This is a genomic window from Faecalicoccus pleomorphus DSM 20574, assembly GCF_000420345.1.
Classification (GTDB): Bacteria; Bacillota_I; Bacilli_A; order Erysipelotrichales; family Erysipelotrichaceae; genus Faecalicoccus; species Faecalicoccus pleomorphus.
Genome location: NZ_ATUT01000008.1, coordinates 1 through 57,671, shown reverse-complemented (window position 1 = coordinate 57,671; position 57,671 = coordinate 1). Strand labels below are relative to the sequence as shown.

At 38.2% G+C, this 57,671-nt stretch carries 61 protein-coding genes and 1 tRNA gene (1 of these 62 running past the window's edge); 53 read left to right on the top strand and 9 right to left on the bottom strand.

Annotation, left to right across the window (positions count from 1 at the left end; all coding sequences use genetic code 11):
• The 7 genes in view from G413_RS0105095 to G413_RS0105065 are tightly spaced (at most 14 nt apart) and all read left to right on the top strand, a layout consistent with a single transcriptional unit that may run on beyond the window.
• On the top strand, positions 1-768 hold the 3' end of the coding sequence (locus G413_RS0105095) for an FtsK/SpoIIIE domain-containing protein (protein WP_022789851.1). The gene continues 2,661 nt to the left of window position 1, outside the view; the window shows 768 of its 3,429 coding nt (coding positions 2,662-3,429); its start codon lies beyond the left edge, outside the window; it ends in the stop codon at positions 766-768.
• 4 nt (positions 769-772) lie between these two features.
• A complete protein-coding gene (locus tag G413_RS0105090) occupies positions 773-1,009 on the top strand; it encodes a hypothetical protein (protein ID WP_022789850.1) in 237 nt (78 codons plus the stop codon).
• Positions 1,010-1,021: 12 nt separating this feature from the next.
• Positions 1,022-1,315, top strand: coding sequence for a WXG100 family type VII secretion target (locus tag G413_RS11025; protein WP_022789849.1), 294 nt, complete (start codon positions 1,022-1,024; stop codon positions 1,313-1,315).
• A gap of 12 nt (positions 1,316-1,327) precedes the next feature.
• On the top strand, positions 1,328-1,618 hold the full coding sequence (locus G413_RS0105080) for a WXG100 family type VII secretion target (protein ID WP_022789848.1): 291 nt from the start codon (positions 1,328-1,330) through the stop codon (positions 1,616-1,618).
• On the top strand, positions 1,615-1,788 hold the full coding sequence (locus G413_RS12080; protein ID WP_022789847.1) for a hypothetical protein: 174 nt from the start codon (positions 1,615-1,617) through the stop codon (positions 1,786-1,788). The genes G413_RS0105080 and G413_RS12080 overlap by 4 nt, the downstream gene beginning before the upstream one ends.
• Entirely contained in the window at positions 1,778-2,596 is an 819-nt protein-coding gene (locus tag G413_RS0105070; RefSeq protein WP_022789846.1) for a hypothetical protein, read from the top strand. Before G413_RS12080 ends, G413_RS0105070 begins: the two co-directional genes overlap by 11 nt.
• A 14-nt stretch (positions 2,597-2,610) precedes the next feature.
• A complete protein-coding gene (locus G413_RS0105065) occupies positions 2,611-2,889 on the top strand; it encodes a DUF4176 domain-containing protein (protein WP_022789845.1) in 279 nt (92 codons plus the stop codon).
• Here G413_RS0105065 and G413_RS0105060 read toward each other — a convergent pair.
• Together G413_RS0105060 and G413_RS0105055 are read right to left on the bottom strand one after the other, a co-directional pair.
• Positions 2,883-3,803: a peptidylprolyl isomerase gene (locus G413_RS0105060; RefSeq protein ID WP_022789844.1), complete on the bottom strand. Its 921-nt coding sequence runs from the start codon at positions 3,801-3,803 to the stop codon at positions 2,883-2,885. The genes G413_RS0105065 and G413_RS0105060 overlap by 7 nt on opposite strands.
• Positions 3,793-4,830 carry a peptidylprolyl isomerase gene (locus G413_RS0105055; protein ID WP_022789843.1) on the bottom strand — a complete coding sequence of 346 codons (1,038 nt, stop codon included), beginning with the start codon at positions 4,828-4,830 and terminating at the stop codon, positions 3,793-3,795. Before G413_RS0105055 ends, G413_RS0105060 begins: the two co-directional genes overlap by 11 nt.
• A 131-nt stretch (positions 4,831-4,961) precedes the next feature.
• On the opposite strand from G413_RS0105055, the gene sufC reads away from it, so the two are divergent.
• Genes sufC through G413_RS0105015 form a run of 8 tightly spaced genes read left to right on the top strand, consistent with a single transcriptional unit; the run spans position 4,962 to position 11,827 of the window.
• Positions 4,962-5,777 (top strand): Fe-S cluster assembly ATPase SufC, encoded by an 816-nt coding sequence (sufC, locus tag G413_RS0105050; RefSeq protein WP_022789842.1) that lies wholly within the window; start codon positions 4,962-4,964, stop codon positions 5,775-5,777.
• Positions 5,778-5,779: 2 nt separating this feature from the next.
• The gene (locus tag G413_RS11020; RefSeq protein WP_022789841.1) at positions 5,780-6,580 is read left to right on the top strand and encodes a SufD family Fe-S cluster assembly protein; all 801 of its coding nucleotides are present in this window, start codon (positions 5,780-5,782) and stop codon (positions 6,578-6,580) included.
• Positions 6,558-7,799, top strand: coding sequence for an aminotransferase class V-fold PLP-dependent enzyme (locus tag G413_RS0105040; RefSeq protein ID WP_022789840.1), 1,242 nt, complete (start codon positions 6,558-6,560; stop codon positions 7,797-7,799). Before G413_RS11020 ends, G413_RS0105040 begins: the two co-directional genes overlap by 23 nt.
• A gap of 13 nt (positions 7,800-7,812) precedes the next feature.
• Positions 7,813-8,250, top strand: a complete 438-nt coding sequence (gene sufU / locus G413_RS0105035) for a Fe-S cluster assembly sulfur transfer protein SufU (RefSeq protein ID WP_022789839.1) — start codon at positions 7,813-7,815, stop codon at positions 8,248-8,250.
• Positions 8,250-9,653, top strand: coding sequence for a Fe-S cluster assembly protein SufB (gene sufB, locus G413_RS0105030; protein WP_022789838.1), 1,404 nt, complete (start codon positions 8,250-8,252; stop codon positions 9,651-9,653). The genes sufU and sufB overlap by 1 nt, the downstream gene beginning before the upstream one ends.
• The gene (locus G413_RS0105025; protein WP_022789837.1) at positions 9,646-10,149 is read left to right on the top strand and encodes a 5-formyltetrahydrofolate cyclo-ligase; all 504 of its coding nucleotides are present in this window, start codon (positions 9,646-9,648) and stop codon (positions 10,147-10,149) included. The genes sufB and G413_RS0105025 overlap by 8 nt, the downstream gene beginning before the upstream one ends.
• Entirely contained in the window at positions 10,146-10,781 is a 636-nt protein-coding gene (locus G413_RS11015; RefSeq protein WP_051130164.1) for a GDSL-type esterase/lipase family protein, read from the top strand. The genes G413_RS0105025 and G413_RS11015 overlap by 4 nt, the downstream gene beginning before the upstream one ends.
• Positions 10,778-11,827 carry a hypothetical protein gene (locus G413_RS0105015; RefSeq protein WP_022789835.1) on the top strand — a complete coding sequence of 350 codons (1,050 nt, stop codon included), beginning with the start codon at positions 10,778-10,780 and terminating at the stop codon, positions 11,825-11,827. The genes G413_RS11015 and G413_RS0105015 overlap by 4 nt, the downstream gene beginning before the upstream one ends.
• Here G413_RS0105015 and G413_RS0105010 read toward each other — a convergent pair.
• Entirely contained in the window at positions 11,824-12,294 is a 471-nt protein-coding gene (locus G413_RS0105010) for an HD domain-containing protein (RefSeq protein WP_022789834.1), read from the bottom strand. The genes G413_RS0105015 and G413_RS0105010 overlap by 4 nt on opposite strands.
• Before the next feature lie 63 nt (positions 12,295-12,357).
• A complete protein-coding gene (locus G413_RS0105005; RefSeq protein ID WP_022789833.1) occupies positions 12,358-12,573 on the bottom strand; it encodes a cold-shock protein in 216 nt (71 codons plus the stop codon).
• Between the two features lie 278 nt (positions 12,574-12,851).
• Here G413_RS0105005 and G413_RS0105000 point away from each other — a divergent pair, with 278 nt between their 5' ends.
• The 7 genes from G413_RS0105000 to G413_RS11010 all read left to right on the top strand — a co-directional run bounded on the left by G413_RS0105000 (position 12,852) and on the right by G413_RS11010 (position 20,262).
• Positions 12,852-14,294: a leucine-rich repeat domain-containing protein gene (locus G413_RS0105000; protein ID WP_022789832.1), complete on the top strand. Its 1,443-nt coding sequence runs from the start codon at positions 12,852-12,854 to the stop codon at positions 14,292-14,294.
• 163 nt (positions 14,295-14,457) lie between these two features.
• Positions 14,458-14,637 (top strand): hypothetical protein, encoded by a 180-nt coding sequence (locus G413_RS0104995; protein WP_022789831.1) that lies wholly within the window; start codon positions 14,458-14,460, stop codon positions 14,635-14,637.
• Positions 14,621-16,216 (top strand): ABC1 kinase family protein, encoded by a 1,596-nt coding sequence (locus tag G413_RS0104990; protein WP_022789830.1) that lies wholly within the window; start codon positions 14,621-14,623, stop codon positions 16,214-16,216. Before G413_RS0104995 ends, G413_RS0104990 begins: the two co-directional genes overlap by 17 nt.
• A gap of 12 nt (positions 16,217-16,228) precedes the next feature.
• Positions 16,229-16,720 carry a signal peptidase II gene (lspA, locus tag G413_RS0104985; protein WP_022789829.1) on the top strand — a complete coding sequence of 164 codons (492 nt, stop codon included), beginning with the start codon at positions 16,229-16,231 and terminating at the stop codon, positions 16,718-16,720.
• Complete coding sequence (locus G413_RS0104980; protein ID WP_022789828.1) at positions 16,708-17,625, top strand: RluA family pseudouridine synthase; 918 nt, start codon at positions 16,708-16,710, stop codon at positions 17,623-17,625. Before lspA ends, G413_RS0104980 begins: the two co-directional genes overlap by 13 nt.
• Positions 17,622-18,131: a deoxycytidylate deaminase gene (locus G413_RS0104975; protein WP_022789827.1), complete on the top strand. Its 510-nt coding sequence runs from the start codon at positions 17,622-17,624 to the stop codon at positions 18,129-18,131. The genes G413_RS0104980 and G413_RS0104975 overlap by 4 nt, the downstream gene beginning before the upstream one ends.
• A gap of 313 nt (positions 18,132-18,444) precedes the next feature.
• Entirely contained in the window at positions 18,445-20,262 is a 1,818-nt protein-coding gene (locus tag G413_RS11010) for a vWA domain-containing protein (RefSeq protein ID WP_022789826.1), read from the top strand.
• Between the two features lie 111 nt (positions 20,263-20,373).
• Here the strand turns inward: G413_RS11010 and G413_RS0104965 are convergent, their stop codons facing one another.
• Both G413_RS0104965 and rnhC read right to left on the bottom strand, forming a co-directional pair.
• Positions 20,374-20,946, bottom strand: coding sequence for a hypothetical protein (locus G413_RS0104965; RefSeq protein WP_022789825.1), 573 nt, complete (start codon positions 20,944-20,946; stop codon positions 20,374-20,376).
• A 75-nt stretch (positions 20,947-21,021) separates the two neighbouring features.
• The gene (gene rnhC / locus G413_RS0104960; protein WP_338066693.1) at positions 21,022-21,852 is read right to left on the bottom strand and encodes a ribonuclease HIII; all 831 of its coding nucleotides are present in this window, start codon (positions 21,850-21,852) and stop codon (positions 21,022-21,024) included.
• A gap of 372 nt (positions 21,853-22,224) precedes the next feature.
• On the opposite strand from rnhC, the gene G413_RS0104950 reads away from it, so the two are divergent.
• From G413_RS0104950 to G413_RS0104880, 15 genes are all read left to right on the top strand, one after another.
• Positions 22,225-22,434 (top strand): hypothetical protein, encoded by a 210-nt coding sequence (locus G413_RS0104950; RefSeq protein ID WP_022789823.1) that lies wholly within the window; start codon positions 22,225-22,227, stop codon positions 22,432-22,434.
• Positions 22,435-22,456: 22 nt separating this feature from the next.
• The gene (locus G413_RS0104945; RefSeq protein ID WP_022789822.1) at positions 22,457-22,771 is read left to right on the top strand and encodes a hypothetical protein; all 315 of its coding nucleotides are present in this window, start codon (positions 22,457-22,459) and stop codon (positions 22,769-22,771) included.
• 140 nt (positions 22,772-22,911) lie between these two features.
• Positions 22,912-23,436 (top strand): CvpA family protein, encoded by a 525-nt coding sequence (locus G413_RS0104940; protein ID WP_022789821.1) that lies wholly within the window; start codon positions 22,912-22,914, stop codon positions 23,434-23,436.
• Between the two features lie 4 nt (positions 23,437-23,440).
• Positions 23,441-25,759: an endonuclease MutS2 gene (locus tag G413_RS0104935; protein ID WP_051130163.1), complete on the top strand. Its 2,319-nt coding sequence runs from the start codon at positions 23,441-23,443 to the stop codon at positions 25,757-25,759.
• A gap of 17 nt (positions 25,760-25,776) precedes the next feature.
• Entirely contained in the window at positions 25,777-27,543 is a 1,767-nt protein-coding gene (gene uvrC / locus G413_RS0104930) for an excinuclease ABC subunit UvrC (RefSeq protein ID WP_022789820.1), read from the top strand.
• 25 nt (positions 27,544-27,568) lie between these two features.
• Complete coding sequence (locus tag G413_RS0104925; protein WP_244910577.1) at positions 27,569-28,603, top strand: M15 family metallopeptidase; 1,035 nt, start codon at positions 27,569-27,571, stop codon at positions 28,601-28,603.
• A 5-nt stretch (positions 28,604-28,608) separates the two neighbouring features.
• The gene (locus G413_RS0104920; protein ID WP_022789818.1) at positions 28,609-29,082 is read left to right on the top strand and encodes a metallophosphoesterase; all 474 of its coding nucleotides are present in this window, start codon (positions 28,609-28,611) and stop codon (positions 29,080-29,082) included.
• Between the two features lie 67 nt (positions 29,083-29,149).
• The gene (locus tag G413_RS0104915) at positions 29,150-29,674 is read left to right on the top strand and encodes a hypothetical protein (protein WP_022789817.1); all 525 of its coding nucleotides are present in this window, start codon (positions 29,150-29,152) and stop codon (positions 29,672-29,674) included.
• A gap of 2 nt (positions 29,675-29,676) precedes the next feature.
• Entirely contained in the window at positions 29,677-30,018 is a 342-nt protein-coding gene (locus tag G413_RS0104910) for a hypothetical protein (protein WP_022789816.1), read from the top strand.
• Positions 30,019-30,073: 55 nt separating this feature from the next.
• Positions 30,074-31,009: a type I phosphomannose isomerase catalytic subunit gene (locus tag G413_RS0104905; RefSeq protein ID WP_022789815.1), complete on the top strand. Its 936-nt coding sequence runs from the start codon at positions 30,074-30,076 to the stop codon at positions 31,007-31,009.
• Between the two features lie 145 nt (positions 31,010-31,154).
• Positions 31,155-31,580 (top strand): PTS sugar transporter subunit IIA, encoded by a 426-nt coding sequence (locus G413_RS0104900; RefSeq protein WP_022789814.1) that lies wholly within the window; start codon positions 31,155-31,157, stop codon positions 31,578-31,580.
• A 33-nt stretch (positions 31,581-31,613) separates the two neighbouring features.
• Positions 31,614-32,105: a PTS sugar transporter subunit IIB gene (locus G413_RS0104895; protein ID WP_022789813.1), complete on the top strand. Its 492-nt coding sequence runs from the start codon at positions 31,614-31,616 to the stop codon at positions 32,103-32,105.
• A 43-nt stretch (positions 32,106-32,148) separates the two neighbouring features.
• Positions 32,149-32,988 (top strand): PTS sugar transporter subunit IIC, encoded by an 840-nt coding sequence (locus G413_RS0104890; protein ID WP_022789812.1) that lies wholly within the window; start codon positions 32,149-32,151, stop codon positions 32,986-32,988.
• A gap of 2 nt (positions 32,989-32,990) precedes the next feature.
• Positions 32,991-33,833 (top strand): PTS system mannose/fructose/sorbose family transporter subunit IID, encoded by an 843-nt coding sequence (locus G413_RS11005; protein WP_022789811.1) that lies wholly within the window; start codon positions 32,991-32,993, stop codon positions 33,831-33,833.
• Positions 33,834-33,913: 80 nt separating this feature from the next.
• Complete coding sequence (locus tag G413_RS0104880) at positions 33,914-34,222, top strand: hypothetical protein (RefSeq protein ID WP_022789810.1); 309 nt, start codon at positions 33,914-33,916, stop codon at positions 34,220-34,222.
• A gap of 226 nt (positions 34,223-34,448) precedes the next feature.
• On the opposite strand, the gene G413_RS0104875 is transcribed toward G413_RS0104880, so the two are convergent.
• Positions 34,449-35,408 (bottom strand): beta-1,6-N-acetylglucosaminyltransferase, encoded by a 960-nt coding sequence (locus G413_RS0104875; protein ID WP_022789809.1) that lies wholly within the window; start codon positions 35,406-35,408, stop codon positions 34,449-34,451.
• Positions 35,409-35,518: 110 nt separating this feature from the next.
• On the opposite strand from G413_RS0104875, the gene G413_RS0104870 reads away from it, so the two are divergent.
• The 3 genes from G413_RS0104870 to G413_RS0104860 are packed head-to-tail and all read left to right on the top strand — an operon-like array spanning position 35,519 to position 38,553.
• The gene (locus tag G413_RS0104870; RefSeq protein ID WP_022789808.1) at positions 35,519-36,073 is read left to right on the top strand and encodes a glucose-6-phosphate isomerase family protein; all 555 of its coding nucleotides are present in this window, start codon (positions 35,519-35,521) and stop codon (positions 36,071-36,073) included.
• 1 nt (position 36,074) lies between these two features.
• Positions 36,075-37,814, top strand: coding sequence for a class I mannose-6-phosphate isomerase (locus G413_RS0104865; RefSeq protein WP_022789807.1), 1,740 nt, complete (start codon positions 36,075-36,077; stop codon positions 37,812-37,814).
• A gap of 10 nt (positions 37,815-37,824) precedes the next feature.
• Complete coding sequence (locus tag G413_RS0104860; RefSeq protein ID WP_022789806.1) at positions 37,825-38,553, top strand: GntR family transcriptional regulator; 729 nt, start codon at positions 37,825-37,827, stop codon at positions 38,551-38,553.
• Positions 38,554-38,567: 14 nt separating this feature from the next.
• Here G413_RS0104860 and G413_RS0104855 read toward each other — a convergent pair whose 3' ends face one another.
• Entirely contained in the window at positions 38,568-39,008 is a 441-nt protein-coding gene (locus G413_RS0104855) for a DUF3284 domain-containing protein (RefSeq protein ID WP_022789805.1), read from the bottom strand.
• Between the two features lie 209 nt (positions 39,009-39,217).
• Between G413_RS0104855 and G413_RS0104850 the strand changes: the two genes are divergently transcribed.
• Both G413_RS0104850 and G413_RS0104845 read left to right on the top strand, forming a co-directional pair.
• Positions 39,218-40,204 carry a nucleoside hydrolase gene (locus G413_RS0104850; protein ID WP_022789804.1) on the top strand — a complete coding sequence of 329 codons (987 nt, stop codon included), beginning with the start codon at positions 39,218-39,220 and terminating at the stop codon, positions 40,202-40,204.
• Entirely contained in the window at positions 40,201-40,770 is a 570-nt protein-coding gene (locus G413_RS0104845; protein WP_022789803.1) for a membrane protein, read from the top strand. The genes G413_RS0104850 and G413_RS0104845 overlap by 4 nt, the downstream gene beginning before the upstream one ends.
• Before the next feature lie 849 nt (positions 40,771-41,619).
• Here the strand turns inward: G413_RS0104845 and G413_RS0104835 are convergent.
• Positions 41,620-41,696: transfer RNA gene (locus tag G413_RS0104835), tRNA-Arg, on the bottom strand.
• 56 nt (positions 41,697-41,752) lie between these two features.
• Here G413_RS0104835 and G413_RS0104830 point away from each other — a divergent pair.
• The 11 genes from G413_RS0104830 (at position 41,753) to G413_RS0104775 (ending at position 57,418) form a co-directional block, all read left to right on the top strand.
• Positions 41,753-42,541 (top strand): InlB B-repeat-containing protein, encoded by a 789-nt coding sequence (locus G413_RS0104830; RefSeq protein ID WP_022789801.1) that lies wholly within the window; start codon positions 41,753-41,755, stop codon positions 42,539-42,541.
• Between the two features lie 309 nt (positions 42,542-42,850).
• Positions 42,851-49,417 (top strand): Spy0128 family protein, encoded by a 6,567-nt coding sequence (locus tag G413_RS0104820; protein WP_022789799.1) that lies wholly within the window; start codon positions 42,851-42,853, stop codon positions 49,415-49,417.
• 167 nt (positions 49,418-49,584) lie between these two features.
• Positions 49,585-51,066 (top strand): LCP family protein, encoded by a 1,482-nt coding sequence (locus G413_RS0104815; RefSeq protein WP_022789798.1) that lies wholly within the window; start codon positions 49,585-49,587, stop codon positions 51,064-51,066.
• Positions 51,067-51,085: 19 nt separating this feature from the next.
• Positions 51,086-51,778, top strand: coding sequence for a YveK family protein (locus tag G413_RS0104810; RefSeq protein ID WP_022789797.1), 693 nt, complete (start codon positions 51,086-51,088; stop codon positions 51,776-51,778).
• Between the two features lie 6 nt (positions 51,779-51,784).
• Positions 51,785-52,573 (top strand): tyrosine-protein phosphatase, encoded by a 789-nt coding sequence (locus G413_RS11000; RefSeq protein WP_022789796.1) that lies wholly within the window; start codon positions 51,785-51,787, stop codon positions 52,571-52,573.
• A complete protein-coding gene (locus tag G413_RS0104800; RefSeq protein WP_022789795.1) occupies positions 52,570-53,241 on the top strand; it encodes a CpsD/CapB family tyrosine-protein kinase in 672 nt (223 codons plus the stop codon). The genes G413_RS11000 and G413_RS0104800 overlap by 4 nt, the downstream gene beginning before the upstream one ends.
• A gap of 18 nt (positions 53,242-53,259) precedes the next feature.
• On the top strand, positions 53,260-53,964 hold the full coding sequence (locus tag G413_RS0104795; RefSeq protein WP_022789794.1) for a hypothetical protein: 705 nt from the start codon (positions 53,260-53,262) through the stop codon (positions 53,962-53,964).
• 359 nt (positions 53,965-54,323) lie between these two features.
• A complete protein-coding gene (locus G413_RS0104790) occupies positions 54,324-55,523 on the top strand; it encodes a nucleotidyltransferase family protein (protein ID WP_022789793.1) in 1,200 nt (399 codons plus the stop codon).
• An 18-nt stretch (positions 55,524-55,541) separates the two neighbouring features.
• The gene (locus G413_RS10995) at positions 55,542-55,892 is read left to right on the top strand and encodes a PqqD family protein (RefSeq protein WP_022789792.1); all 351 of its coding nucleotides are present in this window, start codon (positions 55,542-55,544) and stop codon (positions 55,890-55,892) included.
• Positions 55,893-55,894: 2 nt separating this feature from the next.
• Complete coding sequence (locus G413_RS10990; protein WP_022789791.1) at positions 55,895-56,938, top strand: radical SAM protein; 1,044 nt, start codon at positions 55,895-55,897, stop codon at positions 56,936-56,938.
• A gap of 15 nt (positions 56,939-56,953) precedes the next feature.
• Positions 56,954-57,418 (top strand): hypothetical protein, encoded by a 465-nt coding sequence (locus G413_RS0104775; RefSeq protein WP_022789790.1) that lies wholly within the window; start codon positions 56,954-56,956, stop codon positions 57,416-57,418.
• The last annotated feature ends 253 nt before the right edge of the window (positions 57,419-57,671 follow it).

The following is a 57,671-nucleotide window of genomic DNA, read 5'->3' as shown; positions in this document are numbered from 1 at the left end:
GATGCCTGCTTGTCTGAAAAAGAATTTGGAAGAATACAATCGATACGAAAATCATGTATATGGCTGGTAGATTACACAAACTTGAAACAGAAAGATTTGGATGTACTTAAAAACGATAACGTCATTTTATTTCTATTTCTAAGAACATGGGATAGACGATTAAAGGAATGGTTTTTGATTCGTTCGGACCGCATTTGTTACGACTTTAGTGACATTGAAGACTTGCGAGAATTCTTTGGATGTTTTATTCGAGCGGATCTGAACATGCGTTCGCATAAAGGATATATCTTTAGAAAGCAAAGCTTATATCCAATCTTATTTCAAAAAAGGGAAGGAATACTAAAACCGAAACGAAAGGAAAAAGCTTATACCCTTCATCATCAAAATCATGTCTTGCGTTTGGGGTGGGATTCAAAATCTCATCAGGAAGTTTTCTGGCAAAGAAAGCACCCTTTATTGATTTGTTATGTACAACGATCAATGGCCCAAACGATTGCCGATATGCTGGAAAAATGGCAAATACAAAAAACTTTGCATATCAGAGAAGACTTTTTAGAGGAAGCAGACATTTATGTTTTACATGCCATTTATAATGCGGATCAGTTTCAAACACCGGAATATCTTTCGAAGATCTATGATTTAGATGTGTGCTGGATCGGACAGGGAATACAAGATTATTTGTATGTTCTAAAACGTTCATTGCCACAAGATCATTCATCCTATGGCGCGTATTGGACAGAACAGGAGGTGTATTCATTTAATAGGTAACAATATGCAGGATATATTCATTCATATCAAGATTTTTACACAGTCAAAATTTCATCATGTCTGGATTCGTGATACGTATGTCATTGAGGACTTTATTCAAGATATAGAAAAGTCGTGGCCTTTGGAAAGAACGACATTTGCTCATTTTTTCTATCATACCGAATCAGGACGTATTTTAAATTCCGGAAAAACATTTAGAGAAAATGCCGTGATCTCCGGCGATCATTTTATCTTATTTTAAGCAGGAGGATTTATGCAAATAACAGTTAATTATCAGGAATTGGCACAGGGTGCCCATTATCTGGAACAAAAATCAAATGATTATCAACAAGTAATCAATCAGATCTATGCTCGTATGCAACAGATGCAAAGCGTATGGCAGGGGCAGGATCATCAGGCGTTTATTGCGCAGTTGGAACAGTTTCGACCACAGCTGCAGAAGATTGTCGCCATTATTGAAACTTATGCGCATTTCTTGTTATATTGCGCTAATGAATATCAAAAGCTTCAGCAGGAGCGCATCGCAAGAGCCAGAAATTTAGTGTAAAAGGAGGAAACTATGGCAAATATTCAAATATCTTCGCAGGAGGTCTTTCAATATTCCGCACAATTAAAAGGAATGAACACGCAGGTGCAGCAAATCTTTGAGGAAATTAAAAACAAGGTCCAGCAATTAGAGTCTGTATGGCAGTCACCCACCGCTAACAAACTGATGGAACAGTTTCATTCTTTAGATCCGGTATTTCGCTCCTATGTGCAATCCCTGGATCAGTATGCCCAATATCTACAACAGACAGCACAGGCCTATCAGGAAAATGAACAAATGCTGTCGCAAGGCGTACAAGTATGATGGAGATGGTAGCCTATTATCAGGCATTATCATCCTATATCACTACGATCTGCAGTGAGGTCGCCAGCTGCTGCCAGGCAGAGGAAGCCATTCATCTTCAAAACGGACTGCAGGCATTGCAGGCACAGATTCAAAGACAGCTGATGGAAGTGAAGCTGCATGCCCATTGATACCGCTGTTTATCGAAGAATCGCAAATGGTCTGGCATCCAGAAGAAAATATGCAGCCTTTCCAGGAAACCTTCCTTTAAAAAAGGAACACGATCGTATTCAAAATACACTAGATACCTATATTGATTATTTTCGAAAAAGTGCAGATGCCTATGAGAATACTGAGAATCATTTAATGTATAAAAGTGGACAGAGCTTTTCTTACTTAAAGGATGGAACATTTCGCTTCTATCACCAGGAGGATTGGAATGCATTAGCACAGCTGACCAAGAAAGAAAAAAATACGCATCTATCGATAGGAGCCGAATATAGCTTGAAAGAAGCCGGAGCCCTTTATCGCGATGAGCTTTTAGATGCCGGTATTCAGGCACACTTAGGAAATGTTCAGGCTAAAGGATCGTGTGAGCTGGGATTGTGGAAAGAGGAAGAATTTGATCCCAGACTAGAACTGAGTCTGCAAGCACAGGCTTCTCTTTTATCCTTGCAGGGGCAGGCTAAAATCGGTACGAAGAATATGTACTTGCAGGCAAGAGGCGATGTGGATGTTGGAAGCGTCTATGCACAGGCTACCTGCATATTTAATAAAGAAGAACAAAATTTGGAAGCTTCCATCGGAGCAGCTGCCGTACAAGGAGAGGGAAGTATCGCTTTTCATCTTTTTGGAGCGAAAGTAACCGTGAGTGCGCAGGGATCCTTAGGCAGTGCCGAAGCCAGCCTAACCTATCGTTATGCAAATAAAGAATGGGAGTTTGGAAGTAAGTTGGGCTTTATTGCAGGTTTAGGCTTTAAAATCAAGGTGAGTTATTAGAAAGGAGGAAAGATTTGAAAGAGTTATTACCCATCGGAACGGTTGTTACGTTACATCAGGGAACAAAAAAGCTTATGATCATAGGACGAATCCAAAGAGAAAAAACAACCGGAAAAATCTATGATTATGCGGCTTGTCTCTGGCCGGAAGGCAGTATTGACACCCAGCATTTTTATTTATTCAATACTGAAGATGTACATATTTTATATCATATTGGTTTACAAAGCGTTGAAGAATTTCGCTTTCGAAGCATATTGGATGAACAAATAAAAAAATTAGAGGAAGATCATTGATCTTCCTCTGCCAATTCTGGGTGATTGATCAGATATTCTGGATTGCTGGTGCGCAAGGCATCAAAAATATCTTGATCATGGATTTCTAAATTGTGTTTTTTCATATAGTAAACATTACATTCCTTGGCAATATCACTGCTGGCTTTTGATACAAGATCTTCCTGTATTTTTGCTCGGTTTTCATCATAATCATTGCTTGTAAGGATCGCAATATAATAGGCGCCACTGGAATCGTTATCATCGCTCATAACTTCATCGATTACACCGGTTTCCTTGGCGGAATATAAAGTATTGATGACATAAGTTGGAATGGAATCTTCTAAAAGGGTAGAAACTACTATCTCTTCATTTCCGTAAGTGGCACTTTCACTAGCGTATTGATCAAATACTGTCTGTGCATCTGTTCCATCCTTGAGTGCCTGTAAAGCGTTATTGGCATCATCTTTATTGTCACACATCAAAATCTTGGCAATGCTTGGCTTGTATTCTTTTTTAATGGCTTTGGCATTGTCTTCAAAATACTTATCCAATAGCTTTTCCTGTTGGATTGTTGGGATGATAACTTTTTCAATATAGTCATCTTTATCCTTATACCCGGCATCGATCAAACTTTGTTCAAATTCTTCGCTTCCGGATGTATTTGTTTCATACTGCTTTTCTGCCTGTTTTTTAATATCATCTCCACGGCCGACTTCTTCATCCATGATTGCCTGTTCAATCAAAGTGACCGCCATGGTGGAACCATTGGATTTTTTGATCAGTTCATATTCTGTACCACGTGTAACCGATACATCACCGACCTGGAATAGTACATCACTGGCGTTGCTGATCTGAGCCGTTGCACCGGAGCAGGCTGTCAACATCAACAAAGAACAGCCGGCAAATACAGCCGCTTTTTTCAAATTACTCTTCATTGCTGTTTCCTCCTGTCTGATCGTTGATATAGTCTTCAATGCGTTTTTGTACATCTTTATCTTTAAACTCGATATCAAGATCTTTTGCGTTTTCCTGCACGATTTTAACGCTTAACCCCTGGTTGGCTGTTAAGAAAGCCGATAAGATGTTATTGGAAACAGTCTCGTTTTTAGAATCCCAGATGCTTTGAATATCCGTTTCATCTACATGTACCTTATATAAATATTTCAGCCCGGAGCTTGAATCTGTGACTTCGATCCAGTCACTTGTCTGATCTTTTTCCAGATTTAAGGCAGCCTGAATGACTTGTGCATTCAGTGTGCTGTATTGGCTATTGACAGAATTTGCATCGACATAGCCATAAAAGCCATCATCCGAAGCCGTAGCTGTGTCTTCTGAATAAGCGGTTGCCGCATCCGCAAAAGAACCGCTGGATAAAGCTGAGTCGATATTGTCTTTTTTCTTTTGTTCATCTTCAGTTAAGGCTGCCAGATCTTGTACCTGCATCGAGATGATCGAAATCGTTCGTGGCTTGTTCTCCTGCAGGGCCGGTGTCACTTCATCGAAATGATCTTCAATGTAATCACGTTGCATCTTGGCTTCCTTTACGGTCATCAAACAATAATCATATAACTGATCTATACCATTATAACCAAAAGAAGCCAGCTCAGTTTCAATCTGTGATTCGCTATTTTGAGAAGAACTGGAAGAAACATTTTGTTCGATCGTTTTTTTCAGATCTTTTGCCTTTTCATCTAAATCATCTGTGGTCTTTACACTCTGATCTACTACCTGGTTATGATACAAGTTATAAAGCAGCGCTGTATCAAATGGAGCCGACTGATCATAGATGTCATTAGCGGTGATATCTTTCTTATCGATACTGGCAACGACTTGGTTGCCATCACTATCGGATTTTGCACTGACATTGTACTTATTTTCGTCATATATAAAATAGGAAACAAAAGCAATGATGATCACTGCAATCACAACTACAAACCAGTTGTTTCTAAGGAATTCAGACATTGTAATCCTCCTTTAAAAATCTTTCTCAATTATAGCCAATATCGATTGAAAAAGCAATGAATCTTCATAATCGTCTGAATTGAGATTTATAACCTTTTTTGTTACTATAGTACCGGAAAAGAGGAATAGATATGACAGAACTCGTTATTAAAGACTTACATGTATCTGTAGAAGATAAAGAAATATTAAAAGGACTGAATCTGACGATTCGCTCCGGGGAGCGTCATGCTCTGATGGGACCAAACGGAAATGGTAAAAGTACACTGTTGGCTGCCATTATGGGAAATCCAAAATATACCGTTACACAGGGTTCTATTAAACTTGATGGACAGGATGTTTTGGCAATGGAAGTGGATGAAAGAAGCAAAGCCGGTTTGTTTTTAGGGATGCAGTATCCCAGTGAAATCAGCGGTGTGACCAATTCGGACTTCCTGCGTTCCTGTATCAATGCTCGTCAGGAAAAGCCAATCAGTTTATTTAAGTTCATCAAGGAGATGGATAAAGCTATTCAGCAGTTGGAAATGAAGCCGGATTTGGCACATCGTTTCTTAAACGATGGTTTTTCCGGTGGTGAAAAGAAACGAAATGAGATCGTACAGATGATGATGTTAAAGCCATCCATTGCCATGCTGGATGAAATCGATTCCGGTTTGGATGTGGATGCGTTAAAGATCGTAAGTGAAGCCATCAATCAATGCCAGAAAGAAACAGATATGGGGCTTTTGGTCGTATCTCACTACGCCCGCTTTTACGAATATCTGCATCCGACTCATGCGCATGTCTTAGTCGATGGACAAATCGTTGTATCGGGCGATCAAGAGCTGATTGATAAGATTGACAAAGAAGGATATGAATGGCTGGAAACAGAATACCATGTATCCGCCAGAAAGGAAGAAACAAAAAAACGACCTACCAGTATCGGGCTTTGCGGAGCTAAAAGAGGATAATTATGGAAAAGGTTTATGAAAAGGAATTTAACGAAACGATTTATTTTGATCAGGATGAAATAGCCACGATCACGATTCAGAAAACCGGTTCGTTACTAATGGTCCTTCGCAAAGGGATTTCCAGCTTAAAGCTGCATCTAAAGCTGGAAACCGACAGTCAATCTAAGATCCTTTTATATAATCAGAGTGCCTCGACACTTTCTGTTGATCTGGAAGTAGAGGTAAAAAAAGATGCCAAGAGTAAAATTGGCTTTCTGGACATGGAAGAAAGTGACGTAACGTTTAAACAAAAGGCGTTTTTAAAAGAGTCTGGCGCTGATATCAAATTGATGAGCGCTCAATTGGGACAAGTGGACACTTCAAAGTTAAACGATATTGAAATTCTTCATGAAGCGCCACATACATTTGGTTATATGGAAAATTTCTCTGTACTTTTCGATCGTGCACATTATGAAATGGTGGCCAATGGTAATATTCAAAAGGGATGTTACGGATCACAATCGCATCAGACAACACGTGTCTTGACATTGGGAAAAGATCATAAAGCGCAAGTCATACCGTTATTGTTGATTGATGAAAATGACGTCAAGGCATCTCATGCTCAAACGATCGGACAACCGGACGAAGAACAGTTATACTATCTAAAATCACGCGGACTTTCACAGCGTCAGGCTATGGGCCTTTTAAGTATCGGGTATCTGTTGCCGATTCTGGAGCTGGTCAGTGATGAAGCAACCAAAGAAAAGATGCGTGAAGAAATGGAAAGCAAGGTGGGATTATATGGACACGGAAAGAATTCGTAAAGATTTTCCCATTCTGTCCAGGACGATGTCCGATAAACCATTAGTCTATCTGGATAATGGAGCAACGACATTAAAGCCACAGCCGGTGATCGATGCGGTTGTCAATTATTATACGTATTTAGGAGCCAATGCTCATCGTGGCGATTATGAGATGAGCGCTCAAGTCGATGCGGCGTATGAAGGTTGTCGAAAGAAGGTTGCGGATTATTTACACGCTACTTCTTCCAAAGAAATCATCTTTAATTCCGGCAGTTCTGAAGGGTTAAACCAGGTAGCCCTGATGGTTTGTCAGCAGTTGTTGAAGCCGGGTGATGTGATCTTAAGTGATGAAAGTGAGCATGCCAGCAGTATTCTGCCGTGGATGCAGGCTGCAAAACAAAAGGGATGTAAGATCGAATATATTCCTTTAGATGAAGAAGGCAAGATCACGGTTGAAAACTTTAAAAAGGCTGTTCATGAAAATGTAAAAGTCGTTTGTCTGGCACAAGTATCGAATGTTTTGGGTTTTGAAGCACCCGTCAAGGAAATTGCGAAAATCGCTCATCAAAATGATATGCTTGTCGTAGTCGATGGTGCCCAGAGCACACCGCATATTGATATCGATGTACAAGATTTGGATGTTGATTTTTTTGTGTTCAGTGCGCATAAAATGTGTGGACCGACCGGTGTCGGGGTACTCTATGGCAAAAAAGCTTTGTTGGATAAACTGGAGCCTATTTATTATGGTGGTGAAAGCAATGCTCGCTTTAACAGCTGTGGTGATTTGATTTTAAAGGAAACACCTTTAAAATATGAAAGCGGAACACAGCCTATTGAAGGGGTGCTTGGCTTAGGGGCTGCCATTGATTATATTCAGGCTATCGGCAAAGAGGCAATTCATGCTTACGAACTGGAATTAAAATCGTATTTTGTACAGAAGGTTAAAGAACTGAAAACAATTCATCTTTATAACGAAAACGCACAAAGTGGAATCTGTACCTTTAATGTTTTTGATCAGGGACAGATGATTCCGGCTCAGGATGTGGCCAGCTTTTTGAACACCAAAGGAATTGCGGTACGCTCCGGTACACATTGTGCCAAGATGTTAGTGGATGTATTAAAGGTCAGTGGTACTTGCCGTGCCAGCTTTTACTTTTATAACAAAAAAGAAGAAATCGATCAGTTGGTTGCTGCTTTACAGGAAGCAACATTAGAAAACTGTATCAATATATTTTTTTAGAGGAGGATGAAACATGAGTGAGATCGATCCAAATTTGTTAAGAGATATTATCATGGATCATTACCAATATCCCAGAAATCATGAACTGACAAAGGAAGAAGGATATCATTCTCGTCATATGGCCAGTGATTCTTGTATCGATGATATTACCGTACAAGCAAAATTTAATGGCAATCGCATTGAAGATGTGCGTTTTGATGGGGAAGCCTGCACGATTTCTACAGCCAGCACAAGCATTATGAGTGAACTGGTCAAAGGAAAGACAAAAGAAGAAGCCATGGAGATCATTCAGAATTATTTTGCCATGGTGGATCAGAAAGAGTATGATGAAGATCTTTTGGAAGAAGCCGTTGCGTTTCAAAATGTAGGCAAGCAGGCCAATCGTATCAATTGTGCAACGATTGGCTGGAAAGCATTGCGTGATATGATCAAAGAAAGTGAAGGTCAATAATGCCAGAAGAAAAAGAGTTAAATTTATCCAATGAATATGAATATGGCTTTCATGATGAAGATACCAGTGTATTCAAGACACAAAAAGGATTAAATGAAGAGGTCGTTCGCACGATCTCCAAGATCAAGAAAGAACCTGAATGGATGTTGGAGCTTCGATTGAAAGCATACCATTCTTTTGTGGAACAAAAGAATCCAAAATGGGGACCGGATTTAAGCCAAATTGATTTTAATGACTATACGTACTATATCAAACCCAGTGAAAAGCAGGAACAATCTTGGGATGAAGTACCGGATACGATCCGTAATACCTTTGATAAACTGGGAATTCCGGAAGCGGAACAAAAGTTTTTGGCCGGTGTCAGCACTCAGTATGAAAGCGAAGTTGTATATCACAATATGTTGGAAGAGGTGGAGGAAAAAGGTGTATTGTTCTTTGATACCGATACCGCATTGCGTGAATGTCCAGAGCTTTTCAAAAAGTACTTTGGAAAGATCGTTCCTTATACTGATAATAAATATGCAGCTTTGAATACAGCCGTATGGTCTGGTGGTTCTTTCATCTATGTGCCAAAGGGAGTATCCTTAGATAAGCCGCTACAGTCTTATTTCCGAATCAATTCGATGAGCATGGGACAGTTTGAGCGTACCTTGATTATCGTGGATGAAGGTGCGGATGTCCATTATGTGGAAGGTTGTACAGCACCGGTCTATTCGAAAGATTCTTTACATGCCGCTGTTGTTGAGATCTTTGTACATAAAAATGCCAAGTGTCGATACAGCACAGTACAAAACTGGTCCAACAATATCATCAATCTTGTGACCAAACGCGCCAAGGTATTTGAAAACGGACATATGGAATGGATCGATGGAAATATCGGTTCGCATATCAATATGAAGTATCCAGCTTGTATTTTGGCAGAACCTTATGCCAAAGGTACGACAGTTTCGATTGCCGTTGGCAGCAAAGGACAGAAGCAGGATGCCGGCAGCAAGATGATTCATCTGGCTCCACATACGACCAGTACGATCATTTCAAAATCTGTGGCTCGCCAGGGTGGGGAAGTGAATTATCGCGGCTGGGTCAAACATTCCAAAAATGCGCAGTATGCCAAAAGCAAAGTGGAATGTGACACCCTTATTTTAGATAAACTGTCACGCAGTGATACGATTCCTTTAAACTTTTCTCAAAATGATACTTCACAGATCGAGCATGAGGCTACAGTCTCTAATATTTCGGAAGAACAGCTTTTCTATTTGATGAGTCGTGGACTTTCCCGGGCACAGGCTACGGAAATGATAGTTATGGGATTCTTAGAACCATTCACCCGAGAATTACCGATGGAATATGCGGTCGAACTCAATCAGATGTTAAAGCTGGATATGAGTGATTCCATTGGGTAGAAAAGAATGTATTGAAAGACGAAAAAGTCTTTCATGGGAACAAAGAGAAAAGAAAGAAAAGGCAATAGTCGAAAAGCTCTTGCCTTTTTTAAAAGGAAATATCGCTGCTTATGTACCGATCAAGGGAGAAGTAAACATATTTGATATCTGCTTAGAAAGTGGAACTGTCTATTTACCGAAAATGATTGAGAATTATGAATTGGAATTTATACCATATACAGGAAATCTGGTTCAAGGGTCTTTTCAGACCCAAGAGCCTGTAGGAAAGGCATGTGATCCCAATAATCTAGATGTAATCATCGTACCTATGGTCAGCTTTTGCGGATTGCATCGAAAAGGCTATGGAAAAGGTTATTATGATCGCTATCTGCAAAAGACAAACGCATTGAAGATCGGGGTAGCCTTTGATGTACAGGAAGAAGAATTTGAATCGCAGCCACATGATATAGATATGGATATTTTGATTACAGAATCAAAGCTTTGGAGGAAAGAATGATGCGAATCTTATTTTATGGAGACAGTAATACATGGGGATATAATACACATACAGGGATGCGCTATGCGAATCGTTTTACCAAACAGATTCAAAAAGCATTTCCGGAAGATGAAATTCTGGAAGAAGGACTTTGCGGACGTACACTTTGTCACAGTGATCCTTACAGTCTGGAAGAAAGAAACGGTTCTAAAACCATTTCCATGGTCTTAAAAACACATGAGCCTTTAGATCTGGTCGTCATTCTTTTGGGAACCAATGATGCCAAAAGAGCCTATGGAACCAATGCCTTAACATCCCTGGAAAAGGGAATGGATCTCTTTATGCATGAAGCTATGGATCCGGATAACTTTAAACGTTCTATTCAAACACCTCGTTTCTTAATGGTAACGCCACCGAAACTGCATAAAGAATATGCTTCCTGTACGCGTACCAGAATCCATTTTGGGCAAGAGGGGTATGAAATGTTAGAGCAGTCTGCCATGCCTTTAAAAAAGATGGCCGATAAATGGCAATGTGATTTTTTAGACTTGGAGGACATACGAGCCGGTAAACTGGATGCCATTCATTTGGATGAAGAAGGGCATTGTCAGGTTGCCGAAAAGCTGATCAAAAAGTTAGGAGAATATCGATGAGTGCACGAAAAAACGCAATAGAGTTCTGGAAAGAATTTGAAAAAGTGGAACATTCCATTCGAGATTTATTAAATCGTGAAAACTATGAAGAATGTATGAAACTGGTGGAGCCACTCGATAGCTATGCCTATGAAAGCTTTGGCTGCCATTTCTTTGTGGATAATGCGTATGGTGATTATGAACTGACATGGGATACCGGCCCCAACAAGACGACACAGTATCTGGCGGCCATGGTTTGTCAAATGGCTCCGAAAGCCATCAAAAAATCGTGGATCTTAAATGCCTGTTTGCCGCCTTTATCACAAAAAGCCATCCAGGCACAGGTGCAGATCAAAGATCAAATTTATACCTTAACTGATTTTATGTTGTTTTATACGGCAGATGAAACACAACAATCCTGGCACTGCGAAGTCTATTGTCCTGGTTTTTCTTTGATCACGAATACCGAAAATAAAAAAGAAATGTCCATGTATTTGTTGGAGTTAGCTTTAGGGCAGTGTGCTTATGAAGCCTATATCGGCAGCGTTGACTTTTTGGATGCCCCTAAAATGGATGAATCGTTTTGTAACTTGGTGGATGCTTATGAGAAATTGATGGATCATGTCGAAACAAAGGGTTGGAAGACATACCAGTCACCGTTAGAGATTTACAGTGTTTTTCAACCGGTACAAGATTTTGCCCATGATGCATTGCGCAAGGATATGAAATTTATTTTTACGACCCATCCTTTACTGATCGAAGAAACGTTGGAGGAGAAAACTGATGTGCTCAAAGATCTGGAGGTCAAGCAGGGCGAATTTGATTATATCTACTATAACAATCTTTTCAATACTCGTGAGGATGCATTATTTCGTCAGGAGCTTTCAAAACAGTTTGATCAGGCCTTCCAAAAGAGCGAATGTGCCCGCGTGATAGGAGGCGCCATCGGTAAAAGCTATTCGTATATTGATTGCATCGTTTTTGATGTTCATCGTTTTCAAAGCATATTAGGCCAAATAAAAAAGCAGCTGGATTCAAAAGTAAAGCTGCATGTTCAAAAGTTTTAGTTATTGATATCGGCCAGTGCATCAATCAGTCGCTGGCGGGCGATGCCGGTCAATGGTTTGTTGGGATCTTCCAGAAAACGAGCCAGAATATCGGCATCTTTTAATAATTCGCATAAAGGAGAGTCAAAAATCTCCTTTTTGGAATGTTGGGCAATCGCAAAACAAATATCATCAACCTCATACACCTTAAACTCCTTGGCTTGGGTTAAATATTGGTGGGCGTGCAGACTGGAAAGTCTTGCGTGTTCACTATGAGCACAATTGTCGATATATTGTGCATAATCATGAAATAAAGCGGCAATTTTAGCCTTTTCCAAAGCACTGCTTCTGGAGATTGCCAATAAGGTGATACAAGAATCGACCATGGCGGTATGAGTCAAAGCTGCGATCCGTAAAGGCTCATTGTTGATCTTGGCAAACTGTTCATATACATAGGCTTTTGCCTTTTCATATCGTTGTAGTTCCATGTTTCTATTATACACTATTGAAAACATAAAAAAAACGCACCGTGTGCGCTTTTTTAGACAAGACTATTCAGCGTTGTCTTCTGCAACAGTTACATTACTGGCTTGTTTTCCACGGTCGCTTTCGATGATGTCGTAAGTAACTGTCTGACCCTCGTCAAGAGTTTTAAATCCTTCAGCGTTGATTGATGAGTAATGAACGAAAACGTCTTTTCCATCTTCACCGGTGATGAATCCATACCCTTTTTCGGCATTAAACCATTTTACTTTACCTGTGTTCATGAATACCTCCTGAATCACTATCTTCTGTTGTTAACTGGGGTATGCCGTATTCATACTCGCAATCACTCAAGACGATATTGTGATTAACCGGTTTCATTGTAACACTTTTAGACCAATTTGTCCATTTTTAAAGGGGACAACGGCTTTTGTACAGAGCTGGATACAATGGATTTATGAATGTAAAAATTCGGTAAGGAAAGTGGATTTTCTTTGTTTTTGATAGCATATCTTCTTTGTTTTGTTGTATTATTAAAGTGACAGATTGAGAGGGTTTTAGTATGTTGATCAAGGATGATGTATTACGACAAGTAACCGCACGTACTTTGCGTGTAAAAGAAGAAGATTTAACACCGGAAATTATGTTAGAGCTGACCCATCTGGAAGCGCCGGATTATGAAATAAAAAGCCTGGAAGGATTGGAATACGCCGAAAATCTCGTTGTACTCAATGTTTCTAATAACCTGCTGGAAGAGTTGGATCCGATCCGTGACTTGAGAAACCTGGAAGTTTTGGATGTATCTCGAAATCAGCTTCGTGATCTGCAGGCTTTGCACGGTTTTCGACAGTTAAAACGATTGAATTTGAGTCGAAATAAATTATATACCATGGATATAAGCAGTATTGCGGCCATGATCGATCTGGAATATTTGAATTTGGAACGAGCCAAAGTAGATAGTCTGGAGTATTTGGAACGTTGTAAGAAACTGGAAGAAGTTTATATCAATACCGAAAACGGACCGTTTAGTTTTGCAATCTTAGGTTCTTTGAAAAAGTTGAAAAAACTGCATATGGCTGGCATGCGTCTATTCAATATTCAGGATCTTTCTTACTTGGAAAATATTGAAGAATTGGATCTATCTACAAATTTGATGAGCGATATTTCACCATTGATGATGATGAAAAATTTAAAGCGCCTGAACTTGTCCAATTGTCCATATATTCATAATTATGATGTTTTAAAAGAATTCCCGAATTTGACATCGATCAATATTGCGTTTAATAAAGCCGATGATTTTGGTTTCTTAAAAGATTTGATTCATTGTGAATCTTTACATCTGCAGCAGACAGGCTTTACAGATCTGACACTTTTAAATAAGATGAAAGGCTTAAAACGCCTGAACGTTTCTAAAAACGAGATCAGGAATATGGATCGTTTTAAAGCCGTAGAAGCGTTGGAAATCTTTAAAGCACAATTCTGTCAGCTAGAAAACATTAAATTTTTAAGAAAAGCTACCAAGCTTGTTTATCTGGATCTTTATACAAACCGAATCAAAGATATCTCCATATTGAAAAATATGAAGAACATGGTTAACTTGAATGTGGGACGAAATGAAATCAAAGATATCACATGTCTAAAAGACATGAAGCAGCTACAGATCTTATCGCTGGAAAATAACGATGTCAAAGATTTGACACCATTAAAGGATCTTGAGGATTTGTGCAATGTCGATCTCTACAACAATGTGATTTCCGACCTAAAACCATTAGAGCATTTAGGTTTCATCTCCTATTTGCGACTGGATCACAATGCGATTACGGATCTTACACCGCTTGCTCATTTGAAATTCTTGCGATCTTTGACGCTAAAGGCCAATTACATCACTGATGTCACACCACTAAAAGATTTACAGCTATTAGAAGCCTTGCGTTTGGATGATAATCCAATTGAAGATACCAGCGTTCTGGAAAGTATGGAATTTTATAATAAGTTTACGGACTAGGGAAATCCCCTGGTCTTTTTTTGTCAATATTACGAAAAAGAAAGGTTTTGTTTAAAAAAAGTTAAGAAATATAAGGTATTCTATAAATGTCTTAGTCATGGATTCTTATACATTTGTAAAAACGAATATAAAATATGTTAAAATAACAAATGAGGTATTGATAATGAAGATACAGGATCCAAACTGGGAGAAATTACTCATTGAAAATTTTGATTTCAGCAGTAAATGTTTAAAAAATGCGATTGGTCAATCTGTAAAGTGGATGCGCTCATGGTTGCATACGGAAAACGTAACCAATACGCCGTTACATCGAAAGAAGGATATGTATGAAAAGCACGAGTAAGATTTCAACACGCGCACGTTTCATGCAGATTTTGCGTATCTTACGGAAGTATCAGATTCGCAAGGGAATGGATCCTGTTAAATTTCGAAGGATATTGGAAGATTTAGGACCGACATTTGTCAAGATTGGACAGATTATGTCTACTCGACAAGATATGTTTTCGGAGCGTTACTGCAAAGAGTTGATGAAGCTGCGTTCCCGTGTTACGCCGATGTCCTTTGATACGGTCAAGGAACAAATTGAGAAGTCATATCATAAACCTATGTCGGAAGTGTTTTCCTCATTTGAACCGATTCCGTTAGGTTCTGCCTCGATAGCGCAGGTTCATGAGGCTACCTTACGCGATGGTACACGTGTTGTGGCTAAGGTACAACGTCCATATATTTACGAATGGATGGAACGTGATGTCGGCTTGTTAAGAAAGGCAATTCGTGTCTTAAATTTAAGCGATATCGTCAGCAGTGTTGTGGATCTAAATATGGTGATCGATGAATTCTGGACGGCAGCTAAACAGGAAATGGATTTTACCAATGAAGCTGCCTTTGCCAAACGATTTCGCAAGACATACGAGGATTGTAACTTTATTGATGCACCGCAGATCATCGATGCGTTTACGACAAAAGAAGTCCTGGTCATGGAGTACATCGACGGGTATGAGATCAATGATGTGCATACTTTAGAAAAAGAAGGGTACGATGTTAAGGAAATTGCGGATAAATTAGCGTATAATTATATTTCGCAGATCATTGAGCATGGTTTTTTCCATGCCGATCCGCATTCCGGAAATATTCGAATCCGTCAGGATAAGATTGTCTGGATCGATTTTGGCATGATGGGAATCTTGGAGAATCGGGATCGTCAGATTATGAAACAAGCCATTCGTGCTTTAGCTTTAGGTGATGTTGCCAATGTGGTGGATTCCATTCTTGCGATTGGTATTGTACAAAAGGAAATTGATTACATTGCGTTTACCAATGCGATTGAATCGTTCATGGCGCAATATATGAGTGAGTCTTTTGCGGATATGGATCTGGCAAAAATGGTGCAGGATATCTTTACCATCTGTCATCAGTTTCGCATCGGATTACCCAAAGGAATCTCCATGCTTGCCCGAAGTATGATGACGATGAACGGAACTTTGATCGATCTCGACCCAACTACCAGCATGGCCAAGATCGTCAGTCAGCATAAGGCGACTTTAACGCAGATCGATCCTTCAAAAGAGATTCAGAAAACAATCAAGCGCAGCATAGAAGGGATTAGCCGTAGCCTGGATCTTCCTGTGCAGACCAGTGATGTACTCAAATTGATCCAGCATGGTCAGATCAAAGTGAATTTGAATTTGATGGGCAGTGAAGCGCCGATTGCCAAAATTGATCGTATGGTCAATCGACTGATTGTCTGTATCTTGATTGCGGCTTTATTAGTGGGATCCTGTCTGATCTGTACCACGGATATGGAACCGCATATCATGGGGATTCCGGCTATTGGATTTTTTATGTTACTGATTGCTTTGGTCATGAGCATTTGGCTGTTTATCAAAATGTTTTTCTTACACCGAAAGAATAAAGCGTTTTAAAGGAAGGAAATCATGAAAAATAAAATTATTTCAATCTGTGTTTCACTGGTGATCGTCTTTTTGACATTGGGACTGGATCAGTGGACAAAATGGGCAATTACTAAAACATTTGCGTTGCACGAACGAATGGAGATCATTTCTCATTTCTTTTCGTTGACTTATGTACAAAATACCGGAGCCGGTTTCAGTCTTTTTGAAGATTTTGGTATTTTGTTTTTTGCCCTGTTGACGATTGCGGCTCTTGTGGTGATTATCTATATGTTTGTTCGCAGTAGTGATGTTCGCGCTCAGTTATGCCTGGCTCTTGTGTTTTCCGGTGCTTTAGGGAATTTTATCGATCGCCTGCGGTTTGGCTATGTGCGTGACTTTTTGAGTTTTCGTATATTCGGCTGGGATTTCCCCGTTTTCAATATTGCGGATATATGTATTACTGTAGGTTTTGGTTGTTTGATCGCATGCATGATTTATGATGAAGTACAGGAGAGGAAACGATGGAGAACATAGTTTATACAATTGATGAAAAGAATCAGGGAGGTCGTCTTGATAAATTTGTTTCCACCACGATGGAATTGTCAAGGAAGCGTGTTAAGGACCTTTTAGATCAAAACCAGATTCAAGTGAATGGAAAAGTCGAGAAGGCAAGCTATTCTCTTCAAATACAAGATCAGGTATCCATCACTTTACCACCGTTACAGGAAGTGACAATAGAGCCGGAAGCGATGAATCTGGATATTCTTTATGAGGATTCGGATCTTTTGGTGATCAATAAGCCCAAAGGATTGGTCGTACATCCGGCTCCCGGACATACATCCAATACTTTGGTCAACGGCTTACTCTATCATTGCAAGGATCTTAGCGGGATCAATGGAGAAATGCGCCCTGGTATCGTGCATCGAATCGATAAGGATACCAGTGGCCTTTTGATCGTCTGTAAAAACGATAAAGCTCATCAAGCCATTTCCCAGCAACTATCCGATAAGACGTGTCACAGGGATTATCTTGCGATCGTACATCATCCTTTTTCGCATTCTCATGGTACGATCAATGCACCGATTGGGCGTGATGAAAAGGACAGACAGAAAATGGCGGTGACTGCCAAAAATTCCAAAGATGCTGTTACACATTTTACGGCATTGAAGAACTTTAAGGATTTTGCGTATATTCGCTGTTCTTTAGAGACAGGAAGAACACACCAGATTCGTGTACATATGCAGTATATTGGACATCCGATTGCCGGTGATCCAAAATATAGTTATAAAAAGACATTGGATACCAACGGACAGCTTTTGCATGCCTGCCATATCGAATTTATACATCCGACCACAAAGGAAAAGATGACCTTTGATGCACCGTTAGATCCAATATTCAAAGAAATTTTAGGACGTTTAGAAAGGGAAGAATCTGTATGAAACGATCAAATGTATTAAGCTGGGATCAATATTTTATGGCCATGGCACATTTGAGTGCCAAACGAAGCAAAGATCCTAACACACAAGTGGGAGCCTGTATTGTCAATGCACAAAAACGAGTTGTTGGCTTAGGTTACAACGGCTTTCCCAAAGGCTGTGACGACGATGAATTTCCATGGGAAAGAGATGGCGAATTTTTAAAAACAAAGTATCCATATGTAGTGCATGCCGAGCTGAATGCGATTCTAAACAGTATTCAAGATTTAAATGGTTGTACGATCTATGTCTCTTTATTTCCATGTAATGAATGTGCCAAAGCCATCATTCAATCCGGTATTCGTTGTGTTGTCTATGAGAGTGATAAATACAATGGAACGGATGAAAACATTGCGAGTAAAAGGATGTTTCGTGATGCCGGTGTAGAACTGGTACAGTTAACCTATGAAACAAGTGTAGATGTTCAAGTTAATCGATCGATGACAGAAGCAAAAGATGCCGCAGACTAGTTTGCGGTATTTTTTTTTGGATTCCAAAATTAGATGGAAGTTGCATCAATTAAACATTCATATAACGTGAGAAGAATCCTTTCTCATGTTTTTATTTAGGCTTCTCCAGGTTGATCTTTCTTCTCTGATTTGACAAATAAATGATTAAAGTTACATAAGTCTATATACAAATATCAATGCAAAGGAAGGGCTCGGCTTTTTATGTGGCAATAAGTGTTGTAAATTAGTTTAAACTTTGATAGAAAAATGTTATTGACTTATAATGAAGGGGAGGGTTATGATTCGGTTATGTACGGAGAAAGAGGTTAGAGATATGAAAAAGTACGTTAAATTATTTTTCACTCTGATGGTTTGTTTTACATTGAGTTTCTCTTTGTATTCCGTCGTATCGGCTCAGGAAAAGCCGACTGTTACGGATGATTCCGAAACCGTTGTCGAGGAAATTCCGGGAGATCCGACATTAACGGATGAACCAGAAGAAACTACAGAAATCACAACATCAGAGAAAACAGAACCTTCTACAGAAGAGACAACTGCGCTTTCTGAAGAAGAAAACAATAACGAGGAGGAAGCGACGACTGAAGAGGAAGAGTCTTCTGATCCCAAAACGAACACAGGAACACCGGTTCCAGGTATTGGAAATGTAAAGTATGCGATTTCTAAATCAAAAACCGCAACACAGCTGGACGAAAACTTTGAAACAAAAGTAACTTTGTCTTTACCTGCTGGTGAAGAAAAACTTGCCACGGATATTGTGTTTGTGTTAGACAAATCTACCAGTGCTGAAATTGAAGCACAGGCTTTAAATATGCTAACCGATTTACAAAACACAGCACAAACTACAGGTGCGGATATTAATGTCGGTGTAGTGATTTTTAATCAACAGGCTAATACGACTGGTTTCCATGATTTAGCTACCGAGTATTCTGTGATTGAATCCGAAATCAAACGAGATATTTCTTCAGGAACGAATACACATGCTGGTTTGTTGGCGGCAGAACAGATGTTAAGTGGTGATACTGCTGTTGCCGATAGTCGTAAATATATGATTTTTGTCAGTGACGGAATTACTTATATGTACAATGAAACACCTACTGCTATTGGATTAGAAAATGCAGATAAAACGAATGTTTTCGCAGGGCCGGATAACTGGGCCACAAAATATGGTTCAAATGCAGCACCTTCAGAAGGCTGGAACCAGTATTTAGGCAATGTGGCAGCGCAGTATGAAGCAGATGGCGGTGCCTATGAACATGCTTATGGGGTTGCATATGATACGAATACATACATTTCCTATGATGAAAAAGCAGATCATGCGATGTCTGTGGATGTAGCGCTTTTGAAAACCTATCAGACATACCAAGTTCTGGCAAGCAAATATCATTGTTATGCGATGACGGCTGGTACTTCTTCCGGTGGGGAATATACATGGGGACCAAACTTTATGAATTTCCTGGCCAATGGCGAAACGTATAGCTTTGATTCTATTAAAAATGATATTTATTATCTAGTTGATGCCGGTTCTACTGTAACGGATTATATCGGCTATACAGAAGATTATAACTTTGACTTTATCAATGACGCGGAAGCTCTATCATTAAAAGTGGGTGACCAAACTTATCAAGCGGTTGAAACGGCAGAAAATACGTATTCTTTTGCCGAGGGTAATTATGTTGTAGCTTATGAACCGGGTGATATGGCCAATGGTGAGATGTTTACATTGACCACAAATGTCCCAATCTCTCAATTTGAACCGGTTCAGTTGACTTATACATTAAAATTGACAAATCCAAAAACAGAACCAGGAACATATGGTCAATATGATGCCAATGGAAGCTTAGGTTATGATGGTCTTTATACAAATAATTCCGCTACATTGTATCCGGTTGATACCAATGGACAACCAGGGGCAGCGGAAGAATTTGCAAAACCAACCGTATCCTATACGGTAGAAGAAGAACCGAAAGAACCAACGAAACCTGAAGAAGAAAAACCGGACAAAAAAGATCCGGAAAAGAATAAGGGAGCAGATACGGCAACTCAAACGAATATGGGATTGATGTTATCGCTGGCAAGTATGGCTATTTCGGGTGCGTTCATACTTGTCATCCTGCAGAAAAAAAGAGCATAGATAGCGGATTTAAAAAATTCGGTCATATAAAAAGAAGGAAATAAAACAAGTAAATTTCCTTCTTTTATTTTGTTTCGAATAAGAAAATGATGATATAGATGTGTTAGCTTATTAGGATATATTTTCTAAGGAAACCACAAAACCGGTGAAGGGATAATACTCCAATTGAATTGTTTCTCCTGGTAAAGTAATTTGTCCTTTTTGAAGTGGAAGATTCATTAATAAGGTGGTTTCCAGTTTAAAGCTTCGTGTTTTTTTATGTTTGTCTTGTCCTTGTATCGTAAAGCGTGAAAAATCTTGACTGTGGGATAATTGAGCATCGTAGAGAATTACCGTTTGTGGATCCTGCAAGTAGAAAAGATCAAGAGCTGGCAAAATTCCTTTCGTAAAACCAGCCCATGCTCCTAGTAGGATTATACACAAGCATAAGGCAGAATGAACTACTTTTTTAACTTTAGTATAGGCGATATCCTTTTGAATGTGGATGATCTTGGCAAATGCATTTATCATAAACCATATGGCAGCCGGCAGAACAGCGGCTATGGTTAGAAAATGAAATAGTATGTCTGTATCTATTCCCGGAGATAATGATTGTCGCAAGAAGAAAATTAAGATACAAAATAGTAAATAATAGACACAGATTGAGGTGGTTATCCATTTCATTAAGAATGGCTTTGGCTTCATAGAATCTCCTTTTTTATATTTTTAATTGTATAAAAAATAATAACGAAGCCAAGTTAAAAAGCTGTAAAATGAAGATCAAAGGGATAAGGCTTTAGCGGTATTTTTAAAATGCAGTTTAGCCACTTTGGTCAGTTCTTTTTGTCCAAAACGTTCAATAAAAGACTTGGCACAAATATCTACAGATGAACCGGCACCTTTTTCAAAATGAAAGTCATATTTTGCTTCCATCGCATCCCATGTTTCTAAAAAGGCATTACGGGCTAATATACTGGCACAGGCTACAGAAAGATATTTGTTTTCGGCTTTGGTTTCAAAATGAATGTTTGAAATGACCTCTTTTTCATTTTTTAAATAACGATAGTAACTGTTTTTTTGTACGAACTGATCAATGATTATAAAATCTGGTAGAGTATATCCTTTATGCACTAGATTGACATAAGCTTGATTATGCAGGCGACACTTGATATCAACCATATTATGATTTTGATGCACATCGTTGTACTTTGCGTTTTGCACGATCAATATCGAATGTGGACAAACAGCTTTAATTTCAGGGGCCAGTCTGCGAATTTGATCATCCTTGATTTGTTTTGAATCTTGTATTTTTAAAGAAGATAGTTTTTGTGCTGCTTCTTTGGAAACGATACAGGCAGCTACCACAACCGGGCCAAAATAGTCACCGGTTCCTACTTCATCGCTTCCTGCCTGGGGATACGTATTGTTCTCAGACTCTGTTTCTTCCATCCAGGAAAGATCCTGTCCCTGAAACACAACTTTACCACTGGTATAAGCTGTAATGGTCATAGAATCGGTTTTAATTTGATAATATGTATAATCTGGCTTCGTTTCTTTTACGATATGAGAGGATAGCTTTTGTCTTAAATCCAGTATTTCCTGTTTTGTCATTTTTTTTGTAAGAGATGCCATAAAATCACCATCATGAGTGTATCATAGATTTCTTTGTTTATAAAAAGATTCCTATTTAGAAAAAAATCAACTTTTTTTCATAGTTTTATGAATTTTTATCGTAACTAATAGTAGGAAGGTTTCCAAATTCCATCTGTGTGTAACGAAAGAGAGGTGAAAAACAATGCAAGAAAGAAAAGCTTGGGAAGCTTTGTTGAAGGATCCCAACGATCCTATGATGCCCAGTGCAAGAAGATCCTGTCTCTGAAAAAGATCCTGGCCTATCTCTATAAAGAGTGTTTATCCGAATACAGGTATCTTTTCTCAAAATAGATTTATGACCGGCTGGATACGGATCCAACATCGAATAAAATGGTCAGCCAAAATGTAGAGGATCTCAAGATACCGGATAGTAAGGTTTGCTATGACCTGCTGTTTAAGCTTGCCCATCCAAAGGATCCGAAAAGAAGGCTCTGGGTCGATATGGAACCGCAGGGAATCGATCTGGGAAAGGGCAAAACAAAACGAAGAGGTAAGGATACGATGGAAGTCCTGATCCTGTATCCCCGGAGACGATATTGATACGATTTGTACTGAAGAGATCATGAAGCGCCCCAGAGATGTGATGGAGTTCATACAGCTGATCTTTCTGTCAAACAGGAAGGCGGAGCAGATCCTGGAAATCCTAGAGAAGAAATATGATATTCTATTAGAAAAAGAGGAAGAGAAGGAGGCCAGGAAGATTTGTACATTTAGCGAGGCATTGATCGAGAAAAGTGAGCTGAGAGGAAAGGCAAATAGTGTTCTACAACTGGTCAAGAATCATATTGCAACCAATGTTGAGCAGGCAATGGATATGTTGTCAGTGGAGCCATCCTCAAGAGAGGATATTATGAAGATTTTGGAACAGAAGCTGTAATGTGGCTTTTTATAGATGCTGTTTCATTTGACTAAAATCACACTTAACGGGGAAACACATAAATTCTTTGATGTATTTAGACTTGTAGGAATGCAAGTCTTTTTATGTTAGGGATTTGTCAAATGTGATAGAATGTTTCTATGGTTTTAGATACAAGTTATTTTGATATTTACAATGTTGTTTTGATGGGGCTTGCCCTATTGATTTTGTTCTTTGCGTATCGCAAAGGATTTGTTTGTCAATTGTTGGATGTCCTGACTTATTTTGGAAGCTTTATTCTTGCGATAGTATTGAGTCCGATCATGGCACAGAGATTTCTTTTGTTGGGGCATATTTCCCATTCGGAGATCTTGACGCCCTTAGATGCTTTGGCCATGCATATCGCAAATGTTGGCGTATGGTTTTTGTTGTTATTTGTGGGATTGCGCATCGTATATCGAATTCTGGTTATCTTGTTTCACAAAAGGAAAAAGACGAAGCTTTCGCTCATCAATCATATGTTGGGGCTGGGCTTAGGCGTCATCAAAGTCTTGTTGTTGGCGATGACCTTATCTCTGGTTTTACGGTTTCCGTTGATTCAATATGGCGATGTATTTGTGGAACATTCTGTTTTATCGTTTACACAACCGATGATGGAGTGTTTATTCACGTATTGGGAAGGATGAGAACATGCGAAAGGATTTAGGAGCTTATAGAAATGAATTGAATCAGGCGATTGACTTTGATCGAGTATTGGATCAGTTTGCGGCCCACACCTCTTTTTCTTTGAGCCGATCACAAATTCAAAACGCCTTGCCGCTACAAGATCGGTATCAGATGCAGGAAAAGTTAGATTTGGTGCGTGAATCCATTGGATTGTTTCAGTCTGGAAGTACACTATCCTTACACGGCTGTCATGATATTGAGCCTGCTGTCAAAAAAGCGGTACGGCAAATGGTCTTGAGTCCTCAGGAACTGTTGGAAATTGCTTCTTTTTTAATGGCCTGTCAAAGAGTACAGAATACGCTTCGTGATGAATCGTATGAAAAGCTTGTCGCTTACAGTGAGACCATGCAGACTTGTAAGTCATTGATGACCAAGATTCAGGACTGTATTGATATGTCTGGCTCTGTCAAAGACGATGCTTCTGCCTTATTAGTACAAAAGCACCAGCAATTAGTGCATGCCAGACAAGCGTTGATTAGCCGTTCGCGCGATTTTGTTAAGAAAAACGCATCCAAACTGATGGAGGCTTTGACGACAACCATTGCCGGACGAACTTGTGTCCTTGTGAAGGCAGGTGAAAAGAATGCTTTTGGCGGTATGATCCACGGTCAGTCACAAAGTGGCCTTGCGTTCTATGTAGAGCCATCTTCTTTTGTATCTTTGAATAATGAAGTGCAGCTTGCTTTATCGCAGATTGAAGAAGAAAAACATCGCATTTGTAAAGAACTCAGTCGGTTGACTGCTTCTTTTGAAGTGGCTCTGTTATCGAACTTGGAGACTATGACGATTTTAGATTGTGCTTTTGCCAAAGCACATTGGGCGATTGAAAAAGATGGCTGTGTTCCTTTGATCCAGACACAGGATCGTTCCATGACCTTAGAATTTGCCAGACATCCATTGATCGATGTAAACAAGGTAGTCGCCAATACATACAAGCTTTTAAAAGATCAGCGCGTATTGATGATTACCGGACCGAATATGGGTGGAAAGACAGTCACCTTAAAGACAATGGGGCTTTGTGTGGCGCTCAGTCATGCCGGCTTTCCGGTTTGTTGTCATCGTGCAGTTTTACCTTATTATCGTTCTGTCTGGTTTGATATCGGTGATCAACAGTCTATTGAAAACAATCTATCGACTTTTTCCAGTCATGTATCTTCTTTGGCGATGATCTGTTCAAAATGTGATCCGTTTTCCTTTATTCTATTGGATGAGATTGGCAATGGTACCGATCCGGCCGAAGGAAGTGCTTTGGCCATTGCGATTTTGGAATATCTGATTCAAAAAAAGGCAACGATCATCACAAGTACGCACTATAATGCCGTAAAATCGTATGGTAAGACACATGAAAACATTCTTGTCGCGAGCATGCAGTTTGATAAAGAGAGCTTGATGCCGACTTATAAATATTTACCGGGTGTTTCCGGTGCCAGTTATGCGTTTTCGATTGCCCGTCAATATCATCTGGATTCATGGATTCTTGACAAGGCAAAGCAGATTAAAGAAGAAACAGAGGATTCTCGAAACAAGGAATTAGAGAAGTTGGAAAAGCTGCAGAACGAAGTGGTTTTAGAAAAAGAACGTTTTGAAAAGCTGATTCGTGATGCTCATCAGCTACAAAAAGAAGCACAGGAAACCAAAGAGAAATTGGCGCATCGAAAAGAAGTGTTCGAAAAAGAGTACCAGCAGCGACTGGAAGAGCTTCTTATCAAAAAGGAACAAGAAGCGGATGCGTTAATTGAAAAGTTAAATAAAACTACCATGGTACGTCCTCATGAAAAAACACAGTTAATGCACGATTTGGAAGCTTTACAGCCGGAAACCAAAGAAAAAGAAGAAAAGGATTCTTTTGCGGTCGGTGACTATGTGCAGATTCAGGATCTGAATTCGCATGGAGAAATCATAGAACTTCGTAAAAAAGAAGCGGTTGTTTTGACAAATGGCATGAAAATGAAAGTCAAAACCAATCGTTTAAAGAAGATGAAACGTCCAAGGCTTGAAAAGACACAGCCAAAGGCGCACAGAGATAAGACTTTTGTGCGCGTACCTTTGGAATTGAATATTATCGGGTGTCGCGTAGAAGAAGGGTTACGCAGCATGGATCATTATTTGGATCAATGTGTGGCTCATCACATCAAGCAGGTTCGTATCATTCATGGAATGGGAACAGGAAAGCTTAGAAGCGCCGTTTGGCAGGATTTGAAAAAACATCCGATGGTCAAAGAATATACCAGTGCCGGTCCCAGTGATGGAGGACTAGGCGCAACAATCATAACATTGAAATAACAGAAGGGAGGAATCTGATGGCTATATCCGAGCTTTTAAAAAATAAACTGGCTTTGTTGCCAGATAAACCTGGCTGTTATATCATGAAGGATAAAAAAGGACGTATTCTGTATGTCGGTAAGGCAAAAGTATTAAAAAACAGAGTACGAAGCTATTTTCATGGTGTTCATGATAATAAGACAACACGGCTTGTATCCAAGATCTATGATTTTGAATTTATCGTAACCGGAAGTGAAAAGGAAGCTTTACTGTTGGAGATCAATTTGATCAAAAAGAATCATCCACCGTTTAATATCATGTTCATGGATGATAAAAGTTATCCTTATATCGTAATGACCAGAGAAAAGTATTTTAGCGTTCGTATGACAAGACAAGTCAAAAACAAGAAAGATGAATACTTTGGTCCATACCCCAGCGCTCAGTCTTGTTTTGATATTGTAAAGCTGATCAATCGCTTGTTTCCGGTACGAAAATGTAAGACATTGCCAAAGATACCTTGCCTGTATTATCATATGCACCAATGTCTGGGGCCTTGTTTTCAGGAAATTGATCTTGCGGAAAATGAAAGATATCGCAAACAGATTCGTAAGTTTCTTCAGGGAGATGCCAAGGAGATCATTGATAAAGTCAAAGCGGACATGGAAAAGGCTTCTTTAAATCTGGAGTTTGAAAAAGCACAGGAATATTATGAGATTCTGCAGTCCATTGATCATGTGATGGAAAAACAGACAATCGATTTTAAGGATCAGAAAGTGCGGGATGTGTTTGGATTTTATGCCGATAAAGGATATATTTCTCTACAAGGTTTCTTTATTCGTAATGGAAAGCTTTTAGAAAGAACCCTGGCAATCCAGGAATTATATGAAGATGAAATGGATGCGTTTATCAGTTTTATCGTGCAATACTATCAAGATAATATGGTGCCATCGGAAATCTTGGTGCCGCAAGGTGTTCCAGTCGATCTTTTAGAGGATCTTTTACAAACACATGTGCGTATTCCGATTCGCGGAAATAAAAAAGCATTGGTGGACATGGTACAAAAAAATGCGAAAGAGGCACATGATCAAAAATTTGAACTGGCTTTGCGACGGGAGCAGGAGCTGGAGCAGGCCAATCAACGTCTGAGTGATTTATTTCATAAAGAGATCCACACGGTTGAGATTTTTGATAACTCGCATATTCAAGGGGCCTTCAATGTCAGTGCTCTAGTCGTTTATGAGGATGGTAAACCAGATAAAAGCCAGTATCGCCATTATAAGCTGGATACGTATCGAAGTGATGTTGACAGCATGAAAGAAGTATTATATCGACGCTATTTTCGGTTGTTGAGTGAAGATAGAGAATTTCCTGATCTTTTACTGGTGGATGGAGGTCGTCAACAAATTGAAGCGGCTAAAGAAATCAAGGAAGCTTTAGACTTGCCTTTAACGATTGCTGGTCTTGTCAAGGATGATAAGCATACGACAAGGGCTTTGATGGATGAATCGTTACAGGAAATGCCGTTGGATAAAAAAGAGCCTTTATTTTTTCTTTTGACAAGGATGCAGGATGAAGTGCATCGTTATGTCATTACCTATCATCGAAAGCTTCGCGGAAAAGCTATGACGCGTTCGGCCCTGGATACGATCGAGGGGGTTGGTCCTAAACGTAAGAAGGAATTATTAAAGCGCTTTAAAAGCATGAAGCAAATTCGTCAGGCATCTGTCGAACAATTGGAAGAGGTTTTGCCCAAAGCGGTGGCAAAGAGCGTATATGAGGCGTTTCATTCCGTAAATGATTCATGATATAATAGCCAAAGAGGTAAAACTTGTGCAAAATAAAAAAACGAACATAGAAGCAAGAGTGATTCTGATCTTGATTTGTTTAGGCGTATTTTGCGGCTGTTTCTGGGTTATGAACCAAACTTATGATCCTTTGGCGCGCTATCCTTATGCGACTGATGAAAACCGTGATATACTCCTACAATATTTAGACAGTGAAGATATCGATTACATTATCTCCAATCAGATTCAACCGGAGGAGTTTATTGAATTTATTGATGAAGAGGGTTTTAATATCCGCTATTGTCGTTTGTACTACACGGCAGCCAAGACGCAGGCGCAATCCAATGCTTATATCGTCAATTTTGTGAATCGCTTCCGTCAACATTTTTCGGCAAATACGTTGAAAACCTTGTTGGAGCATTATTCGTATGTGGATCTGACGACCTTTTATGAAAACGAGGCGATTCGGCAGCAACCTTTAAAGCTGGTAGCCAATCCCAGTCAGATGTTTGTGATCCTGAATGCAGATACCTCTGTTTATAAATATGCTCCGTTAAATCTGGTGCAGACAGGCTCACTGTCACTTCATGAAAATCTAGCCCAGGCCTGGGAGCGGATGGAAAATGCGTATCAGTCGATGTTAGGAAGTGATGCATCTTTAGGACTGGTCAAAGGTTATACGCCATATGATCAAGTCTTTACTGAATATACGACATTGAGTCAAATCAATCCGGAGCGTGTGGATCAGGTGTATTTGCCGGCTGGACAAAACGAGCTTCAACTGGGCTATACCATTGGTTTACAGGGATACCAAGAATGGATCAATGGACTACTGGCACAGGAAACGGTCGATTATGCTGCATTAAAGGAAGGGCTGGAGGAAAGCCTGAAGGTCAAGATCAGCTGGTTGGAAGAGAATGCTTACCGATATGGCTTTGTGATTCGTTATCCGCAGGATAAGGAGTCTGTAACAGGGCATTTATATAATCCGTTTTTATTGCGCTATGTCGGCACAGAGAATGCCAGAGCCATGCAGGAAAACAATAAGGTCATGGAAGAGATGAAATTGAGTGAGGAATAAGACAGATGCAGATCGTAATAGTGAGTGATACGCATTCGCAAAATGAAATTTTGGAATGTCTGGAGAAAAAATATAAGGATGCCTATGCCTATATCCATTGTGGGGACTTGGAAGACGATCCGCGCTTTTATCCCAATTGGCTGATTGTCAAAGGCAATAACGATTACTATGGAAAATTTAGAGAAGATTTTCGAATTCGTGTAGGAAGTCATCGGATTTATGTGACACATTCTCATCGTTGTTCTTACTTGTATCGCGAACAAAATTTGGTTCGGCTGGCTAAGGAATACGGCTGCGATATCGTGTGCTATGGACATACGCATGTCTCCAAGATCAAACAGGTAGAAGATGTTCTTTTGATCAATCCAGGTTCAGCCAGACTGCCTAGGGATGGAAAATCACCAAGCTATGCCCTGTTAGAGATTGATGGCGACAAGGTTGAAGCTAAGATCATTTATCAGGAAGATTGGGATTTTTAAATAAAGGGGTAGGTTCGCTTATAGTTTCGTTGTATAATACGAACAAGTTGTTTAGGAGAGAAAAGATATGGATAGTGGAGTACTTTCGGTCGTTGTGACCTTGGTTCTGATCGGTTTTGGGATCTATGAACTGTATAATGGCATCAAACAATTGGTGATTCATCACAAAAATAAACAGGAATATATGGAAAACCATGCGAAGAAATATGAGTTTTTTGAGGAGTACAAACTTTGGTTTGCCATCTATGTTTTGGTGGCTGTCGCAAGCTTTGCGGCTGCCTGTTATCAGATGTTTGTCAAAAATGACGGTATGTATGCGATTGGTTTCTGGGTGCTTTGTGCCTGCTGTATCAGCTTTGCGCTGGATTGCCTTGTCAAAAGAAGAGCATGGTTTTATGAAGATGGTTTCTTCTATGAGAAAAAATATTATCGTTATCGTAGTGTCATCAATGTATCAAAGACAAATAAACTGCGTCCAGGTTTCAATGTGAGCTTTTCGAAGGATCCTTCAATGATCGTCACCCGAAAGATGGCTTTAAAGATTAAAGAAAAGATGCAGGAAGCAAAAGAAAATAAGAAGAAGAGGAAGTAAGTATGGCAAAACGAGACAATAATGTACGTAAAACGGCAGCACGAATCATCATGGATACGTTTATCAAACGAAAGGCGACATCACCGGAAAAAGCCATTCCGATCGAAGAATTTAAAGATGTAAAGTTATCAACTTCGGTCATTTCTTATACGATTGCCAATTTCATGGAAGATGAAGTCGTGTATAAAACCGGTGATGATCGGTATTACTTCTCACAGGAAAACTGGAAAAAGCTGGAAAAGAAAGTAACACGTGGCTATTGGGTCATGGTAGCTATTCCAGTTGTTTGTTTAGTGGCCGTTTTATTGTTGGGACACATCAATGATTTAATGGGGCTATTTTGATTCATTGACACAAACATTATAATGTTATAATGTATTTGTGAAAGAGGTGAATAGGATGTATCCAATACAATTAAAACCCATCTATGATAAAACAATCTGGGCAAATGACAAATTAACAAGTCTTCGTCATATTGAGGAAGAAGGCTATGGTACATGCTGGGAGATCAGTGCCCATTCATATTGTACCAATGAAGTGATCAATGGAATCTATAAAGGAAAGACATTGATGGAGCTGATTCAGGAAAAACCAAAGGAAATGTTAGGAGAGGTGCCTTTTGAAAAGATGCTTCGACTGGCTTATCTGGATGCCAAAGAGGATCTTTCCATTCAGGTTCATCCATATAACAGCTATGCTCTGGAACATGAAAACGATTTAGGAAAAACGGAATCCTGGTATGTTTTGGATGCCAAACCGGGTGCAACTTTAGTGGCAGGTACGACAACTAGGGATAAAAGCGTCATTCAAAAAGCTGTGGAAGAAGAAAATTTAGAGCCGTATCTTCGTAAGGTAGATATCGAAGCCGGTGATTTTATCTTGATTCCTGCCGGGATGTTACATGCGTTAGGCGCTGGTATCTTTGCGATTGAGATTGGTACCAATTCAAATACGACATATCGTTTCTATGATTATAATCGTGTCGATGCCCAGGGAAACAAAAGAGAATTACATTTAAAGAAGAGCTTTGATGTAGCTGATTTTTCACTTCAATCACAAAAAATCAGTAATCCGTATATGGAAGGACAACACAAGATATTGGTGGATTGTGATGAATTTGTGGTGGAACTGTATGATATCAAAGACACTTTGACTTTAGATACAGAGGGGAAAAAGTTTCATACCCTGACATTTGTTCAAGAGGATGCAAAGATTCTTTATGGACAGAACAGCTTGTCGGTTAAGTACACAGAAAACGTGTTTATTCCCGCCAGTTTAGGCTCTTATACGATCCAGGGCCATGGTAGAGTTTTGGTGGCTTATTCAAAGATATAAATAAATACAATTGTCATTATTAAATGTTTTATAGCGACCCTTTAAAATAAATTGAAAAATGTGATTTTGTGTGATAGTATTACTTCGTTAAATAAAGCTATGTAAGGGCTTTAAAAGATGCCGATTCTGGCAGAAGGAGAAAATCATGAAATATGTAGTTATGGTTAGTCATGGTGAATTTGCACCGGGTCTTCATAGTGCAGTAAAGATGATGACAGGTGACAGAGATGACGTATTAAGCACTTCTTTAAAGGATGGAATGAGTGCTGATCAGTTTGCCGAAAACTTCCGTGAACTGGTATCCGGTTTCAACAGTGATGATGAAGTAATCTTGTTGGCTGATATCCTAAGTGGATCTCCATTTACAAATGCGTTAAGCGTATTGGATGAAAAAGGCTTATTGGCAAATACATTGGTAATTGCCGGTATGAATATGCCTTGTGCTATTTCTGCCGTATTGATGAAAGATAATATGGATAGAGATGCCTTGAAAGAAACCTTACTAAGCGAAGGTCGTGCCGGACTTTGTGAGTTCGTAACAGAGTCAAATGACGATGATGATGATCTATAAGAGGTCATATCATAAATTAAAGGAGGAATTATAATGATTAGTTTTGTTCGAGTGGATGATCGTATCATTCATGGTCAGATCGTTACACGTTGGTCTAAAGAGTACCCATGTGACGGAATCATCGCGGTTAATGACAAAGCCGCTACTACACCTGTTTTGAAACAGTCTTTCAAAGCAAGTACAGACAAAAAAGTATTTGTTTGGACAATGGAACACTTCCTGGAAAAAGCAGATGATGTTCTGAAGAGTTCTAAGAAGTATTTCTTGATCACAAAGAACCCTGTTGACATGAAGAAGATCCTTGTAGATCACGGATTTGTTCCAAGTGATGTAAAACAGGTTGTAATCGGTCCTTGTAATGACCGTCCAGGCGCTATCAAATTAGGATCAAACCAGTCTTTGATTCCAGAAGAAGCAGAAGCCTGTGAAGCTATGACAAATGCTGGATACGATGTATATTTCGCATTGTTAAGAGAAACAGCTATCGGATCATGGCCAAAATTCAGATCTAAATTCGGTTACTAATTGGGAGTAGTACTGAGTTAGATAAATAAAAAGGAGAGAAAGTATGACATTTTTTCAAGCAGCTTTAATTGGTATTATGAGCTGTACTGCAGCCAGTACCATTGCTTGTTTGGGAACAACCGTTGGTAACTATACATTGAACCGTCCATTGGTTGCATCCCTTATCGTTGGAATCATCCTTGGTGACGTTCAGGGATGTATTCTGGTTGGTATCCCAATGCAGATTATGTGGATCGCGCTAGTAACTCCAGGTGGAACTGTTGCATCTGACTTACGTGCCGTTTCTTACATTGGTATTCCATTGGCTTATGTTGGTGCCAAAGCCGCTGGCTGGGATTTCGGTGGTGCAGACGCTCAAGGTCTTGCCGGTACGATCTCTGCCATGACAGGTGTTATCGGTATCACATTGTTCTACGGAACAGCTATGATGAACTTGATCTGGCAGCACATTGGTTGGGCACAGCTGGACAAAGGAAACATGGAAATCGTTGGTAAAGTAGATTGCTTATTCCCATTGGTTTCTCACTTCGTATTGTCTTTCTTGCCATGTACATTATTGTGCTACTATGGTTCAGGCGCTGTACAGGAACTGTTCAGTGTATTGAACACAGATATGTGGTATGTTAAGGCTTTATTAACAGTTGGTTCCGTTTTACCAGCTGTAGGTATCGCTATCCTGTTAAAATCAGTTATTTCTAAACCAACAGACCTGATTTTCTTCGTATTTGGTTTCGCTTGTGCTAAATCAATGGGTCTGACATTGTTAGCTGCTACAGCTGTTGGTGCTGTATTCGCATTGATCAACTACCAGTTAATGATGATGAAAGCCGGAGGCGTTGCAACTGCTTCTGCTTCTGATGACGATGATGAGGAGGATATTTAATTATGAAAAAGATTTCTAAGAAGACATTAAATAAATCCTTCTGGCGTTGGTGGTATGGAAACCTGACAGGTTTCTCTCAAGAACACATGCAGACATTTGGTTATATGTGGGCTATGCTTCCTATCATCAAAGAACTGTATGAAACTCGTGAAGAACAACAGGAAAAGTTAACAACTTACTACCCATTCTTCAACACAGAACCTCAGATTGGTGCCATGGTTGTTGGTATCACTGCTGGTTTGGAAGAAGCTCGTGCTAATGGTGCTGAATCTATCGATGATGAAATGATCAACGGTATCCGTGCCGGTCTGATGGGACCTTTGGCAGGTATCGGTGACTCACTGATCGTTGGTACTTATATTCCTATCTTATTAGGTATTGCCGTTGGTTTGGCAGAAGGTGGATCTGCTATTGGTCCTCTGTTCTATATCGTTGTATGGAACATCACTTCTACTTGGTTCCAGAAATTTGTTTATGACAAAGGTTATGAATTAGGTGGATCTGCTGTTGAACTTATCGTTGGTCAGCAAGCTACTGCATTCCGTGAATCTGTAATCGTTATGGGTCAGGTTATCGTTGGTGCAATGGCAGCCAGCTGGGTAAACGTTTCTACAAGTGTACAGATTGCTACGAACTCTGAAGGTGAACCAGTAATGTTGCAAGGTCAGTTAGACGGCGCATTCCCTGGAATCCTGACAATGCTGTTCGTATTGTTCGCTTGGTTCTTAATGGCTAAGAAGAACATGTCTCCAATCAAAGTATTATTACTGTTCGTTGTTATCGCCATCGTTGGTAACATCATCGGTAGTGATATCTTGTTCGGATTCGGTTCTTTGATCGGATAAGCTATTCGAAAAGGACACTTTCAAGATCATCCCTTTCTCCCAAGAGGGATGATTTTGTTTATTAGGTAAAGGAGCGCAGAATGAGAAAAAAAGAGCGAGAAGATTTAAAAAATGAGATTGCTTATAGAAATATGATGACAAAGAAATTAGGACGCTCAATGAAAATGTTCTTTTTTATCTTTCTATTATTTGCCGCTATTGCGATTTGGGGATTTTCAGGATTGCATGATAACTTTCTAACCGTTAGTGCTTCGGTACGCGATGTGTTAAAGTGGATCGGCTTAATTTTAGGAATCATTTTCGGTGTCTTGACACTGATGTATTTTTTAAGCTTTCAAAATTCAAAAAAATATACATTATCTTTGATCGATAAGCTCCAGAAAAAATAACTGGTGCTTTTTTTATTTCCATTTCAGGTCACAAACAATGCTTTTCACTGTACACTTCATACAAAGTTTTCTAGATACTACATTCTTCTTTTTATAGAAGAAGATCACATAGCGTTGAAAAGTATTCTCATCTTCTTTCGGTGTGTATGAATGATTGATAAAGTATTGTATGCTGCATATGTTTGTTTTGAGCATCTTTAGACTAAAAAAGAAGACATGCGTCTTCTTAGTCTTGTCGATTTTCTTTTGCCTTTCTCAAGGAATCTAAGATCAATGCCGGATCAATAAAAGTCTTTTCTTTTTCTTTTTCTACTTCGCTGATCATTGTGTTATAAATATCGAAATAATCTTGATATACATCTAAGTTATCCTCGGTTGTGATCTTAGCACCAAATAAAGCTTCCGGATGACTCGCAATTAATTCTGCAGTGATGGGTTTGGCTCCACTGCTTGCTTGCCAGCTTCCATCTGGTCCTATTAATCGATAATCGTTATTGATATGATCATCGGCACGATCAGTATAGATGAATTTTTCCATCATCATGGGAATATACATCTCTTCCGGATACCAGGCCATTTTAAATGTATTGGATACATATTCAAAGTGAACCACCAGTTTTTTAACCGTTTCATTGGATAACATAAACCAGGGACTTCCAATTTGATACGCATCATCGACTTTTCGCTTAAGTCCTAACTTAGAAAATAGAACGGCATTGCCTCGAGTCAGTCCACGAATAAATTTACTGGTTGGAAAAGCTAAAAGGTTTGTGAACATATAATAACGTTCCGCTTTCTTTTTGAGTTCCGGGGTTTCTTTAGAGGCTACATAATAATAGTCTTTACCCGGTTGTTTCTCTAAAAATTCTACGATTTCTTTTCGACTCTTTAAGGGCATCATGCCATCAGTTAGATTGATAAAATAGTCGAATTGATCGTATTCCAGCGCTTCCTTCATCTGTATGATCGTACCCCTGGCTAGTGACAGATCTCCTTCCTGTGCAAATTCTTGTGTATGTGAAATATGAACTCTTGGATGATCGGCAAATACAAAGGCAACTTTATCTCTTAAATCGTTGTCATTGATCATGATAAAGGCATGATCGTTTTGTTTGACAAGCTGGTTCAATGTCTCAATGACTTCATCATAGTCTCTTTCCGAATGTATTAAATAGGCTATTTTCATATTGTTTACCACCTTTTACAAAGGGTATTATAACATAAAAAAGAAGGGTTCCAATACAAACTCATTGACTTAAACATTATAATGTTATAATCTTTGTGTAGGAGGAATATATGAAGATCACAGAGGCAAAATGGATAGAAAATTTTAAGCAGGGAAAGATCGATGGAGAATCAGTCGAAGTTTCCTACAAAATGTATGCGCAGGCAAAATCATTTTATGCCAGTGAAGATGCATCATTGCCACAGGATACATTGATGTATACGGTTTATACATGCCAGACAAAAAATGATCATACGCAAAATCTAAACTGGGGTCTGACGGTTATGGAGCCTGTTTGTGTCCATCAGGAATGTAATGTGACAAGAGGTCATTTTCATGAAGATGAGCAGTGTGATGAAATCTATGTTTGTCAAAAAGGAGAAGGACTTTTACTTTTAATGGATGAAAAAGGACAATGTCATGCCGAAACAATGCGGGAAGGAAGTATTCATCACATCGATGGAACTTTAGCGCATCGTCTGGTGAACACATCGGATTCTAAGCTGGAAGTGATGTGTTGTTGGCCGGTAAATGCCGGACATGATTATAAACGTGTAGAAGAGATGCCTTTTTCCGTACGTGTATTTCGTGAGAATGGTAAGATAACAATAAAGGAGAACAGATAAAATGAGCTATTTAAATTTTGAATCAAAATATGATAAGTTTCCCAAAACAAAAATAAAAAATCATAAGGCCATTCGTGGCTATGATGCGATCTATGAAGAATTGTCTTCCAAGATCAAAGAGAATTGTACATTGGTATTTGATTATTACCCGGGTGTTGATGAAGAAGAAGTAATGCAGCTGATTCATCGTTTTGATGCTTCCTGTCTTATCGCAAGTTATGATTTATTTAAAGAAGAAGCGGTAATTACAGAGCAGATGAAATATCATCTGACGGATGATCGTGTTTTTGGAAAGATGTATTATGGTGACTTTATTGATTTTATCGATAAAGATAAATTGAAGGAAGCCCAGGAAAAGGTGCAACAAGCCAACGGTTTTACCATCGTATATGGCGTAGGGGCCTCTTTAGTGACGACTGGCGATATCCTGGTGTATTTTGATATGGCTCGATGGGAAATCCAGCTGCGTTATCGAAAAGGCATGACCAATTATAAAACCAACAATCCGGATGAAGATATTTTGCGTAAGTACAAAAGAGCTTATTTTATTGAATGGCGTATTGCGGATAAACACAAGGCAAGACTTTTTGAAAAATTCGATTATGTGGTGGATACCAACAAACAAAATGATCCAAAGATGATTACCGGACAAGCGTTCTGTGACAGTCTGGCACAATTGGCTACGAGACCGTTTAGAACTGTTCCTTATTTTGATCCAGGTGTATGGGGCGGACAATGGATGAAAGAAGTTTGTCATCTGGATAAAGAACAAAAGAATTTCGCATGGAGTTTTGATGGCGTACCGGAAGAAAACAGCATTCTCTTTGATTATGATGGCATTGTCGTAGAACTGCCGTGTATGGATTTGGTGTTGTATCAGCCAAAGGCACTGTTAGGGGAACAGATTTATGCTCGTTTTGGGGCAGAATTCCCGATTCGTTTTGACTTTTTGGATACGATGGGTGGCCAAAACCTTTCTTTACAAGTCCATCCGGTCACAGAATATATCAAGAAGAATTTTGGGATGACTTATACACAGGATGAAAGCTACTATATCTTAGATGCCGGTGAAGGCGCCTGTGTCTATCTAGGGTTAAAAGAAAATATTGACAAAGAACAGATGATCGAAGACCTGCGTAAAGCGCAAAAGGGAGAGATCGTATTTGATGCCGAAAAATACATCAACAAATTTCCGGCAAAAAAACATGATCATTTCTTAATTCCGGCCGGTACTTGTCATTGTTCCGGAAACAATGCGATGGTCTTGGAAATCAGTGCCACACCTTATATCTTTACTTTCAAGCTTTGGGATTGGGAGCGTTTAGGATTGGATGGAAAACCACGCCCGGTTCATGTAGAGCATGGAAAAGAAGTGATTCAATGGTATCGTACAACTCCTTGGGTTAAAGAAAATCTGGTTAATGCGGTTTATGAAGTCAAAGAAGAAGCAAATGATTGTAAAGTGGAACATACCGGTCTTCATGCCCTGGAATTTATTGAAACCAGACGTTATACAACGGATCATATCACAAATCATGATACACAGGGAACGGTTCATGTGTTAAACTTAATTGATGGTAAAGAGGCAATCGTGGAAAGTCCGGATCATGCCTTTGAACCATTTGTCGTACATTATGCCGAAACCTTCATCATTCCGGCTCAGGTAGGAGCCTACACGATTCGTCCTTATGGTGAGAGTGAGAATGAGGAAATCAAATTGATTAAAGCCTACGTACGTTAGGAGGAATCTTATGAATATTGACAGAGAGTCGCTTCCTCTCTATCTGCAAGTCAAGATGACATTAAAGGAAGAGATAGAAAATGATAAATATCCTCGCGGCAGCTTAATTCCCGCCGAGCCTCAGCTGGAAAAGATCTTTCATGTCAGTCGGATTACGATTCGACAGGCTATTACGGAATTGGAAGCGGAAGGTTATGTCAAAAAAGCACGGGGAAAAGGAACAACGGTCACTTACAGTTCTCGTATCAATGAAAGTGCCAATGCGATTCGCAGCTTCACAACTGAAATTTTGGAACGTAAGATGAAACCGGGAACATCATATGTCACGCTAAAAAAGATGAAACCATCTAAGAGCATTCAAGATATGTTGGAGTTGGAAGCTAAAGAAGATGTTTATCAGTTGATTCGTATTCGTACGGCCAACGATAAACCGATCGTTCTTTTTGAAACTTATATTCCGGGGCATTTTGAATTACCGATGGATCCAAAAGCTTTTGAGGATTCAATGTATGGTCAATTTGAAAAAGCGAATATTGGAAAACCGATCGTGATCAAAGAAACGTTTTCCAGTATGTTGGCTGACGTGGCATTGTCCAAAGCTCTTCATATCAGTAAAGGAAGGCCGATTTTAAAGCGTATTCGTCTGTCGTTAAACGATCGTAACGAACCTATCGAATATACGATTTCTTATTACGATGGCCAAACGTACGAGTATTCGATTGAACTGCATCAGAGATAAAAAGAAAAGAGAAATCAACTTTCTTCCGGTTGATTTCTCTTTTTAATAAGATAGGCTTCCACATCATGAAGTCTTTTCTTTAACTTTCTTTCCAGGATCATTTTCTTGAGCCCCTGAAATTCTAATTCTTTGTGGTGGGCATCAAAGTTAGATTCTATATAAGTCACTTCACATTTTTGATCATCGATCGGCTTGAGTTTGTATTCGGTGGCACTGGAAACCGATGTCGATGAGTAGGTCGTTCGAATATGTTCCGGTTCTTTTAAATGTGTGACTTTGACCTTTGTCTTTTCTTGTTGTTTAGAGGTGGTCTTCATACTTGTCTTATACGAAGTGCCTTCTTTTACCTCTTTATCGCTGGAACTATCTGCCATTTCTAAACTTGCCTGGATGCTGGAAACGACAAAATCATAGAATTCTTGGGCACTGACTTTTAACGTCATTTGAATCTGCATACTAAACACTCCATTCCTAGTCAATATCATAACATGGTTCGAGCGAGATTTCAGTATGTCATTTGATTTCAGTGAGGGAATATGGTATAAATGAAAAGACTGGTTTTTATGTTCCTCCCAGTATAATAATAGGCGACAGACAGAAAATTTCTTTTTTGTGTGGTTTTGTCTAGGGAGGCAAAGCTTTTTTTATGCAAAGGAGAGATGACATGAAACGTAAAGTTATATTGGATTGTGATCCGGGCATTGATGACAGTCTGGCGATCATGTTGGCATTATGCAGTCCGGAAATCGAAGTGATTGCGATTACGATCGTAGCCGGGAATGCTCCGGTAAGAATGGGATACCAAAATGCCAAAAAGGTGCTCAGACATATGAATCGTTTGGACATTCCGGTTTATATAGGGGAAGAAAAGCCTTTGATCAAAGACTTTGTGAATGCTTTGGATACGCACGGGAGCGATGGTTTGGGAGAAAGCTTTCTGCCAGAGGTGATGGATCAACCTCCTTTAAAAAACGCAATTGATTTTTTTCGGGAAACCTTTTCTGAAAAAGGGATTTCTGTCATCGCATTAGGACCTTTGACCAATCTGGCCAGGCTAATTGAAGTCGATGCCAGTGCTTTTGCGCACATCGAGAAGATTGTGTCGATGGGAGGCAGCTATAAAGCACATGGGAATTGCTCACCGGTGGCCGAATATAATTATTGGGAAGATCCCGAGGCAGCGCAAATCGTTTTTAACCACATGAAAATGTTGCATAAACAAATTCATATGGTCGGTCTGGATGTCACCAGAAAGATAGTTTTAACACCGACCTTGTTAGAGTATATCAAAAGACTGGATGCAAAACAGGGTGAATTTATATCGAAGATTACCAGGTTTTACTTTGACTTTCATTGGAACTGGGAACATATCATCGGCTGTGTGATCAATGATCCTTTAGCGGTAGCTTATTTCTTAAAACCGGATCTTTGCCAAGGCTTTGAAGCCTATACGGATATTGAAACGCAGGGAATAGCCCGAGGACAAAGTATTGTCGATGCCTATGATTTCTACAAAGAAGAGAAGAATGCGTGGATTTTGACTAGTGTAGAGGTGAAAGAGTTCTTTTATTTCTTTCTTGAACGCATACTACATTTAAAACGAGAAGAACTTTCGTATTTGGAAGAAATCTTTCAGGAGGAAACCGCATGAAAAAAACAAATTCAGTCTATAAAATTTGTTTGATTGCATTGGCGGTCGTGATCAATATCGTAGGAGGAAATATCGCTCTTTGGCTCCATCTTCCGATTTATTTAGATAGTATGGGTACCATCTTGATAGCGATTTTATTAGGACCGTTTTATGGAATGCTTCCGAACGTATTAAGTGGTTTTATCTTTGGACTGACAACGGACATCTATTCTCTGTATTATGCACCGGTAGGGATCATGCTTGGATTTATGACCGGTATGATCGTAAAAGATCAAAAGAAGAGATCTATAGGTTCTCTTACCCTGCAGGCTTTTTGGATCAGTATTCCGGTTTCTTTGTTAAGTGCCTGTATTACAGCTGCTTTGTTTGGCGGGATTACTTCATCTGGCTCTACAGTCCTTGTGCAGATATTGGCCAAAACACCGTTAGGATTGATGGGCAGTTGCTTTGTGGTTCAGTTTGTCACCGATTATGCAGATCGCTTGATCAGCTTATGGCTGATGATGCTGGTCATTCAAAAGCTTCCGTCATCAATTCTTATGCGATTTCAACAAAATAAGGTATAGCGAGCTTGTGAGGCTCGTTTTTTATTGGATTTTATACAAATTTAAGATTGTATTTTAAATTTGTATAAAATTGAGTGAAAGAATGGTTAAGCATATTTCTATGAGAATATGCAAAAGGGTTTATCTATATTTTTGATTGTGGTGTCTAATTTAGTTTGAGCCATGTTATAGTTTACTTGTTAATTGGTTGCCTTGTTAGATTTTGAGTACGTCTAAGCAAAGTTTTTTTGTTTATGTTGTCAGTGGTTTTGCACAAATTATATAACTAGTTTTAATATATAAGCGTTTTATTGTTTTTAAGTGTTCAAACTTGTTCGAGATATCGATTTCTTTTTTAGGTACACGGACAATCATTCATTTATATTTTTTCATATTTTTGAATATGTTTTGTCTGATTAAGATTGTTATTTTTACTTTTTTGCATGCTTGATTTGCTATTATTGAAAAGGTCTTGAAATAGTATTATACTCTAAGCGTTGATGTGTTGCCCTTTTTTATATCCTACATACAATTGGGCTTTTTTTTCTTGTCAAATTGATCTTTTTTTCGATTCGATAAGATAGCACATGAACAATCATTTTTAATTGAATCATCCGCACAACCTCCTGCAAATAATATTGATGTGTTTGATTAGTGGTGTGCATTAATTCTTTCACCATTTCAAAGACCTATCATGCAAGGTAGTTATCTACCTCACACCTTTATTATGCATATTAAATGACTAAAAATGTTTATCATTCATAAAATATTAAACCTTATATTTTGATGTTGCCAGAAAACAAAAAACCACTCAAATCTCCTTTATATAAAGCAGATTCAAGTGGTTTACAATACCAACCTATAAAAAAATGGCGTCCTCGGAGGGATTCGAACCCCCGACCGTGCGCTTAGAAGGCGCATGCTCTATCCAGCTGAGCTACGAGGACAGCAACGATATATTACCACATTTGTGGTATAATTACAATTGTGAGGGAAGAAAAAAATGGAGAAAGAACAAGAACATAGAAAGGGCTATCTGTTTGGCGGCTGGTATATTGATGAAGAGTGTACAAAACGCTTAAATCCAGGCGGAATTTTGCCTACAACAATGACATTATATGATAAATGGATTCCGATATGGTATAAGATACATTATGATCTGGATGGAGGAATGAACTCTCGTTTAAATCCACAATTTTTAAATATTGAGTCTGGTGTTTTACGTTTATATCCTGCCAAAAAATCAGGAATGGTATTTGATTATTGGAGCTTGAATGGTCAAAAGATCCACGTGATTCCGGAAGGACAAAGTGAAGAAATTACTTTGAAGGCGCATTATCGTTCCAGAAGCAAAGTTTCTTTTGAATCCAATGGCGGAGGCAATATTGAACCTAAACTGGTGGATTCTAATGGATATCTTAAACCATTTCGACATCCATTAAAATTGGGACATGAGTTTTGTGGATGGTATTATGATTCTAAGTTTAAAAATCCATTCTCCTTTGATCAAGTGATCAAAGAATCTTGTACTTTATATGCGAAATGGGAGGTTGCGATATACCACATACGTTATAATGCCAATGGTGGTATATCATCACGTAAAAATCCACACGTCTATACTTATTTCAATTCTGATATAGAACTTTTGCCAGCATATAAAAAAGGGTATGTTTTTGATGGATGGTTTGATCAAAGAGGAAATCCGTTAAAGAAAATCTATGCACATAGTATTGGAGATAAGTTTCTAATTGCACATTTTCATAAAGAAAATCAAGAAGTAGGAACAGGATAGGATGTTAAAAATTTGACATCCTATCTTTTTGTATTGAAAAGTCATGGATGCAGACTAGAAATTTCTATTGAAAAGATGATGATTGTTTTGGCAAAGATTATTAATGCTTGAGATGGATATACTATTTGGAAATTAATTTATAAAAATCAATATATGGATAAAAATCACCACTTTCAGTTATAAAACGGATATATATCCCCACCTTTTACCTTTATTTAGTTATAAAATAGCTATTCATTGACACTTCTATACGGGGGAAGGTAAGATTTTAATGACTTAGATTAGATTCGTACAGAAAGGGAGATTTTTATGCGATTAAAAAGACGAAGAAAAGTCAGAAAGTTAGTGGCAGGAACACTAGCCTTTATTGCGTGTCTGGCAATGGGGATGACGATGTTTTTTTATCAATCCAATGCTGTATACGCAAGTGAAAATACAGCAGACCCATCAACTGCTATGAATTATCAAGAAACGTATAACCAGGGATCTACACAGTATGCAGGTCGCATATGGACTGATAAGAGTGTAGGTACTACGGCAGATTATGGAGGTAAGAATTTCGAACTTGAAGATGGAGAAGATTTTCTAGTAACTTTTTCTGCTTTATCAAGTGCTCAAACAATTAAATCACAAACAGCATCTCCAATTGATGTCGTTTTTGTATTGGATTTTTCTGCAAGTATGACATGGGGTGTTGATAGCCAAAAAGTTTCGAATCCGGATGGCTCAGACTCTCGAATTAAATATTTAGTGGATTCTTTAAACAATACAATTGATACCTTAGTGAATGCGAATGAAAATAACCGTATAGGCATAGTGACATTTAATCGTGTTGGTCAGGTTTTTATGGATTTGACATCTGCAAAAGAGATTAAAGCTAAGAATATCAAGAATAAGAACTATTTAGAATTGGTTAATTTTTCTGGAACAAATGGTCAAGATGATGGACAATCAACAGTTGAAAATCATATAAACAATGATAGTAGAAAAACAGATTCTAAGACAAATATTCATTATGGTTTGAACGAAGCTATGCAGATGTTAATGGGTGTAGAAGATACAACAGTGATTATTGAAGGAAAAAACGTTCAAAGAATTCCGAATGTAGTATTGATGTCTGATGGTGCACCAACGACTATATTTAGTGATCGAGGAGAGATAGACTGGTGGGAAAATCTAGATAACAGTGATGATTCTATAGGCTGGGGTGATAATTCTAATGCGTGGTCAGCCAATGGAATGTTGCCTATGATGACAGCTTCTTATATGAAAAATGTTGTGACTGAACATTATTTTAATGATCAGATGAATATCTATACGATTGGATTTAGTACAAATCAACAAACGGATGAAATGGTAGAGTTGGCCAATTTGGTTTTAAATCCTGATGATAATTTAGATCAGGCTAGCAAGTCTGGTACCGCTGAAATCAGATTACTTGCTGAAGCATGGGAGGAATATTCAACTGGTGGTGATCCGAGTGTTCACTATGTTACAGAAAGTAGTAGGGAATCACATAATTATAGACTTACACATCCAAACTCAAATGATATTACTACTTTAAAATACAATACTGAATATTATCCGGCAAACAATTCTAGTGAATTAGATCAAGCTTTTGAATCTATTACCAATTCCATGGTCGATCAAGGGAAAGCACCTACAGAAGTCACAGGTGGCTTAACGAATAGTGGGTACATTACATATACCGATACTATTGGGGATTACATGGAATTAAAAGATGTAAAAGGATTGGTGATTGGAGATAAATTCTTTGAAGGAAATTACAATAAAGAGACAAACTCTATTACTTTAGATACGGCAAATGACACATTTATAAACAATGTTTATGGTGAACAAGATTTACGCAATCTTCAAATTACTTTGTCTGAACCTGAAGAAAACGGAAGACAAGTTTTGACGATGAAAATTCCAGCTTCTTTGATTCCGCTTGTACATGATACAATTGAACTCAATAATGATGGAACTGTTAAAACGTTTGATGAACAAACAATGTATCCGATGCGATTAGTCTATAGTGTTGGATTACAATCGAGCATTAAAGATGATGATGGAAATATTAATTATTCTAAAATTTCTCCAGAGTATCTGGCAGATACAATTCATCAAGATGGAAATGGAAACATATTATTCTTCAGTAACTATTATGACGGAACAAAATTAAGCTTAACCGATGATAAAACTGCAGGAAATGCATATGTGGAATATGAACCGGCTCATGACAATAGTTACTATTTCTTACAGGAAGATACACCGATTTATGAAAATGGTGGAAATGGCTTAACGCAAGTTGAGGCAGGTACTTTTGATCCAACAAAAACATATTATGTTCCATTCACATATTATCAAAAAGATGAAATGGAGCCAGTTACTAAATATGAGGAACGATTGGGATCAGTAATGAGTGAATATGTAATATCAGATGTAGATGGGAAGGTCTATCTAAAGGCTGGTTCTCCGCGTTTGGGAAATATTGCAGCTTTTACAAGGGATAAAACAAGTAATGAAACCAATACAGCGATTACTTCTTTTGCACCAACATTTAATTTCCGTACTTCTGGTGATGCACAGAGTGGATCTTTCTGCGTATATTTAGGAAATAATGGTGTAGTAAAAGTGCCATCGGCTTCCTTGATTATTCAAAAACAAGTGACTGCAGAACAGGGATTCACTGCTCCAACAGATGCAACATTTACTTTTGAAATTGCTTCGCAAATAAAGAAAAACACTAAGGTTTCTGGTATTATTTCTACCAATGATAAAGAAGAAACAACAGAGATTGATTTTAATGAAAATGGCACGGCAACCGTTACATTGAAGGCAAATCAATCCATTGAACTATTAGGAATGGGTAATGCTGATTACAGCATTCAAGAAATCAATAATCCAACTGGATTTACGTTATCAAATATAACGGGAGCAGATAAAATAGAGGATTCTATTGCCAGCGGAGATATTTCGATAGGAACAAATGAAAGTATAACTTTTACCAATACCTATAAACCAGAACCAGTTGTGATTGGAAAAAACACAGAAGCTAAAATTCAAGTTCAAAAATCATTAACCGGACGGAATTGGCAAGATGGTGATGCGTTTACTTTCACTTTAGATGCTTATGGACAAGAAACACAAGAAGCAATCAACAATAAAGATGTAATTGTACCAGACGATGCAAAGACAGTAACAATTACAAATGAAAGTGAAACAAAAGCTGATAGCTTTGGAGATATTACTTTTAATAAGCAGGGGGCATATACATTCATTGTACAAGAGACAAAAGAAAGTATTACAGGTATTACTTATGATGATGCTGCCTATTTAGTTACAATTTCTGTTACAGATGCAAAGGGACAATTAACAGTAGCTGAATCACAATTTGTAAAAGGTAAAATAGAAGAGGATGATTTTGTAAAAGATAATGATCAAACCGATGTTGATGCGATTACCTTTACGAATAACTTTACACCAACCCAGATTACAAAAACTCCAATTTCTTTGGTAAAGACATTATCCGGGGATCGAACAACACCGCTTCAGGCCGGAGAATTTACATTCAGTATGCAGCTGACAGAAGGTGATGAAACTGGCATAACTCTTCCAGAAACTTTGACAGCTACTAATGATGCGGAGGGTAATGTTCAATTCGGTGATTTAATATTTACCAAAGCAGGTATTTATGAAATCACAATGAAGGAAGATATTCCACAAGATGCTGAAAATAATATGTTGAATGGTGTTACATATGATTCGCATGAAGTTGTTGTGACTTATACCGTTTCTGACGAAAATGGTACTTTAACTGTTGAATCCAAAGTTGAAGGAAAAACTACTTTTGAAAATAAGTACAGTGCAACAGGATCGACAGGAGATACAAATCTGGTGGTAAATAAGACATTGACTGGCAGAGAATGGAAAAAGGGTGATGCGTTTACCTTTACTCTGGAAGCATATGATGATATCACAAAACAAGCTGTAAAGGATAAGAGTGTAGTATTGCCAGAAAATGCAGGTGCATTATTGATTACGTACGATGAAAATGATTCGTCTGCCACAAAGAGTGCACAATTTGGTGAAATTCAAATCACAAAAGAAGGAACATATATTTTTGAAGTCAAAGAAGATGCGACCAATAAAATTTCAGGCATCACTTATGATGCGACAAAGAAGTATGTGATTTTGACTGCTGAAGATCAAAGTGACGGTACGATGAAGGTAGATACTTCCATTAAGACAGAACCAGCCTTAGAATCAGAAGATACAGATTTGTCATTTACCAATACATATAGCACAACAGCCTTTACGGGAGTGCCGACAAGCTTTAATTTCTCAAAAGATTTGGCAGGCCGTGACTGGACAGAAAAAGATGTGTTCAACTTTACATTAACAGGTTTGGAAGGCGCACCAATGCCGGAAGGATCTACTGAACAATCCAAGACGATTGAAGTTACCAAGGATAATGCCGACAGCTTTAACTTTGGAAAAATCACTTATGACAAAGCAGGTAAATATCATTATACTGTTTCCGAAGTGATACCGGAAAACACTTATGGAATAACATATGATGATCATACAGCTGAAGTCGAAGTGGTTGTCACAGATAACGGTGATGGAACATTGAGTGCTGTAGCGCAAACACAACAAAATACGACATTTACCAATACGTATAGTACGACTTCGCTAGATTATAATGCAGTGGGAGCTTTACGTATTCAGAAGAACATGATCGGTAAATCTATTGATCAAGATGAGTTTACATTTACTGTTACGGCACAAGATAAAGAATCCAGTGAAAAAGCCGGTCAGGAAATCACAAAAGTTACCGTGCCGGCACAAGAACTAATCAATAGTGATGGTAGCTATACTTCTATAACAAGTGTATTTGATTCGATGAAATTTGATCAAAAGGATATCGGAAAAACATTTACATATTTAATCAAAGAAGTTATTCCGGATAACAAGCCTGGTTATACGTATGATCAAGTTGAACATACAGTGACAATCCGCGTATCAGATAATGGAAATGGTACACTTAGTGTTCAAACCACAGTGGATGACCAAGTCTTTGATCAAAATGCTGTTGTTGTGTTTAATAACCGTTATGATGCCAGTGGCACATTAGGCGGACAGGGTGCTACAAAAATTCAGACTACAAAAACGCTAAATGGACGTGACATGCTTGCTTCTGAATTTAACTTTGTCATAACGAACACAAAAGATGCCACTAAAACACCGGTATCGAGCGGTACAAACCAGTCTGCAGTGAATGGACAAGCAGCAAACATTGAATTTACACCGATAACTTATACAACCCAGCAGTTGAATGCAGATGTTGCCAATGGTTTAGCTATCAAAGAACAAAATATCTATACTTATAACTATACTGTGGAAGAAATGACACCACCTACTGGTGTTCAAAGTGTACGATCCAGCTTTACAATTCAGGTGCAAGTAACGGATCAAGGCGATGGCACATTAGCTATAGAAGTCATCTATCCGGAAGGTACGACAGCCTTAGACTTTGTCAATGTATATGGACAAAATGCCAAAGCATCCATTGATATGAAGGGAACTAAAGTCTTACAGGCCAATAGTGGAGCGAATCTACCGGATATCACAGGTAAATATCAATTTACGATTACCGGATCTGAGGGGGCACCGATGCCTTCAATCGCAACTGTGACCAATGATGCTTCTGGAAATGTTGATTTTGATTTGATCGAATATACGATGGAAAATGTATTCGGCAATGTCGAAGAGACAACAGAAGATACACAGGAAGTGGACGCATCTACACGCTCTAAGACATTTATCTATACCATTAGTGAATCGGGTGCTGTGGCTGGTGTAACCAATGATACAACTGTGAAGAACGTTACAGTTACAGTGACAGATAATGGAGATGGCACATTAAGTGTTGTTTCTACTCCGACACAAGGACCTAAATTCACATTTGTGAATGTATATCAAACTACGACTGTGACAAGTTCACCAACGGATGGCACAGTATCTATTCAAAAAGAATTGAAAGGTCAGAACTTAGAAGCTGGTCAATTTACATTCCAGATGAAGGATACGGCGGGAAATGTAGTCTCCGAAGCTACAAATGATGCCGATGGCAACGTTGCCTTTGTCCCAATCACCTTTGATAAAGCAGGTACATATCAATATTCCATCTCTGAGTTTAATACAGGAGTCTTGGGTATGAACTACGATACTTCTGTATATAATGCTGTGGCTACTGTTACGGATCAGGGTGATGGTACTTTAAAGGTAGAATGGACGGTTACTAAAGATCAAAAAGCAGTAGATTCTATCGTATTTAAAAATACGTATGCCCCAATCAGCAGTGCCAATGTACAGCTTGGTGCTATCAAGAAGTTAGAGGGTAAAGAGCTAAGCGATGGACAGTTTACTTTTGAGTTAAAAGATGAAGAAGGAAATGTCGTATCCAAAGCAACAAACAACGAAAAAGGAATGATCAACTTTGAACCAATTGACTTTGACAAAGCTGGTAACTATAGTTACACAATATCCGAAGTCAATGATGGACAAGAAGGTATTCAATACGATGAAAGTATCTATGATATCGTGATCCATGTAGAAGATGATCAAAAAGGACATATAGTTGTCACAACTTGTGACATCACGAAAGATGGAGAAGCACAAGAAGCTATCATCTTTACCAATGCATACCAGGAAAATGAGCAGCCAGGAAACGGAGGTCAAGAAGATCCAGGTCAGAATACAGATGGATCTGATACTGCTGCTAAGACAGGAGCGGGATTATTCATCAGCTTAATTGGCAGTGCTGTCTCTTTAATGGGGCTCTTATTGGTATGGCGTAAACGAGCTTAATAAACACAAACAAAGGGACTTCGGTCCCTTTTGTCATATATTCATTGTTACAAAATTGTTATATGAATGAAATTTCCAATTATACATCATATGGCTATTGTATTTGAATTTAAATACGTTAAAATAATGATTAGGTTATTAGAGGGTGAGATACAAGGAGGATTCCAATGAAAAAGGTGGAACGTATTTTGTATGTCACACTTTCTGTACTTTTAGTATTGTGTACAGGTTTTTTATTCTATGAATTGATCACATTGAAGGCAATACCTAATCAATTTTTGTTCTTAGCTATTGCCGTTTTTTGCGTGTTGGATGTTTTGTTGATCTTATTAGTTAATTTCTATTTTAAAAAGAAGGTTGGACGAATCATCAGTGCTATTTTTATGGTCTTGATCATGGTTGTCAGTGGAACTGTTGGTTATTATGTGCAGGCCACCAATTCTATGCTGGAAAAGATATCAACACCATCAAGAGGCGCAAATATGGTATCGGTCATTGTCAAGGAGAGCAGTGATTATGAAACCATACAAGATTTGAAAGAAAAGACGATTGGTATGCTTTCGACGATTTCCAAAGATCGAACAGAGACATGTGTCAAAGATATTGAATCACATCATGTCGATTTTGAAAGTCAGAAGTATGACTCTTTATCCGGTATGGTGGATGCGTTTTATAAATATGAAGTCGATGCCATCATCTTACCGGAGTCCAGTCGCTCGGCAATTACGGATATGGAAGACTTCGCCAACTTTAATATAAATACGCGTGTGATCTTTCAAACAGAGATTGAAGTGAATAATAATACGGAAGCAAAATCTGTCGATGACATCATGAGTCATTCGTTTAATGTACTGATAACGGGTAGTGATTCTCGTGTCGATATTGAAGAAAATGCACGCTCGGATGTGAATATGGTTGTAACAGTCAATCCGAATACGCAGACCATTTTATTGACAAGCATTCCTCGTGACTATTATGTGACAACCGTTTGTGATGCGGACGATGGCTGTCAAAATGGAGCTATGGATAAACTGACACATACAGGAATGAATGGTGTTAATACGACCAAGATGACAATTGAAAATCTTTTAGGGATCGAAATTAATTACACGTTTAAGGTAGGCTTTGACAGTGTAACTGAAGTAGTCAATGCTTTAGGTGGCATTGATGTTAATGTACCGGAAGAAGCCGCTGTTGCCAGTTCTACACAAACCAAAGGATTTAGTATTGCGGCAGGACAACAGCATATTGATGGAAAAACAGCCTTAAACTTCTCAAGAGAACGTTATGCTTATGTGGATGGTGATAGACAGCGAACCAGAAACCAGCAAATTGTTTTGATGGGGATCATTGATGCCGTGACTTCACCATCGGTTTTGATGAATTATACATCACTGTTGGAAGCCTTGGGCAACACCTTTGAAACCAATCTCTCCAGTGATGAAATTGCCAGCCTGGTGCAGTTTCAATTGGATAAAAATCCGTCATGGAAGATCGAACAATATATGTTGGATGGAACCGGTGATAGCTTGATGTGTGCAGAAATAGGGACAACAGCGTATGTCATGATTCCCGATCAGGCAACCGTCAAAGAAGCAAAGCAAAAGATTTCCGATGTATTGCATGCCGATACATCCACTAACGAATAAAAAAGAAGGAGTACATATAATGAATGAAAAAATGGAAATAAATCAGGATGAAATGGTGATTGATCTAAAAGATCTGTTTGCGGCATTGAAAAAACGAATTATACCGATTGCCTTTACTTCCATTGTCTTTGCGATAATTGGATTGGTGCTTGCCACATTTATCATTCCAAAGCAATATAGCAGTGAGGCGACGATTTATATTACACCGCGCATTAGTGAACAAGGAGCCATCGATTATAACAGTATTCAAACAAACTCTCGTATGGTCAATAACTATATTCAAATCTTACAGGGAGAGACAATTACGGCAGAAGTGGCAGAAAAAGTAGGCTTAGATAATTACCAAGCTGTTTTAAGTACCCTAAAAATCAGTAATGCCACAGATACCGAATTGATCGATATTCAATCGACGACAACAGATCCACAGCTAGCGTATGAAATTGTGGAAAACACCATTTCTGTATTTAATGAAGAAATGTTGGATGTACTTCGTATTGATAACTTAGCTGTCATCAATGAGCCAAAAGTCAATGAAAATCCGGTATCACCAAGCCGTTCAAAATTTACTCTAATGGGATTTATGATAGGTTTTGCACTTTCAGCAGGGATAGTCATTGTTCATTATTTGTTTGATAATCGTCTTCGTACAAGAGAAGCCGCTGAAAACTATTTAGGCATTCCAGTATTGGCTGCTGTACCTTATAAAAGGTAAGATTCCATGTCTTTTATAGATACGCACAATCATTGTACCTGGGGGATTGATGATGGCATACAAACGCTTGAAGAGTGTAAGATGTTGTTTCAAATGGCAAAAGAAGATGGCATTGATACCATTATTGCCACACCACATTTTATACCCGGAAGACAACAGTGGAACGAAGTGAGTCAAATGGCCAATCGAATGGTTGAAACAAGAGACTTGGCTCATACTTTTGGAATTGACTATTATTCCGGCTGTGAGCTGTTCTTAAATGAAGATTATTTAGAAATGATAGAAAACGAATGGTTTTATCCATTAGCCAATTCGAATTATGTTCTTTGTGAGTTTAATGTACAAGAAAAGCTACAAGATACAACACAGGTAGAAGATAGGTTGTATGAATTAATTATTCGTGGGTATACACCAATTGTAGCGCATGTAGAACGATATTTTCATACAAAGATTGATTTACAACGTGTGCAAGACTGGATCGATATGGGTTGTAAGATTCAAGTTAATCGCACCAGTCTATTGGGACATCATGGAAGAACCGTCCAGAAAAATGCTTATCAGTTATTTAAACATGGTATGGTGCATCTTGTGGCCAGTGATGCGCATCGGACAAGGGGTCATCGAATTTGTCAGCTATCGGATGCGTATCAATGGATACAAAAGAATGTAGGACAAGAAGCAGCAGATATAGTACTTCATAAAAATCCGGAGCATATTTTAAAAAATGAACCATTTGAAACGATAACAAAATCAGGATCTCATCGAAGATTCTGGAGAGGAAAGGAATCAATATGAAAAACAATACGACAAAGAAATCAAAGCAGTTTGATGAATTGGAAGTGTATCGCCATTTACGTACCAACATTGAATATTCTTCTGTAGATACAAAAGTGCAGGTTGTCAATATTACAAGTGCAAATTCTGGTGAGGGAAAAACGACAACCGCTTCGAATTTGGCTATTGTCAGCGCCAATCAATTTAGTAAAGTATTACTTGTGGATTGCGATATGCGAAAACCTTATATTCATAAAAAGTTTAATATCTCTAATCGTTTTGGATTAAGTAACGTATTAGCGCAGGAAGACATGAATATTCCTGATACTTTCTTTCAGAAATTCAAAGATAAAAAAGGAGATGGTATCTTGTATGTATTGCCGGCCGGCATTAAAGTACCTAACCCTTTGGAACTATTATCCAGTGATAAGTTCAAAGAATTTCTAGCCTATATGCGCCAACGTTTTGATTTTATCATTTTAGACTGTCCACCGGTTCTTTCTGTTTCTGATGCGATACCAGTATCTTGTGTAAGTGATGGAACCATCTTTGTCGTATCGGCTCAAGACACAGATAAAAAGGTGGCACGTACCGCTTTAACACAGCTGCAAAGAAATGGAGCCCATGTTATCGGTTCTGTTTTAAGCAAGACGGATCGAACAACTGAATCCTACTATAACTATTATTAGAGAAAAGGGGGATAAGTGATGGAAAGAGAAACCCGAAAGAATGAAAATAATGAATTTAAAGATCTTCCGGAGGTAAAGATCGATCCGGAAAAAGAATCACCCTTTAAAAAGAAATTCAGTAAAAAAATAAGTATATTGATCATACTCGTTCTTTTAATTGTTTTTGTCTTGATGGCTTTATATTTTGTGTTTGAATCCAAACAACAACCGAATAAACCACAAGAAAATCAAATACAGGAAGAAACAAAGAGTAAATCAGAAGATACAACACCACCAACGTTTGTAGGTATGCAGGATCGCATTGTCATTGAACAAAATGCCTTAGACGTTGATTTAACAAAATATTTCCTGGCTATTGATGAAGATGAACAAGCCAAGATTCAAGTGATAGGGGATGTGAATCTGGTAGCTGAAGGTGAATATCCGATTGTTGTCAGTGGTGTGGATGAAGAAGGCAATTCGGTAGAACACAATGTCACTGTACAAGTAGTCAATGAAAATACAATGAGTACTGGTATTGAGCTTTCCTGTTATATTGATGGAAGCATTCCACTGGAAGCTGGAACCAAACAGCGCTTGTTGGCTAATGTTATTTATTTCTATTATCAAGATCAAAATCCGGAGATCCAACAAAAGATCAATGAGCTCCAGATTGATGTCAGCCAATATCCAACACAAACTACATGGCATCCATCCATGCAACAAACAACACCGACAGTATAAAGTGAGAGCAGGTAACTCTCACTTTTTTTTAGATCTAGTGAAAATAAAAGAGAAATTCAGAATGATTTCAAGTATATCTGAAAAGATTACCAAATTTAGATTTGTTTCAGTTATACTTGAATTGTTTTGTTTATACCTAAGCATGATTTAAAAAACACAAAATATGTGATAATGGTTAAATTCTCCACTTAGTACTATAAAATTAGTTATAAAATGGTTATACTCACCATTTTTAACGCATGTTTGGTTATAAAATAGCTATTTGTTGACACTTATATATGGGGAGAGGGTAAGATTTATTTTGACTAATTTTAGTTAGAGTAAATGGAGAGAGAATATGATTATATTGGATGATAAGAATGCATAAAAATCAATTAACAAAAGAACAAGATATCTTATGTAAAATGATATCCAATGTAATGTTTCAGACAAAGTTTGATAAGAATCAATTTATTGACTTTGATAAAGTTTATGAATGTGCAAAAAAACAAGCTGTAATAACCCCAGCATTTCTAAATAGTAATGAATATCAAATCGATGATTTATTAAAGAATAAAATTTTTTCTAACTTAATTAGCCAAGCCGATTTAACCGCAAGGAATTATTCCTACCATGCTTATCTTCATAGTATCATGAAAAAGCATCATGTTGAGTACTGTGTTTTAAAGGGTGTTGCATCTGCACATTATTATCCACAACCGATGATTCGTCAAATGGGGGATGTAGATTTCATTATTAAACCGGAAGACACTAATAGAGTGGAAACCATACTAAAACAGGAAGGTTTTCATCGTTTAGACCAAAATCATTGTTGTCACAAAGTGTATATTAAAGAAGATATGTATTTTGAAATGCATTTTGATTTTCCGGGATTACCAGATCAAAAACACGAATCTGCAGTAAGAGATGTATTATCCAATTTTTTTGATGAAACACAAGAAATAACAGAAGATGGATTAACATGTGTGGTGCCAAGTGATTTCTATCATGGGCTAGTGATGTTGATGCATACACAAAAACATTTAATTTCAGAAGGTATAGGACTTAGACATTTATGCGATTGGGCAGTATTTATTCAGTCTGTAGATAATTTTGAGCAGCTCTTCAAAGATAGACTTCAAACAATAGGACTGTGGAAATACGCAACACTATTATCAAAAGCTTGTTCCATAGCGTTTGATTTACCTTTTCAATCTTATATGTCAAAAGACGACGATTTGGCATTTATGCTTTTGAAAGATATTTTGGATGGTGGCAATTTTGGAGCTAATAATAATCAACGATATGTAGAAAGCTTGTTTATAACAGACTATGAGAGAAAAAATATCGGACATAAAAGATTTGTGCAATTTATAAGAACCATGAATTCTATGATAAAAGATAAATGGCCTCAAGCACAAAAATTTCCCATACTTATCATCATAGGCTGGATTTATTTTCCTTGTAGAAGAATCAAAAAAATTTGTACAAAAGAAAAAGCTCCAATTCATTTAAAACAAGTATTTTCCGAAAGTAAAGATCGAAAAAAATTGTACGAAAAAATTGAGATTTATAAGTAAGTTTTGCGGGAGGAGAAGATGAAACTAAAAAAAGATTTAGTTTTAAGAAAAATTGCAGGAGAAAATATTGTAGTCCCCATTGGAAAACTTTCACAAATATCACCGATGATGCAGATTACAGATTCAACAGCCTGGTTATGGGAACAAATGAAAGATGAAGATTTTACAGAAGATAGTTTAGTACAAAAAGTTATGCAACATTTTTCAGGAGTGACACAAGAACAGGCACAAAAGGATATTCATGATTTTCTAGATTTATTAGATAAAAACTATATGTTGGAAAATGGAAGACCAGAACCTAAAGTAGGGGTTGCCAAAATAAAGTTGACAAAGGAACAAGCAAAAATGATAGAAAAAGGAAAAAAGTAAGAATGGCAATGCAACAAAATTTACATGGAATTTTGACCATGGCTAGGATTAAGAAAAGTGCTTTTGAACAAAAAATTCCTATTCATGCAACTTTTGAGTTAACTCCTCGATGTGGATTCAATTGTCAAATGTGTTATGTCCATCTTTCAAAGGAAGAAATTACAAATTTTGGAAAAGAATTAACAGGAGACCAATGGCTAGATGTAGCCAAACAAACACAAGAGATGGGTGTTCTTTCCCTTTGCATCACAGGTGGAGATCCCTTATTACATCCTGATTTTAAAGAGATTTGGATTGGCTTATCTAGAATGGGATTTAAAAGAATACTTCAGACAAATGCATCTTTAATCACAGATGAGATTTTAGAGTTATTTGAGGACTATCCGCCTGATTTGATAAAAATAACACTCTATGGTTCCAATGATGAAGTGTATAAAAGAGTCTGTGGTATAGAGAATGGGTTTGGCAAAGTTGATGCAGGTATCAAGAAACTACAAGAAAAAGGGTATCCAATCCAATTGGTTACTACCTTTACAAAACTGAATAAAGAAGATGCGCAAAATATTGCGAGATATGCCAAAGAGAATCAATTACCTTGGTATCACAGCAGCGCTTGTTATCCATCACTTCGTGGAGCTAAAAGTAAAGCAAATGAATGTGCTATTGATTTCTTTTCACCAGATTGTACAAGAGAAATGGCCGATCTCTGGACAAATTTGCCAGCACAAAAAGATGATTTACCAATAAAAAAATGTCAAGGTTATGGAACAGAATTTAATATCAGCTGGAATGGAAATATGATTTTCTGCCTGTTTGTTGAAGAACCTAAGTTATCAGTATTAGATTCTAGTTTAGAAGAATGTTGGCGAATATTTCTAGAATATTGTGAGCATCTTAGATGGCCAGAAGAATGTTCTACCTGTGAAGTAAGAGACAAGTGTAGAAGATGTCTAGCCCATTTAGCCTGTTTAAATGGTGGCTTAAATAAAGTAAATAAAGAATATTGTGAACAAGTAAAAAGAATGCTTGAACAAGCAGATAAATAAAGGAGGAAATAATTTATGTATGGAGAGACTGTAGTTTATGGTACAATTGGGGGTCAGAATCTTAGTAATAGTATGATGAGAGCTAGTATTAATGGATCAACAATTGAAGGTGAAGAATTAGAGGATGTAGTTGCTCCGACCTATGTAATTGCTTGGAATTTTCCAGGTGGAATTACAGGGCATTCTTTTTCTGAATATGGCTCATGGGGGTTTCTGTTAAATGTTGGAGAGCCATGCGATGATGTGCAGTTAGCTGAACGTTTAAATGCATTGGGTCTTATTTCTTATGAAGGAACAGATCTTTCAACTATAGAATTTCCAGAAGGGGAAGAAGCAGCAAAGAATGAAATTAACAGATTACTAAACCAATATTTACTTAGAATGATGAATTATACAACAAATAATCCTAGTGGTCCATATAATATTTATGCATTTCAGAATGCTTTTTCAGGATGTGTAACTGTTGTATCTGGACAGTAATAATTATGAAGACCTGGTACAAAGTGGTTAATAAAATAGGCATAGGTTTATCAAAAGATATATTGCCTTATTGGCAGCAATTTCAAATAGATAATCGAGGTTTGAACATTGCTGATTTAGATATATCAATTAACAATTTTTCACATTTTCAGTATGGGATTGATAGCATAAAATATCTTGTGTAAATTCGTTTTTCTGGAAATATAGAAAAAAAGGTATATCCTTAGTAAAATTAGTTCGACCAAAAACAATT

Coding starts and splice junctions, on each gene's coding strand:
- G413_RS0105090 (WP_022789850.1), top strand. CDS start 773: ATGCAGGATATATTCATTCATATCAAGATTTTTACACAGTCAAAATTT.
- G413_RS11025 (WP_022789849.1), top strand. CDS start 1,022: ATGCAAATAACAGTTAATTATCAGGAATTGGCACAGGGTGCCCATTAT.
- G413_RS0105080 (WP_022789848.1), top strand. CDS start 1,328: ATGGCAAATATTCAAATATCTTCGCAGGAGGTCTTTCAATATTCCGCA.
- G413_RS12080 (WP_022789847.1), top strand. CDS start 1,615: ATGATGGAGATGGTAGCCTATTATCAGGCATTATCATCCTATATCACT.
- G413_RS0105070 (WP_022789846.1), top strand. CDS start 1,778: ATGCCCATTGATACCGCTGTTTATCGAAGAATCGCAAATGGTCTGGCA.
- G413_RS0105060 (WP_022789844.1), bottom strand. CDS start 3,803: ATGAAGAGTAATTTGAAAAAAGCGGCTGTATTTGCCGGCTGTTCTTTG.
- G413_RS0105055 (WP_022789843.1), bottom strand. CDS start 4,830: ATGTCTGAATTCCTTAGAAACAACTGGTTTGTAGTTGTGATTGCAGTG.
- sufC (WP_022789842.1), top strand. CDS start 4,962: ATGACAGAACTCGTTATTAAAGACTTACATGTATCTGTAGAAGATAAA.
- G413_RS11020 (WP_022789841.1), top strand. CDS start 5,780: ATGGAAAAGGTTTATGAAAAGGAATTTAACGAAACGATTTATTTTGAT.
- G413_RS0105040 (WP_022789840.1), top strand. CDS start 6,558: ATGGACACGGAAAGAATTCGTAAAGATTTTCCCATTCTGTCCAGGACG.
- sufU (WP_022789839.1), top strand. CDS start 7,813: ATGAGTGAGATCGATCCAAATTTGTTAAGAGATATTATCATGGATCAT.
- sufB (WP_022789838.1), top strand. CDS start 8,250: ATGCCAGAAGAAAAAGAGTTAAATTTATCCAATGAATATGAATATGGC.
- G413_RS11015 (WP_051130164.1), top strand. CDS start 10,146: ATGATGCGAATCTTATTTTATGGAGACAGTAATACATGGGGATATAAT.
- G413_RS0105015 (WP_022789835.1), top strand. CDS start 10,778: ATGAGTGCACGAAAAAACGCAATAGAGTTCTGGAAAGAATTTGAAAAA.
- G413_RS0105010 (WP_022789834.1), bottom strand. CDS start 12,294: ATGGAACTACAACGATATGAAAAGGCAAAAGCCTATGTATATGAACAG.
- G413_RS0105005 (WP_022789833.1), bottom strand. CDS start 12,573: ATGAACACAGGTAAAGTAAAATGGTTTAATGCCGAAAAAGGGTATGGA.
- G413_RS0105000 (WP_022789832.1), top strand. CDS start 12,852: ATGTTGATCAAGGATGATGTATTACGACAAGTAACCGCACGTACTTTG.
- G413_RS0104995 (WP_022789831.1), top strand. CDS start 14,458: ATGAAGATACAGGATCCAAACTGGGAGAAATTACTCATTGAAAATTTT.
- G413_RS0104990 (WP_022789830.1), top strand. CDS start 14,621: ATGAAAAGCACGAGTAAGATTTCAACACGCGCACGTTTCATGCAGATT.
- lspA (WP_022789829.1), top strand. CDS start 16,229: ATGAAAAATAAAATTATTTCAATCTGTGTTTCACTGGTGATCGTCTTT.
- G413_RS0104980 (WP_022789828.1), top strand. CDS start 16,708: ATGGAGAACATAGTTTATACAATTGATGAAAAGAATCAGGGAGGTCGT.
- G413_RS0104975 (WP_022789827.1), top strand. CDS start 17,622: ATGAAACGATCAAATGTATTAAGCTGGGATCAATATTTTATGGCCATG.
- G413_RS11010 (WP_022789826.1), top strand. CDS start 18,445: ATGAAAAAGTACGTTAAATTATTTTTCACTCTGATGGTTTGTTTTACA.
- G413_RS0104965 (WP_022789825.1), bottom strand. CDS start 20,946: ATGAAGCCAAAGCCATTCTTAATGAAATGGATAACCACCTCAATCTGT.
- rnhC (WP_338066693.1), bottom strand. CDS start 21,852: ATGACAAAACAGGAAATACTGGATTTAAGACAAAAGCTATCCTCTCAT.
- G413_RS0104950 (WP_022789823.1), top strand. CDS start 22,225: ATGGTCAGCCAAAATGTAGAGGATCTCAAGATACCGGATAGTAAGGTT.
- G413_RS0104945 (WP_022789822.1), top strand. CDS start 22,457: ATGAAGCGCCCCAGAGATGTGATGGAGTTCATACAGCTGATCTTTCTG.
- G413_RS0104940 (WP_022789821.1), top strand. CDS start 22,912: ATGGTTTTAGATACAAGTTATTTTGATATTTACAATGTTGTTTTGATG.
- G413_RS0104935 (WP_051130163.1), top strand. CDS start 23,441: ATGCGAAAGGATTTAGGAGCTTATAGAAATGAATTGAATCAGGCGATT.
- uvrC (WP_022789820.1), top strand. CDS start 25,777: ATGGCTATATCCGAGCTTTTAAAAAATAAACTGGCTTTGTTGCCAGAT.
- G413_RS0104920 (WP_022789818.1), top strand. CDS start 28,609: ATGCAGATCGTAATAGTGAGTGATACGCATTCGCAAAATGAAATTTTG.
- G413_RS0104915 (WP_022789817.1), top strand. CDS start 29,150: ATGGATAGTGGAGTACTTTCGGTCGTTGTGACCTTGGTTCTGATCGGT.
- G413_RS0104910 (WP_022789816.1), top strand. CDS start 29,677: ATGGCAAAACGAGACAATAATGTACGTAAAACGGCAGCACGAATCATC.
- G413_RS0104905 (WP_022789815.1), top strand. CDS start 30,074: ATGTATCCAATACAATTAAAACCCATCTATGATAAAACAATCTGGGCA.
- G413_RS0104900 (WP_022789814.1), top strand. CDS start 31,155: ATGAAATATGTAGTTATGGTTAGTCATGGTGAATTTGCACCGGGTCTT.
- G413_RS0104895 (WP_022789813.1), top strand. CDS start 31,614: ATGATTAGTTTTGTTCGAGTGGATGATCGTATCATTCATGGTCAGATC.
- G413_RS0104890 (WP_022789812.1), top strand. CDS start 32,149: ATGACATTTTTTCAAGCAGCTTTAATTGGTATTATGAGCTGTACTGCA.
- G413_RS11005 (WP_022789811.1), top strand. CDS start 32,991: ATGAAAAAGATTTCTAAGAAGACATTAAATAAATCCTTCTGGCGTTGG.
- G413_RS0104880 (WP_022789810.1), top strand. CDS start 33,914: ATGAGAAAAAAAGAGCGAGAAGATTTAAAAAATGAGATTGCTTATAGA.
- G413_RS0104875 (WP_022789809.1), bottom strand. CDS start 35,408: ATGAAAATAGCCTATTTAATACATTCGGAAAGAGACTATGATGAAGTC.
- G413_RS0104870 (WP_022789808.1), top strand. CDS start 35,519: ATGAAGATCACAGAGGCAAAATGGATAGAAAATTTTAAGCAGGGAAAG.
- G413_RS0104865 (WP_022789807.1), top strand. CDS start 36,075: ATGAGCTATTTAAATTTTGAATCAAAATATGATAAGTTTCCCAAAACA.
- G413_RS0104860 (WP_022789806.1), top strand. CDS start 37,825: ATGAATATTGACAGAGAGTCGCTTCCTCTCTATCTGCAAGTCAAGATG.
- G413_RS0104855 (WP_022789805.1), bottom strand. CDS start 39,008: ATGCAGATTCAAATGACGTTAAAAGTCAGTGCCCAAGAATTCTATGAT.
- G413_RS0104850 (WP_022789804.1), top strand. CDS start 39,218: ATGAAACGTAAAGTTATATTGGATTGTGATCCGGGCATTGATGACAGT.
- G413_RS0104845 (WP_022789803.1), top strand. CDS start 40,201: ATGAAAAAAACAAATTCAGTCTATAAAATTTGTTTGATTGCATTGGCG.
- G413_RS0104830 (WP_022789801.1), top strand. CDS start 41,753: ATGGAGAAAGAACAAGAACATAGAAAGGGCTATCTGTTTGGCGGCTGG.
- G413_RS0104820 (WP_022789799.1), top strand. CDS start 42,851: ATGCGATTAAAAAGACGAAGAAAAGTCAGAAAGTTAGTGGCAGGAACA.
- G413_RS0104815 (WP_022789798.1), top strand. CDS start 49,585: ATGAAAAAGGTGGAACGTATTTTGTATGTCACACTTTCTGTACTTTTA.
- G413_RS0104810 (WP_022789797.1), top strand. CDS start 51,086: ATGAATGAAAAAATGGAAATAAATCAGGATGAAATGGTGATTGATCTA.
- G413_RS11000 (WP_022789796.1), top strand. CDS start 51,785: ATGTCTTTTATAGATACGCACAATCATTGTACCTGGGGGATTGATGAT.
- G413_RS0104800 (WP_022789795.1), top strand. CDS start 52,570: ATGAAAAACAATACGACAAAGAAATCAAAGCAGTTTGATGAATTGGAA.
- G413_RS0104795 (WP_022789794.1), top strand. CDS start 53,260: ATGGAAAGAGAAACCCGAAAGAATGAAAATAATGAATTTAAAGATCTT.
- G413_RS0104790 (WP_022789793.1), top strand. CDS start 54,324: ATGCATAAAAATCAATTAACAAAAGAACAAGATATCTTATGTAAAATG.
- G413_RS10995 (WP_022789792.1), top strand. CDS start 55,542: ATGAAACTAAAAAAAGATTTAGTTTTAAGAAAAATTGCAGGAGAAAAT.
- G413_RS10990 (WP_022789791.1), top strand. CDS start 55,895: ATGGCAATGCAACAAAATTTACATGGAATTTTGACCATGGCTAGGATT.
- G413_RS0104775 (WP_022789790.1), top strand. CDS start 56,954: ATGTATGGAGAGACTGTAGTTTATGGTACAATTGGGGGTCAGAATCTT.